This is a genomic window from Marivita sp., from assembly GCF_020055635.1.
In the GTDB taxonomy this organism is placed as follows: domain Bacteria; phylum Pseudomonadota; class Alphaproteobacteria; order Rhodobacterales; family Rhodobacteraceae; genus Marivita.
Genome location: NZ_JAIPUT010000006.1, coordinates 57,672 through 115,342, shown reverse-complemented (window position 1 = coordinate 115,342; position 57,671 = coordinate 57,672). Strand labels below are relative to the sequence as shown.

52 protein-coding genes (2 of these 52 cut by a window edge) are annotated in these 57,671 nt (G+C 62.3%); 33 read left to right on the top strand and 19 right to left on the bottom strand.

Annotation, left to right across the window (positions count from 1 at the left end; translation table 11 throughout):
* On the bottom strand, positions 1-259 hold the beginning of the coding sequence (locus LCF60_RS05215; RefSeq protein WP_292290163.1) for a DUF4214 domain-containing protein. The gene continues 3,983 nt to the left of window position 1, outside the view; the window shows 259 of its 4,242 coding nt (coding positions 1-259); the start codon lies at positions 257-259; its stop codon lies beyond the left edge, outside the window.
* 905 nt (positions 260-1,164) lie between these two features.
* On the opposite strand from LCF60_RS05215, the gene LCF60_RS05210 reads away from it, so the two are divergent.
* Positions 1,165-2,670: a caspase family protein gene (locus tag LCF60_RS05210; RefSeq protein WP_292290161.1), complete on the top strand. Its 1,506-nt coding sequence runs from the start codon at positions 1,165-1,167 to the stop codon at positions 2,668-2,670.
* 3 nt (positions 2,671-2,673) lie between these two features.
* On the opposite strand, the gene LCF60_RS05205 is transcribed toward LCF60_RS05210, so the two are convergent.
* The 6 genes from LCF60_RS05205 to LCF60_RS05180 are packed head-to-tail and all read right to left on the bottom strand — an operon-like array spanning position 2,674 to position 7,205.
* On the bottom strand, positions 2,674-3,381 hold the full coding sequence (locus LCF60_RS05205) for a hypothetical protein (protein WP_292290159.1): 708 nt from the start codon (positions 3,379-3,381) through the stop codon (positions 2,674-2,676).
* Positions 3,378-5,297 carry a DUF4384 domain-containing protein gene (locus LCF60_RS05200; RefSeq protein WP_292290157.1) on the bottom strand — a complete coding sequence of 640 codons (1,920 nt, stop codon included), beginning with the start codon at positions 5,295-5,297 and terminating at the stop codon, positions 3,378-3,380. The genes LCF60_RS05205 and LCF60_RS05200 overlap by 4 nt, the downstream gene beginning before the upstream one ends.
* Entirely contained in the window at positions 5,294-5,710 is a 417-nt protein-coding gene (locus LCF60_RS05195; protein ID WP_292290155.1) for a biopolymer transporter ExbD, read from the bottom strand. The genes LCF60_RS05200 and LCF60_RS05195 overlap by 4 nt, the downstream gene beginning before the upstream one ends.
* Positions 5,707-6,132, bottom strand: a complete 426-nt coding sequence (locus LCF60_RS05190) for a biopolymer transporter ExbD (RefSeq protein WP_292290153.1) — start codon at positions 6,130-6,132, stop codon at positions 5,707-5,709. Before LCF60_RS05190 ends, LCF60_RS05195 begins: the two co-directional genes overlap by 4 nt.
* Positions 6,133-6,157: 25 nt before the next feature.
* Positions 6,158-6,781, bottom strand: a complete 624-nt coding sequence (locus LCF60_RS05185) for a MotA/TolQ/ExbB proton channel family protein (RefSeq protein WP_292290151.1) — start codon at positions 6,779-6,781, stop codon at positions 6,158-6,160.
* A gap of 1 nt (position 6,782) precedes the next feature.
* Positions 6,783-7,205: a hypothetical protein gene (locus LCF60_RS05180; protein WP_292290149.1), complete on the bottom strand. Its 423-nt coding sequence runs from the start codon at positions 7,203-7,205 to the stop codon at positions 6,783-6,785.
* 365 nt (positions 7,206-7,570) lie between these two features.
* On the opposite strand from LCF60_RS05180, the gene LCF60_RS05175 reads away from it, so the two are divergent.
* The 19 genes from LCF60_RS05175 (at position 7,571) to LCF60_RS05085 (ending at position 31,922) form a co-directional block, all read left to right on the top strand.
* Positions 7,571-8,695: a class I SAM-dependent methyltransferase gene (locus LCF60_RS05175; protein WP_292290147.1), complete on the top strand. Its 1,125-nt coding sequence runs from the start codon at positions 7,571-7,573 to the stop codon at positions 8,693-8,695.
* A 227-nt stretch (positions 8,696-8,922) separates the two neighbouring features.
* Positions 8,923-9,939, top strand: coding sequence for a type VI secretion system protein TssA (tssA, locus tag LCF60_RS05170; RefSeq protein ID WP_292290145.1), 1,017 nt, complete (start codon positions 8,923-8,925; stop codon positions 9,937-9,939).
* A gap of 86 nt (positions 9,940-10,025) precedes the next feature.
* Positions 10,026-10,547, top strand: coding sequence for a type VI secretion system contractile sheath small subunit (gene tssB, locus LCF60_RS05165; protein ID WP_292290143.1), 522 nt, complete (start codon positions 10,026-10,028; stop codon positions 10,545-10,547).
* 3 nt (positions 10,548-10,550) lie between these two features.
* A complete protein-coding gene (tssC, locus tag LCF60_RS05160; protein ID WP_292290141.1) occupies positions 10,551-12,044 on the top strand; it encodes a type VI secretion system contractile sheath large subunit in 1,494 nt (497 codons plus the stop codon).
* A gap of 75 nt (positions 12,045-12,119) precedes the next feature.
* Positions 12,120-12,611: a type VI secretion system tube protein Hcp gene (locus LCF60_RS05155; RefSeq protein WP_292290139.1), complete on the top strand. Its 492-nt coding sequence runs from the start codon at positions 12,120-12,122 to the stop codon at positions 12,609-12,611.
* Positions 12,612-12,681: 70 nt separating this feature from the next.
* Entirely contained in the window at positions 12,682-13,515 is an 834-nt protein-coding gene (locus LCF60_RS05150) for a type VI secretion system accessory protein TagJ (RefSeq protein ID WP_292290137.1), read from the top strand.
* Positions 13,508-14,005 carry a type VI secretion system baseplate subunit TssE gene (tssE, locus tag LCF60_RS05145; protein WP_292290135.1) on the top strand — a complete coding sequence of 166 codons (498 nt, stop codon included), beginning with the start codon at positions 13,508-13,510 and terminating at the stop codon, positions 14,003-14,005. The genes LCF60_RS05150 and tssE overlap by 8 nt, the downstream gene beginning before the upstream one ends.
* A 6-nt stretch (positions 14,006-14,011) precedes the next feature.
* Entirely contained in the window at positions 14,012-15,892 is a 1,881-nt protein-coding gene (tssF, locus tag LCF60_RS05140) for a type VI secretion system baseplate subunit TssF (protein WP_292290133.1), read from the top strand.
* Positions 15,856-16,899, top strand: a complete 1,044-nt coding sequence (gene tssG / locus LCF60_RS05135) for a type VI secretion system baseplate subunit TssG (protein WP_292290131.1) — start codon at positions 15,856-15,858, stop codon at positions 16,897-16,899. Before tssF ends, tssG begins: the two co-directional genes overlap by 37 nt.
* Positions 16,900-16,934: 35 nt before the next feature.
* Positions 16,935-19,646 carry a type VI secretion system ATPase TssH gene (gene tssH, locus LCF60_RS05130; protein WP_292290129.1) on the top strand — a complete coding sequence of 904 codons (2,712 nt, stop codon included), beginning with the start codon at positions 16,935-16,937 and terminating at the stop codon, positions 19,644-19,646.
* Positions 19,647-19,744: 98 nt separating this feature from the next.
* Complete coding sequence (gene tssI / locus LCF60_RS05125; protein WP_292290127.1) at positions 19,745-21,748, top strand: type VI secretion system tip protein TssI/VgrG; 2,004 nt, start codon at positions 19,745-19,747, stop codon at positions 21,746-21,748.
* A 10-nt stretch (positions 21,749-21,758) separates the two neighbouring features.
* A complete protein-coding gene (locus tag LCF60_RS05120; protein ID WP_292290125.1) occupies positions 21,759-22,358 on the top strand; it encodes a hypothetical protein in 600 nt (199 codons plus the stop codon).
* 75 nt (positions 22,359-22,433) lie between these two features.
* On the top strand, positions 22,434-22,667 hold the full coding sequence (locus LCF60_RS05115) for a PAAR domain-containing protein (RefSeq protein ID WP_363318388.1): 234 nt from the start codon (positions 22,434-22,436) through the stop codon (positions 22,665-22,667).
* A gap of 9 nt (positions 22,668-22,676) precedes the next feature.
* Positions 22,677-24,122, top strand: a complete 1,446-nt coding sequence (gene tagH / locus LCF60_RS05110; protein ID WP_292290123.1) for a type VI secretion system-associated FHA domain protein TagH — start codon at positions 22,677-22,679, stop codon at positions 24,120-24,122.
* 37 nt (positions 24,123-24,159) lie between these two features.
* Positions 24,160-25,500 (top strand): type VI secretion system baseplate subunit TssK, encoded by a 1,341-nt coding sequence (gene tssK, locus LCF60_RS05105; protein WP_292290121.1) that lies wholly within the window; start codon positions 24,160-24,162, stop codon positions 25,498-25,500.
* A gap of 14 nt (positions 25,501-25,514) precedes the next feature.
* A complete protein-coding gene (gene icmH, locus LCF60_RS05100; RefSeq protein ID WP_292290119.1) occupies positions 25,515-26,963 on the top strand; it encodes a type IVB secretion system protein IcmH/DotU in 1,449 nt (482 codons plus the stop codon).
* Positions 26,960-30,517: a type VI secretion system membrane subunit TssM gene (gene tssM / locus LCF60_RS05095; RefSeq protein WP_292290116.1), complete on the top strand. Its 3,558-nt coding sequence runs from the start codon at positions 26,960-26,962 to the stop codon at positions 30,515-30,517. The genes icmH and tssM overlap by 4 nt, the downstream gene beginning before the upstream one ends.
* Complete coding sequence (gene tagF / locus LCF60_RS05090) at positions 30,517-31,200, top strand: type VI secretion system-associated protein TagF (RefSeq protein ID WP_292290115.1); 684 nt, start codon at positions 30,517-30,519, stop codon at positions 31,198-31,200. Before tssM ends, tagF begins: the two co-directional genes overlap by 1 nt.
* Positions 31,197-31,922: a protein phosphatase 2C domain-containing protein gene (locus tag LCF60_RS05085; protein WP_292290113.1), complete on the top strand. Its 726-nt coding sequence runs from the start codon at positions 31,197-31,199 to the stop codon at positions 31,920-31,922. Before tagF ends, LCF60_RS05085 begins: the two co-directional genes overlap by 4 nt.
* Before the next feature lie 18 nt (positions 31,923-31,940).
* Here LCF60_RS05085 and LCF60_RS05080 read toward each other — a convergent pair whose 3' ends face one another.
* Both LCF60_RS05080 and LCF60_RS05075 read right to left on the bottom strand, forming a co-directional pair.
* Entirely contained in the window at positions 31,941-34,127 is a 2,187-nt protein-coding gene (locus tag LCF60_RS05080; RefSeq protein WP_292290111.1) for a serine/threonine protein kinase, read from the bottom strand.
* A gap of 33 nt (positions 34,128-34,160) precedes the next feature.
* The gene (locus LCF60_RS05075) at positions 34,161-34,715 is read right to left on the bottom strand and encodes an OmpA family protein (RefSeq protein ID WP_292290109.1); all 555 of its coding nucleotides are present in this window, start codon (positions 34,713-34,715) and stop codon (positions 34,161-34,163) included.
* A gap of 289 nt (positions 34,716-35,004) precedes the next feature.
* On the opposite strand from LCF60_RS05075, the gene LCF60_RS05070 reads away from it, so the two are divergent.
* From LCF60_RS05070 to LCF60_RS05055, 4 genes are all read left to right on the top strand, one after another.
* Complete coding sequence (locus LCF60_RS05070) at positions 35,005-35,877, top strand: M15 family metallopeptidase (protein ID WP_292290107.1); 873 nt, start codon at positions 35,005-35,007, stop codon at positions 35,875-35,877.
* Between the two features lie 129 nt (positions 35,878-36,006).
* Positions 36,007-36,738, top strand: a complete 732-nt coding sequence (locus LCF60_RS05065; RefSeq protein ID WP_292290105.1) for a PIG-L deacetylase family protein — start codon at positions 36,007-36,009, stop codon at positions 36,736-36,738.
* Positions 36,738-37,409, top strand: coding sequence for a 4-carboxy-4-hydroxy-2-oxoadipate aldolase/oxaloacetate decarboxylase (locus LCF60_RS05060; RefSeq protein WP_292290103.1), 672 nt, complete (start codon positions 36,738-36,740; stop codon positions 37,407-37,409). The genes LCF60_RS05065 and LCF60_RS05060 overlap by 1 nt, the downstream gene beginning before the upstream one ends.
* Complete coding sequence (locus LCF60_RS05055) at positions 37,402-38,448, top strand: 4-oxalomesaconate tautomerase (RefSeq protein WP_292290101.1); 1,047 nt, start codon at positions 37,402-37,404, stop codon at positions 38,446-38,448. The genes LCF60_RS05060 and LCF60_RS05055 overlap by 8 nt, the downstream gene beginning before the upstream one ends.
* Before the next feature lie 28 nt (positions 38,449-38,476).
* On the opposite strand, the gene LCF60_RS05050 is transcribed toward LCF60_RS05055, so the two are convergent.
* The 3 genes from LCF60_RS05050 to paaZ all read right to left on the bottom strand — a co-directional run bounded on the left by LCF60_RS05050 (position 38,477) and on the right by paaZ (position 42,017).
* Positions 38,477-39,061: a DUF308 domain-containing protein gene (locus LCF60_RS05050; RefSeq protein ID WP_292290099.1), complete on the bottom strand. Its 585-nt coding sequence runs from the start codon at positions 39,059-39,061 to the stop codon at positions 38,477-38,479.
* A gap of 80 nt (positions 39,062-39,141) precedes the next feature.
* On the bottom strand, positions 39,142-39,936 hold the full coding sequence (locus LCF60_RS05045) for a PaaX family transcriptional regulator C-terminal domain-containing protein (protein ID WP_292290097.1): 795 nt from the start codon (positions 39,934-39,936) through the stop codon (positions 39,142-39,144).
* A 38-nt stretch (positions 39,937-39,974) separates the two neighbouring features.
* Complete coding sequence (gene paaZ, locus LCF60_RS05040; protein WP_292290095.1) at positions 39,975-42,017, bottom strand: phenylacetic acid degradation bifunctional protein PaaZ; 2,043 nt, start codon at positions 42,015-42,017, stop codon at positions 39,975-39,977.
* 63 nt (positions 42,018-42,080) lie between these two features.
* Here paaZ and paaI point away from each other — a divergent pair, with 63 nt between their 5' ends.
* The 7 genes from paaI to paaE all read left to right on the top strand — a co-directional run bounded on the left by paaI (position 42,081) and on the right by paaE (position 47,622).
* Positions 42,081-42,509: a hydroxyphenylacetyl-CoA thioesterase PaaI gene (paaI, locus tag LCF60_RS05035; protein WP_292290093.1), complete on the top strand. Its 429-nt coding sequence runs from the start codon at positions 42,081-42,083 to the stop codon at positions 42,507-42,509.
* Between the two features lie 14 nt (positions 42,510-42,523).
* Entirely contained in the window at positions 42,524-43,834 is a 1,311-nt protein-coding gene (paaK, locus tag LCF60_RS05030; protein WP_292290091.1) for a phenylacetate--CoA ligase PaaK, read from the top strand.
* A gap of 155 nt (positions 43,835-43,989) precedes the next feature.
* Entirely contained in the window at positions 43,990-44,967 is a 978-nt protein-coding gene (paaA, locus tag LCF60_RS05025) for a 1,2-phenylacetyl-CoA epoxidase subunit PaaA (RefSeq protein ID WP_292290217.1), read from the top strand.
* A 69-nt stretch (positions 44,968-45,036) separates the two neighbouring features.
* Positions 45,037-45,321, top strand: a complete 285-nt coding sequence (gene paaB, locus LCF60_RS05020; RefSeq protein ID WP_292290089.1) for a 1,2-phenylacetyl-CoA epoxidase subunit PaaB — start codon at positions 45,037-45,039, stop codon at positions 45,319-45,321.
* Positions 45,321-46,082, top strand: a complete 762-nt coding sequence (gene paaC / locus LCF60_RS05015) for a 1,2-phenylacetyl-CoA epoxidase subunit PaaC (RefSeq protein ID WP_292290087.1) — start codon at positions 45,321-45,323, stop codon at positions 46,080-46,082. Before paaB ends, paaC begins: the two co-directional genes overlap by 1 nt.
* 1 nt (position 46,083) lies before the next feature.
* Positions 46,084-46,542, top strand: coding sequence for a 1,2-phenylacetyl-CoA epoxidase subunit PaaD (gene paaD, locus LCF60_RS05010; protein WP_292290085.1), 459 nt, complete (start codon positions 46,084-46,086; stop codon positions 46,540-46,542).
* A gap of 15 nt (positions 46,543-46,557) precedes the next feature.
* A complete protein-coding gene (gene paaE, locus LCF60_RS05005) occupies positions 46,558-47,622 on the top strand; it encodes a 1,2-phenylacetyl-CoA epoxidase subunit PaaE (RefSeq protein ID WP_292290083.1) in 1,065 nt (354 codons plus the stop codon).
* Between the two features lie 31 nt (positions 47,623-47,653).
* Here paaE and LCF60_RS05000 read toward each other — a convergent pair whose 3' ends face one another.
* From LCF60_RS05000 to LCF60_RS04970, 7 genes are all read right to left on the bottom strand, one after another.
* On the bottom strand, positions 47,654-49,036 hold the full coding sequence (locus LCF60_RS05000) for an FGGY-family carbohydrate kinase (protein ID WP_292290080.1): 1,383 nt from the start codon (positions 49,034-49,036) through the stop codon (positions 47,654-47,656).
* Entirely contained in the window at positions 49,033-49,347 is a 315-nt protein-coding gene (rhaM, locus tag LCF60_RS04995) for an L-rhamnose mutarotase (protein ID WP_292290078.1), read from the bottom strand. Before rhaM ends, LCF60_RS05000 begins: the two co-directional genes overlap by 4 nt.
* Positions 49,347-50,333 carry an ABC transporter permease gene (locus LCF60_RS04990; RefSeq protein ID WP_292290076.1) on the bottom strand — a complete coding sequence of 329 codons (987 nt, stop codon included), beginning with the start codon at positions 50,331-50,333 and terminating at the stop codon, positions 49,347-49,349. The genes rhaM and LCF60_RS04990 overlap by 1 nt, the downstream gene beginning before the upstream one ends.
* On the bottom strand, positions 50,330-51,307 hold the full coding sequence (locus LCF60_RS04985) for an ABC transporter permease (protein ID WP_292290215.1): 978 nt from the start codon (positions 51,305-51,307) through the stop codon (positions 50,330-50,332). The genes LCF60_RS04990 and LCF60_RS04985 overlap by 4 nt, the downstream gene beginning before the upstream one ends.
* Positions 51,307-52,845, bottom strand: coding sequence for a sugar ABC transporter ATP-binding protein (locus LCF60_RS04980; protein ID WP_292290074.1), 1,539 nt, complete (start codon positions 52,843-52,845; stop codon positions 51,307-51,309). The genes LCF60_RS04985 and LCF60_RS04980 overlap by 1 nt, the downstream gene beginning before the upstream one ends.
* 71 nt (positions 52,846-52,916) lie before the next feature.
* Positions 52,917-53,918 (bottom strand): rhamnose ABC transporter substrate-binding protein, encoded by a 1,002-nt coding sequence (gene rhaS / locus LCF60_RS04975; protein WP_292290072.1) that lies wholly within the window; start codon positions 53,916-53,918, stop codon positions 52,917-52,919.
* A 52-nt stretch (positions 53,919-53,970) separates the two neighbouring features.
* Positions 53,971-54,765, bottom strand: coding sequence for a DeoR/GlpR family DNA-binding transcription regulator (locus tag LCF60_RS04970; protein WP_292290070.1), 795 nt, complete (start codon positions 54,763-54,765; stop codon positions 53,971-53,973).
* A 186-nt stretch (positions 54,766-54,951) separates the two neighbouring features.
* Here LCF60_RS04970 and LCF60_RS04965 point away from each other — a divergent pair, with 186 nt between their 5' ends.
* A complete protein-coding gene (locus tag LCF60_RS04965) occupies positions 54,952-57,051 on the top strand; it encodes a bifunctional rhamnulose-1-phosphate aldolase/short-chain dehydrogenase (RefSeq protein WP_292290067.1) in 2,100 nt (699 codons plus the stop codon).
* 32 nt (positions 57,052-57,083) lie between these two features.
* Positions 57,084-57,671: the 5' end (the start) of an L-rhamnose catabolism isomerase gene (gene rhaI / locus LCF60_RS04960; protein WP_292290065.1), read on the top strand. It continues 687 nt past the right edge of the window; the window shows 588 of its 1,275 coding nt (coding positions 1-588); its start codon is at positions 57,084-57,086; its stop codon lies off the right edge, out of view.

Here is a 57,671-nt window from a genome sequence, read left to right as displayed (position 1 = left end):
AGGTATAGTCGATGATCGGGTCGGGCACGCCGAAAGGCGCCGAGTTGATCGTGAAGTTTCGGGTGAAATCGATTGAATCTACCAGCGGCCCGTCCAAGCCCGGGCCACTCCAAGTAACGGTGCCTTGGATGTTGACCGAAACAGACTCGTCGTCTTCGACAAGCTCATCCAGTAAAGCGGCGAAATTCAAGGATTGTGTCGCGCCAAAGGAATACGAGACCGTGAAATCCTCACCCTCGATAGCATTCTGGGAAGTCACAACGACGAGAATGTCCGGGGTTCGGGTATAGTCATCCAGAGAACCAAAATCACTCAGTAAACGAGAAATTTCTGGAGGAATTTCGGTGGGGATCGACAGCGTAATGTCGTCGCCCTCGTTTAACACTTCGGGCAGGCTCAGATCAAAATACTCTAGCGTGTAGGTGCCACCGCCGCTGACATCCAGCTTGAAAGCATCTCCGACCGTAAAGTAATGGACGCCAGTGTAATCGGCAGTAAATAACGCTCGGCTATTTAGACCTTGTCCTCCATCGTCGTTTTCACTGCCTAATAATTCGCCATTCGCATTGTAGACGCCAAAGAAAAACGGATCAACGAGAGTCCCATCACCAGTTTCTGAACCTCGCACTTGAATCTCGTACTCGTGGCCAGCGATCAGATTGACTTGGAACCAATCTGTGTCGTCGCCAAAGTCTTGTAGGCCCGCTAACGATGGAACTCCGGGAATTGCGCTGCCATAGTCACCACTAGGGTCGTTGAAAAAATCAGCATAGTCGGGATCTTCTTCCATAATCGATACGTCCGTCTGCTAAAATTCAGGCTCTTGGAAAGCCGATTGAAAACGAAGGGCGAAACGCGAAAAAATCCGGCAGCATGACGATATATCAGGCTGCCTTCGTGCACGGCCCACGGCGTGTGACGACCGTTTCTTGATCCCGACCTATTGGCCCCAGTGTGAGGCGCAACCTTACCTCAAGTCAAGCATGGCCTGTGCGAAACGAACGGAGCCAACGGCGCGACGGAAGGCGCGGCGTTTCCGAGCGGTGCCGCGGCGGCAGGTACTCAGGGTGATATCCGGGGAGTTCGCAAAGAATTGAGTGAAATCCGGGCGTGCTGGTACTATGCTGGGTCAAGCCTCGCGAAATCAGCGAAAGGATTCGAACCATGCGCTGCGTCGTCCGCCTGTTCATTCTTCCCGTCTTCGTGATCTGCGCCCAGTTGGGGATGGCCTCGGCCAGTCCTGACCGCGTGGCGCTGGTGATCGGGATGGCGGAGTACGATACGATCACGCCGCTGACGAACACCCGCAACGATGCCGAAGACCTTGCCGACACATTGACGGAAATCGGGTTCGATGTGACCCGGGGCATCGACCTCAGCCTTGCGGAACTCCGCGCGGTCATGAAGGAATTTTCGTTCCGTTCGGAAACGGCCGACCTGGCGCTGATCTATTTCGCCGGACACGGGATCGAGGTGCAGGGCGAGAACTTCCTGATCCCCGTCGATGCACGTCCGACCTCGAATATCGACGTGCAACGGCAATCCGTGTCTCTCAAGGACATGCTCGAGGTGGTCGAGAAGGCGCGGGTGATGCGGATCGTCATCCTTGACAGCTGCCGCGACAATCCGCTGGGCGGGGCCATCGACACCAACGCGGTTGTGCAATCCGCACTGGAAGCCACCGATCAGGCGACGCGGGGCGCAGGCGGTCTGGCGCCGGCCAACCCGGATCGCGGCACGCTTGTGGCCTTCGCGGCCAAGGATGGTCAGGTGGCGCTGGACGGCACCCGCGGAAACAGCCCTTATGCCCGGGCCCTGATGGAGAAAATGGCGAAGCCGGGGCTGGAGATCAGCCTGATGTTCCGCCAGGTGCGGGATGCCGTGTTGCAGGAGACCCAGAACCTCCAGGAGCCTTACACCTATGGCTCGCTGACCGGGAAACCCTTCTACCTGTCCGGCGCGCCGGATGCCGGAACGGACCTTGCCACCGCCGAACCTTCGAAGACCTGGTCGCAGCTTCGGCCCGACCAGGAATCCCAACTGCTGGCGCTGGCCAATCTTGGCGATACGCGCTCGATGCTGGGGCTGGCCTATATCCGGCTAAACCCCGAGGATTCGCGCTTTGATCCGTCGCAGGCGGTCAGCTTTCTGGAGCGCGCGGTCGAGCGTGGGTCGCCGGAGGCCCAGATGGAACTGGCAAAGCTTTACGAGCAGGGGATCGGCGTGGATGTCGATGAAGCCCGCGCGCTGGAGCTTTACCAGGCGGCCGCCGACCAGGATTTCGCCGATGCGATCAACGATCTGGGGTTTTTGCACTACCAGGGGGGATTGGGGCTGCGTCCGAACCCGGACAAGGCGCTGGAGCTGTTCGAGCGGGCGGCTGACCTGCGCCATCCCGAGGCGCAGTTCAACTTTGCCGCCCTGATCGATGACGGGCTGATCCCGAACAAGGGGCCGAAGGATGCCGCGACCTATCTCTATGCCGCCTTGCGCAGCGGCAGCCAGGACGTGCTGAACCTTCTGCTTGAACGTCCGACGATGTTTGCCGAGGAAACCCGGCGCGAGTTGCAGGCGCAATTGCAGGCCTACGAATTCTATAACGGCGCTCTGGACGGTGATATCGGCCCGGGCACCAAGCGTGGCATCCGGGCTGCATACGGCCTGGAATAGAGGTCAGCCTGACCGCAGCAGAACCTTGTTCGAGCCGACCGCCGCCGCGATCCGCTGGTAATGGATGGCGCGCGTGGCGTCCGAGCTGGCCGACCTGAGCAGAACGGTTTCGGCTTCCTCGATGATGTTGCTGGCCTGCCGGTTCAGCTGTGGCGCTTGCGATGCCTGGACCGCGCGCATGGGCGGTGTCTGGACCGATTGTCCGCTGCTATTCGTGGTCCGGGCCTGCAGGGCCGGCTTGCTCCGGTCGATGTTGCTGCGCACGAGGTCGTCGAGTTCGCGCGCGGCCTCGAGCAGCACTTCGCGCGTTTCGGCATAATCGCCATTGGCCGGGATGTCGTCGGCCAGATCGCGATAGGTGGTCGCGAAACAGGCGATGCGGTATTCGTCCCCCATGAATTCGCAGATACGCTGGATCTGGTCCAGCTGAGTGACGATCTGCGTGGTTTGCGCGGTCGACGCGGGCACGACGGGGCCTGCGGGCGCGACGCGACGGTTGTCGTTGTCCCCTTCGGCCGCATTAGAGCCGCCGATCTCGTCGCCGCCGACCTGGGCATAGCGGGGGTAGACCAGTTCGATCTGCATCGCTTCGGAAACTGTCGCAGGACCGGCCCGCATCGGGTCCGGTGTCATCGCGAAGACGGGGGTGGTGACCATCCCGATCAGGACAGGAAGGCCGACAAGACGGATTGAGGTTTTCTTTGAAATCATGGTCTTGGTGCTTTCCATATATCTGCGATCAAATGCGAAGGCGCGCGCGGCGAACCGCGGCTTAACAGGAAACGCAGGTTTGGCATCCTGCCTGTTACCCGTGAAACGGTAGGGCGGGATTCGATTCCACGCAAGGTTGGCCTGAAAAACGATCCTCCGCTGCAATGCCGTCCGCCGGGACGGTTGGGCTGGTCAGTCTTCCGAGGTCGAGATGAAGAAGTAGACCCATTCGCCTTTGAAATCGGGATCGGCGGCGCGTGCTTCGGCGACCCGGTCCCGGAGCCAGTCCAGGTAGGGTTCGGCGGGTTCACCAATGGGCGCACCCCATCGTAAAGCGGCCGGGATGCCGCGAAGGCGACCGCAATTTCCTGGCCGAAGGGGGGACCGATCTCGATGTAAAGGCCGGGTTCGCCCGGCTCGAGAACGTGATCCGACCCGATCTGCAATTCCGACTTGGCCTCGGTCCGTTCAAGCGGCGTATGTTCGTTCGGGGCAAGGTGAAGCACGTTGCCGTCGGCATCGAAGTAATCGACATAGACATAGGCATCGTAATCCGCACCTTGCAGGGTCATCACCAGCGGTTTGCCCGCGGTGTAGCGGAATTCGCGCGCGTGGGTGTCCTCGCCCACGAGCAGCGGGTTGGTGATCTGGTCGGTGGATTGCGGCAAGCCGACATTGGCGATGCCCGAAAGGGCCGCGCATTGCGGGCTTGGAAGGATCAGCAGGTCGCTGCGCACCGGGATGTCGCGCCCCATCTGTGCCTGCATCGCCGATACGACCGTATCCCGCAGGTCCGGGTCGGGCACATGGCCCGAGACGAGCAGGCTGTTTTCATCCGGAACGAACTGGACCTGCAGACGCGAGCAGGGGATGGCGCTCAGGGCGCCCTTGATCCCGTCGCGGATCTCGGCCGCGGCCCCGCTCAGGTCGCCGGGTTCCATGAAGCTTTGGAACGCCGTCAGGGAGACCGGGTCGATCGCGCCACCGGCTGAATTCTGGAAGGTCAGCGCCGCCTTGGCCCGATCGGCAGGCGGTGCGACTGATGCTGCAGTTTCCGCTCGGACGGCCTGCTGGGGTGCAGGACTGGATTGCGGGTCCTGCCGCGATGCAGAACTGGTCTGCGGGTCCTGCTCGGCTGCGAGCCCGGCCTGCGGTTCCTGTCGGGCTGCGGGGCTGGCTTGCGGTTCTTGCTGCGCTGCGGGACGCGGCTGCGGTGCCTGTTCAGGCGCGGTCAGGCTTGGGACCGGTTGCCGGAAGGCGGCTTGGCTTGCGAGGGCGGGGGCGTCGGGTCGTGTTGCCTGTGGCTGGACCGGGGGGGCGGGCATGGCCGCTGCGGCAGCATCCGTCGTCGACAGCGTGATCTGGACCATCGTCTCCGACGCAAGCGACACCGCCTTCGGGGCGGCTTCGGACATGCGCTCGGGTGCGATCGTGGCGACCGGAACCGGTGCTCGCAACGGTCTTTCGGGCGGCAGGGCCACATCGACCGGCCGTATCGCGGTCACGGGCGCGCCCTGCAACACGGCCTGCGGGGCCAGCGGCGCGGCGGTTTCGGGCAGGGCCGGGGCGACGGTACCTGTCGGGGGCATCGCAGCGACGCTGGTGGCGGATGGCAAAACCGTTTCGCCTTCCTCTGCACCCGGCCTCAGCGCCGAGGCCCGAGAGGTTGCGATGCTGCCTTGGGTGAGGGCCGCGCCGCCGGTATCGCCCGACGCCGCCTGGTCCGAGTCGGGTGCGGTTTCGCGCGCTTCGCTGCGTTGCACCTGGTATGCGGCAAGCTGCATTTCCGTTTCGGGCATCGGCTGTTCGGGAACATCCCCCGGCTGGGTCGCCAGGTAGAGCCCGAAAGCGCTGGCGACATGAACTCCGGCGGACACGCCAAGCGCGCCGGTCCATATCAGGGCAGAGCGCATCATTGGCCGGGCGGCGCGGGTTCGGGGGTCACGACAAGCACGACGTCGCGCGCACCCAGCGCCTCGATACGGCTGACAAGGGGCAGGACATGGCGCAATTCGGTGTCGCGATGCGCGTTGAGCCGGACGAGGGTGTCCGGTGCCTGGTCCAGCCGGTCTGCCAGCACCTGGTCCAGCGCACCGCGCTCGATCGGCGTCCCGTCGAGCGCAAGCTCGCCCGTCGGCGCGACGGCCAGGGTGATCCCGCCCGAGGGCATGTCGGCGCCGGTGGCCGCGACCGGCGGGCTCACCTCGAAGGGGGCGGTGGCGTCCATGCGTCCGATCAGCATGAAGAAGACCAGCAGGAAGAACACCACGTCGATCAGCGCGATGATCGTCTCTGGCGGTTGTCGCGCGGGTGGGCGGGACAGTTTCATTCCGCCGCCTCCAGGCGCACGATGCGCAGGTTCGTGACCCCGGACCGCGTGGCTGTGTCCATGACCGAGACCAGCGCCTGCATGTCGGCAGCCCCCGATGGAAGCACCAGAACGCGAAGCTGCGGCGATGTCCGCAGCCGGTCGGAAAACAGGGTTTCGAGCGATTGGAGATCGTGCCCCCGGCCTTGCGACGTCGGCACGCCATCCGCCCCGATCCTGATCAGCAGCGTGCCGCCGGGCGTGTCGGAGGCGCTTTCGGACGGGTCGGCCAGATCATCCGCCTGCGCGACGGCCGGGATCATGTCGAGGTTCAGATAGGTCGAGGTGACCATGAAGAACACCAGCAGGATGAGCATCACGTCGATCATCGGCACCAGGGAAATCAGCGCCTTCGGCGGGCCTGGCCGCTTGAGAAGTGTCATCGAGGGGTCATGCATCGGGGCGCCCCTATCTTGACGGCTGATCCGCAATCAGCATGAGTTGCGCGATGGCGCCTTCGATCAGCTGCGCACCGCGTTCGGCCCGCGCCGCCAGCAGCGTCGCCCCGACCGCGGCCGGAATGGCCACCAGCAGCCCCGCGGCAGTCGTCAGCAAGGCCTGCCAGATCCCGCCCGCCAACAGCGACGCATTGGCTGCACCTTCGGCCAGTTCGAGTTCCTGGAACGACTGGATCATCCCCAGCACCGTTCCCAGCAGACCAAGCAGCGGAGAGATCATCGCGATCAACTCCAGCAGCCGGATGTGACGCGACATCTGGGCGAATTCCTCGTTTCCGCGGCGCGTCAGTTCGGTCATCAACGCGGCCCCGGAGCGTCCGTCGCCCAACGCCTTTATCGCAAAGGCCAGGACCCGGTTGGCAGGGGTCTGCCCGCTTTCCGCCCTGGCTTTGGCTTCGGTCAGGTTCCCGGTTTCGAAACTGCTCAGTGCTGCGTCCCGGGTTTCGACCTTCGACGTCACCGACCAGAGCTGCACGATCTTGTAGACGATCAGGGCAAGCGAAAGAACCGACAGCACAAGCAGCAGAAGGATGATCGGTGCGCCCGTCCCGATATCGTCGAAGGCGGCGAACATCCTACTTCACCAACTGCGCGTCAGTCTTGCTGCCAAGCTCGAGAAATTCGAAACAGTCGACCTCGTCCTCGTTCTGGGGCTTGCAGGCGGGCATGTCATGCAGAACGATTTCCGAGATGTCGGAACAGTCGATATCCGGGATCGCAAAAAGCTTGAGCGTCGTGCGTTGCACCGGCAAGGGTGCCGCGTCGATGGACAGCAGCCGGTCGATGACACCCTGGGCATCCAGGATGGCCAGGCTCATCTCGAAGCCCTCGAAGCTTTTGCCGGTGTCGTTCCGGAACAGGAAATAGGCCTGGCACCCGCTTGGATCTCCGGGCTCGAACTTGTTGAGTTCCACCGAGAGCGGCCCCGACTGGGCGCTGGCGGACGTTGCAAGAAACAGACAGGCGATACCCGACAGCCATGTTGAGGTTTTGTTCATGTCGACCTCCCGAAATGCGGCCCGATATGGTCCGGGCTGGTATTATTTCGTCAGCAAAGGCGCTGACCAAAAAGTAGAAATTTTCCGTCTTGGCCGGGAAGAAAAGCAACCGTATCCGCGGCGTGTCTCATGTCATGTGCTGTCCGTCCCCGGATTTCCTTCACCAAACGCCAAGACGCATGACAGGTCAAGCCTGCCACTTGGCGGATGCAGGAAAGGCTTTGTCGGGCGCGTTTTGTGTGACAGGGTGGACAATCAGGCCGCACCGGTATTTGCGTGCGAAATATTGTAGATGAAAGTTCATTCAGGTGAGCCAGGGATTTCAACCCCTTGATATGGTTTCACAACATTTGAAAGGTTTGGGTATGCTGAAGACCGTTCCGGATTTGGAGACGCTGTTTTCCGAGCTTCAGGCGTTGCGTGAAACGATTGCTTCGCAGGTGAAGGCCCTGTCCGAGGAAGTGCTCAAACGGGAAAGGATGAACGACCTCAAGGTCGACGTCGCTTGCAGCCAGATCGACCTGCAAATCCGCGAGTACACCGCCCTGATGACCCGGATCAACGACGCGCGGGTGGCGGCCGAGGCTGGCGCGGAATCGCCTGAGGCACTGGTGTCCATCCGGCGCGACTGGGCCATTCTTGGCGCGCGCTCCAGCCTGACACGGGTCGAACTGAACCAGTGGGCTATGATGCGCGACCTCGTGCGGACGCAGGTGGTGTCCATGCGCAAACGCATGCCGTTATACGATCCGAAAATTTCAGACATCATCGCGTCGCAGAACGCGGTGAGCGACACCGTCTTCGCCATGTTGCACGCGGTCCTGAACCCTGAAAAACAGTCCGACGACGCCGAAGCGAAGGGGTGTTTTCCGGATATTTCGCTTGCCAACAGCCAGTTCCATCAGCATTTGCACGCGGCCTACCGGGTTCTGCTTGCGCAGGAAAAGACCGAGCCGAGCCGCTTTCTGGACGTGGGCTGCGGCGGTGGGCTGAAGGTCCTGTCGGCCCTGCGGTACTTCACCGACGCACATGGTCTCGATTTCCAGCAATCCTATGTCGACGTCGCCCGGAAGCTTCTGGATCACGCGGTGGGGAACCGGCCCGAGGTTTTTCAGGCGGACGCGCTGAGTTTCGAAGGCTATGCGGATTACGACGTCATCTATTTCTACAGACCGATCCGGCACGAGTCGCAACTGATCGACATGGAGCGGCGCATCGTGGAGATGGCGCGCCCGGGAACGATTCTCGTCGCACCGTATCTGGGGTTTTCAGCGCGGTGCGATACGCTGGACTGCGGCCATGTCGCCGGCAACGTGTACCTGGCCAAGACCAGCCAGAAGGAAACCGACTGGCTGCGACGGAAGGCCGAAAGGACCGGTCCCGCCGTCGTCAAGCCGGAGCATTCGAGGCCGAGCAACCTCTGGACGCCCCTGCTTGTGGCGTCGCACAGGTGCGGATTCGATATCAGTCGCGAGCCGGTGCGGATTTAGGGCGAGCGGATCACGACGCGCAGCAGGCGGGCGGTCGCGCGGCTGTTCTGAGAACGATTTTCCGCAGTGTGGCGACGTTAGCCAAGCTTGAAGAAACTGACGTAAGGTAAGATTCTTGGGCTGGATTTTTTGCAAAGAGTTGGTACGCTTTGCACAGTTTTGTTTCGCGTTCCGTGTATCGTGCATTTTTTTATTACGGTTTCTGAAGGCTGCCACTTTTGTCAGATATGCTCAAATCACACGGGGACGATGCGCCGAGTGGCGAAAACCTCGAATATGATCCCGACTTCACCGCGATGGAGCTGGCGGGCCAACCCGAGGAAGAACGTCAAGCCGGAGCCGAAATCGTCGAGGGCCGGGATCCGGACTACAAGGATCTTGCCAAGAAGGCGCGCGCGGTGCTCGAGCGGACCCACGACATCCGCGCAGCCGTCTACCTGGCCGATTGCGAGGCCCGGCTGAATGGTCTCCCGGGGTTTGCCGAGATCACACGCTACATCCGCGGTTGTCTCGAGGAGTACTGGGACACATGCCATCCGCAGCTTGATGAGGACGACGACAACGATCCGATGATGCGGATCAACGCCATTACGGGGCTTGGGGCGCGCGGCACGATCATCCGGGGATTGAGGACCGCCGCGCCCCTGACCGACAGCCGCGCTTTGGGGCGCGTGACGCTCAAGGCCATCGAGATCGCGAATGGCGAGGCCGACCCTGTGGCCGACGAAACGCCGATGTCGAAAAGCGAGATCGACGCGGCCTTCAAAGACACCGATGACGACACGCTCAAGGCATATTTCGAGGCCGCGACCTCGGCTCTCGAGGATGTGGCCGCGATCGATGCGGTGTTCATGGAAAAGACCCCGGGGTTCGGACCGGCGCTTGACGATCTGCAAACGACGCTTGGCAAGATTCTGAAAGAGTTGGCGAAGCACGTCGATGTCGAGGTTGTGCAGGACGCGGTCGAAGCCGAAGGGGTCGGCGCTGCACCCGCAGCGAAACCGGTGGCCGGCGGTGGCGTTCCCGGCGAAATCTCTACTCGATCAGACGTGACGGCCGCGCTTGACCGGGTCATCGACTACTACGCGCGCCACGAGCCTTCGAGCCCGCTTCCAATATTGCTGAAGCGGGCCCGGCGACTGGTCGGGGCGGAGTTCATGGAAATCATCAACGATCTGGCTCCGCTTGGCGCAGACAACGTCAAGCTGATCGGCGGAGTGGGCGGAACGGATGAAGCGGAGTAACCGGTTTGACTGGCCACCGGTGCTGGCTCTGACCGAGGCGGCAGCGGCTTAGAACAAGAATTCGTATCAACAGATGAGGGAATAATATGTCCAGTTCACAAAAATTCATTGCACGGAACAGAGCACCGAGGGTGCAGATCGAATACGATGTCGAACTGTACGGCGCGGAAAAGAAGGTGCAGCTTCCGTTCGTCATGGGCGTCATGGCCGACCTGGCGGGCAAATCCGAAGTCGCGCAGCCCAATGTCGCTGACCGCAAGTTTCTTGAAATCGACGTCGACAATTTCGACGACCGGATGAAGGCGATGAAGCCCCGCGTTGCGTTTTCGGTGCCCAACACGCTGACGGGCGAAGGCAACCTGTCCGTCGATGTCGCCTTCGAAAGCATGGACGATTTTTCGCCCGGTGCGATTGCGGCCAAGGTCGAACCGCTGCGCAAGCTGATGGAGGCCCGCAACGAGTTGTCCAACCTGATGACCTACATGGACGGCAAGCCGGGCGCAGAGGAACTGATTTCGAAAACGATGAACGATCCTGCCCTGCTGAAGTCGCTTGCCGCCCAGGCTGCGCCGACGGACGGGGACGACGCCGCAAAGGACGAGGGATAAGACATGGCCGAACAAGCAACAGAAGCACAACCCGAAGGTGGCGCAGCAGAGGCCACGGAATCCGACTTTGCCAGTCTGCTTCAGAAGGAATTCAAACCCCGGTCGGACACCGCCAAGACGGCGGTCGAATCCGCGGTCAACACCTTGGCGCAACAGGCGCTCGCGAATTCGAACCTGATTTCGGAAGACGTCCTGAAATCGCTCGAAGCGATGGTCGCCGAGATCGACCGCAAGCTGACCGAGCAGATCAACCTGATCATTCACCACGACGAGTATCAGAAGCTCGAAAGCGCGTGGCGCGGGTTGCATTTCCTGGTGAACAACACCGAAACCGACGAGATGCTGAAGATCCGCGTGCTCAACATTTCCAAGAAGGACCTGCACAAGACGCTGCGCAAGTTCAAGGGTACGGCCTGGGATCAGTCGCCGATCTTCAAGAAGCTGTATGAAGAGGAATATGGCCAGTTCGGTGGCGAACCCTATGGCTGCCTTGTCGGAGACTATCACTTCGACCACAGCCCGCCGGACGTCGAACTGCTGGGCGAAATGGCCAAGATCGCCGCTGCGGCCCATGCGCCCTTCATCACCGGGGCCGATCCCGCGCTGATGAATTTCGAAAGCTGGCAGGAACTGTCCAACCCCCGCGACCTGACCAAGATCAGCCAGACGCCGGAATATGCAGCCTGGCGCAGCCTGCGCGACAGCGAGGACAGCAAGTACCTGGGTCTTGCCATGCCGCGCTTCCTCGGGCGTCAGCCTTACGGCGCCAAGTCGAACCCGATCGAGGAATTCGCTTTCGAAGAAGACACGGGCAACGCCGAGTCCGAACATTTCACCTGGCTCAATGCGGCCTACGGCATGGCGACGAACATCAACCGGTCCTTCAAGGAATATGGCTGGTGTTCGCGGATCCGCGGCGTGGAATCGGGAGGCACCGTTGCCAACTTGCCGACCCACACCTTCCCCACTGACGATGGTGGCGTCGACATGAAGTGTCCGACCGAAATCGGCATTTCCGACCGGCGCGAGGCGGAACTGGCAAAAGCCGGTCTGATGCCGCTCATTCACCGCAAGAACACCGACATGGCCGCCTTCATCGGCGCGCAGTCGCTGCACAAACCGGCTGAATATGACGATCCGGATGCCACGGCGAACGCGAACCTGGCCGCACGTCTGCCTTATCTTTTTGCGACGACCCGGTTTGCGCATTACCTGAAATGCATGGTCCGCGACAAGGTCGGAAGCTACAAGACCAGGGACGACATGCAGCGCTGGCTGAAAAAGTGGATCGACCAATATGTCGATTACTCAGCCGCACATTCCTCGGAAGCGGAAAAGGCCCGCAAGCCATTGGCCGCGGCTGATGTCCAGATCGAGGAAGACCCCGAAAACCCGGGCTACTACAAATCCCGGTTCTTTCTGAAACCGCATTACCAGCTTGAAGGGCTGTCGGTTTCCCTGAGGCTCGTCTCGAAGCTTCCGTCAGAGAAAACCTGACCTGGTACCGGGCGGATCTTTTTTGCGCCGCCCGGCATCGCACCTTAATTTTATTTTCAAAGAGGAGTACCTGACATGGCACTTGACATGTTTCTCATTATCGAAGGCGAGATCTCTGGTGAAACCCAGGACGACAAGTTCAGCGCGGAAGGCGGTATCGACCTTCTGGCCTGGTCCTGGGGGATGAGCCAGGCTGGATCGTTCCACGCGGGCGGCGGCGGCGGTGCCGGCAAGGCGAACTTTCAGGACATTTCCTGCACCAAGTGGATCGACAAATCATCGCCGGTCCTGCAACTTTATTGCGCCAATGGCGACCACTTCCCGTCGGCCAAGATCGTCGTGCGCAAGGCCGGCAAGACCCCGCTGGAATACCTAACCATCACGATGACCAAGGTGATGATCACCTCGGTCTCGACCGGCGGGTCAGGCGGTGAGGACAAGCTGACCGAGAACGTCTCGCTCAACTTCGCCGAGGTGGCCGTCGATTACATCGAGCAGACCGCTGAGGGCACAGAGGGCGAGAAGCCGAGCTTCAAGTGGGACATCGCCAAGAACGTCGCTGGCTGATTTCCGACATCGAGTTGGCCGCCGCAGGTATGCGGCGGCCTCCTGACACTGACAATACCGGAGCACGCCTGTGCCGAACACCGCATCAGATTTTCTCAAGGCCGGGGACCTTTCCGGCGCATTGGCGAGCTTGCAAGACAGCGTCCGGGCAAACCCCGACGATGCGAAACTGCGCACTTTCCTGTTCCAGTTGCTGTGCGTCATGGGCGACTGGAAACGGGCAGTGACGCAACTAAAACTCTGCGCCCAGCTTGATGCGACGGCGTTGCCGATGGCCCAGACCTACCGCGAGGCGATCATCTGCGAGGTGTTCCGCGAAAAGGTCTTTGCCGGCGAAAAGGACGCGCTGATCTTCGGCGAACCGCAGGACTGGGTGGCGTTGCTGGCACAAGGACTGCGCGCGCTGGCGCAGGGCAACCCGGACCGCGCCGCGCAGCTGCGCGAACAAGCCTTCGACAAGGCACCGGCGACACCCGGCACGCTTGACGACCAGGAATTCGCGTGGATCGCCGATGGTGACATGCGGCTGGGTCCGGTTCTGGAAATCATCGTGAACGGCAAATACTACTGGATGCCGTTCAACGTGCTGTCCAGCCTTCGGATCGACCCGCCGCAGGATCTGCGCGATACGGTGTGGACCGCGGCCCACCTGACATTGCAGAACGGCGGCGAAATGGTTGCGCTGATCCCGACGCGCTATGCCGGAACCGCCGACCGGGGCACCGACGCGATGAAGCTGTCGCGCGTGACGGAATGGGAAGACCTGGGCAATGACACCTTTGCTGGTCTCGGCCAGCGCCTGTTGACGACGGATCAGGCCGAACTGTCCCTGATGGACACCCGCAATTTCCAATTTGCCCCGGTGACAGCGGACGCCGCAGGCGAGGTCGGAGTTGATGGCTGACCGAACACTGACAGAGCGGCTTCAGCCGTCCATCCTCGATCGACTGACCGACGATGATCCAAAGTCCAAGACGGAAAGTCCGAGCAGTCGCGTGATCGACATCCGCCGTCTGCGCGAGATCATCCAGCGCGACCTGTCCTGGCTGCTGAACACCGGCAATCTCGAAACGCAGATCGATGCCGAGAAATATCCGAATGTGCTGCGGTCGGTGATCAATTACGGCGTCCCGGAATCAACGGGCGATTTTTCCACCAAGACGCGTTCTGCGGATGTGCGCGATGCGATCAAGTCGGCGATCGAGCTTTTCGAGCCCCGTATCATGGAAGGGTCCCTGAACGTGATCAGCCGGGCCGAAACCGAAGGCCGCGCGTCCGTGATCGTCTTCGATATCGTCGCCGACATGTGGGCCGAACCGGTTCCGACCGAACTTTACCTGCGCAGCCAGTTCGATGCCACGACGGGTCATGTCTCGCTCGAGTACGGGGGCTGATCGACAGTGGATACCCGACTGCTCAGACATTACGAGACCGAACTCGCCTTCCTGCGCGAGATGGGCGCGGAATTCGCCAAGAGCTATCCCAAGATCGCCGCGCGTCTTGGTATGGACGGGCTCGAGATCCTTGATCCGTATGTCGAACGGCTTCTGGAAGGGACCGCCTTCCTGACCGCCCGCGTCCAGCTTGAACTGGAATTGCAATACCCGGCCTTCACCAGCCATCTGCTTGATGTCGTGTTTCCGCATTTTCTTGCGCCGACGCCGTCGATGATGATCGCCGAACTGACGCCTGACATGGAGAACGCCGACCTGGCCGCCGGGTTCACCTTGCCCCGCCAGACTGTCCTGCGGTCCAAGCCGGTTCCGGGCGCCCAGAAAGCCTGCCAGTTCCGCACGGCGCATGATCTTGCGCTCTGGCCCGTCACGATCGCCGAGGCCGAGTATATCGACGGGCGCGGGGCGCTTGTCGCTGCCGGTGTGGCCAGGGACCCTGCGGCGCGGGCGGCGGTGCGGTTGCGCCTGAAACGCCATGCGGGGCTTCCGATCAAGGATCTGCCGCTTGACCGGTTGACGCTGTTCCTGGGTGGGCAGGTCAGCCTGAGCTGGACCATGTTCGAGATGCTGTGCGCCAGGCCTGCAACCGTCGTGGCGCGGTCGGTCGATCGACGCGATGAGTGGTCGATGACGCTCGGGTCGCCGGTGACAGCCCGTGGTCTTGCCACCGAGGATGCGCTCTTGCCGACGCCGCGCCCGTCCTTCGACGGCTACCGGTTGCTCCAGGAATATTTCGCGATGCCGGAGCGGAACCTTTTTGTCGAACTGTCGGGTCTTCAGGCGCCGCTGTCGCGCGCGACCGGCGACAGCGTCGATCTGTATATCCTGCTGCGTGACAACAAGGCCGACATCGCACCGAACGTCACGCCGGACGCGTTCAAGCTGCACTGCGTCCCGGCCATCAACCTGTTCCCGAAACGCTGTGACCGCGTTCCGGTGTCCCATCGCGTCACCGAGCATCATGTCGTGGCCGATCGCACCGCACCCAAGGATTTCGAGATTTTCGCGATCACCAAGGTCACGGGGATCCGCCAGGAAGGGCGCGATGAACTGCCCCTCAAGGCGTTTTATTCGTCCGACGAATTTACCGCGGCCGGGGGGCGGGGGGCGGCCTATTTCACGCATCAGCGGCATCTGAGGCAAAGGAGCGAGAGCGAGGCCTTGCGCGGCGTCCGGACCAACTATCTTGGCTCGGAAAGTTACCTGTCGATCGTCGATGCAAACGAAGCGCCCTATCCCGGTGACCTGAGCCAGCTTGCGGTCGAGGCGATGGTGAGCAACCGGGATTTGCCGATGCTGCTTCCGACCGGGGTGGACGACGTATTTCACCTGCCCGATGGCGGCCCGGTCCTGGCCATCCGCACCCTGATCGGGCCGACGAAACCGCGCACCTGCATCGCGCAAGGCGATGCGGCGTGGCGGGCCGTCAGCCACCTGAGCCTCAATTACCTGTCGATTGCCGATGAAAGCGATGCGCCGGGCGGCGGGGCGGCCGCGCTGCGGGAACTGGTCGGGCTTTACACGCCGATCGGAGACAGCGCGATGGAGCGGCAGCTTGAAGGGATCGTTTCGGTCAAGACACGGCCCATTGTCAGGCGCATCCATGATGGCGTTCTGTCCACCGCCGTGCGCGGGCTCGAGATCACCATGGAGTTCGACGAAAGCCTGTTCGAAGGCAGTTCGATCTACACTCTTGGCTCGGTTCTCGAACGGTTTTTCCGCAAGTATTCGACAATAAACAGTTTCACGGAAACGGTCCTGAAAACCCAACAAAGAGGAGAGATTGCGCGATGGTCACCGACAATGGGGGTGAACCGCGTGATCTGACCCATTTCGACCGTCTGATCCGCGATCCCAAATCCCATCACATCTTCTTTGCCATGCGTGTCATCGAGGCGCATTTCGCTGAAAATCCGCGTCTTGGAACGGCCCGTCGGCCGGGACAGGAAAAAGTGCGTTTCGGCCAGGAGCCGGACCTCGCGTTTCCGAAATCGACAGTGGCCGGTTTCAAGCAACAGACCGCGAACGCGCCGGCGCAGCTTTCAAACCTGTTCTTCGGTCTCTTCGGACCAAATGGCCCCTTGCCGCTGCACCTGACCGAATATGCGCGCAGCCGGATGGTCAATCACACCGACCCGACCTTCGTGGCCTTCGCCGACATGTTGACGCACCGGATGATGACCCTGCTTTATCGGGCCTGGGTAAGAGGCCAGCCGACGGCGGCTTTCGATCGGGGCGAACACAGCGAGACCGAAGCCAAGATCGGAGCGCTTTCGGGGTTTTACGGCACCCATCTGCGCAACCGGGACGCGATGCCCGATCTTGCCAGGCGGCATTTTGCAGGCGTGCTCTCGGCGGGTCCGAAAAACGCCGAAGGGCTCATCGCGATCCTGACCGGGTTTTTCGACGCGCCGGTTCGGTTGGAGGAATTCGTCGGAGACTGGCTCGAACTGGAACCGGATGATCGCTGGCAACTCGGTGGGGCGGGCGGGCTTGGACACACCACCTGCATCGGCGCGCGGGTCTGGTCCAACTCCTCGAAATTCCGATTGCGCATCGGGCCGTTGTCGCTTGAAGAGTATTCGCAGTTCCTGCCCGGCACGCCGGCAATGAGACGGCTTCGCGCCATCGTCCGAAACTATGTCGGCGATCAGCTCAACTGGGATGTGAACCTGGTCTTGCGCGGCACAGACATTCCCCAGGCGCAGCTTGGGCAAAGCACACAACTCGGCCTGACAAGCTGGATCGGGTCGGACGATCACCCCGACGAAGTGGCGGATTTGTTCATGACACCTTTGACAGATGTCCCTTTTGAAGAAGGCCTCGCGGCCTGAAGAAACCTGTTCGCAATTTCGCGAAGGAGAATAAAATGACTGAGATTAGCCGTGTCGCCCTGTTCGGGAAGCTTAACAAGGTGGGGTATCAGGCAGTCGAAGGGGCCACGGTGTTCTGCAAGATGCGGGGCAATCCCTATGTCGAGGTGGTGCACTGGTTCGCGCAGCTGGTGCAGCTGGACAATTCCGACGTGCAGAAAATCCTGCAGCATTACGACATCGACCCTGCAAAGCTGTCAGCGGACATGACACGCGCCCTGGATGCATTGCCCAGAGGCGCAAGCTCGATCTCGGACCTCAGTTCTCATTTGCAGGACGCGATGGAGCGGGCCTGGGTCTATGGCTCGCTCTTGTTCAACTCCAACCAGGTGCGCACGGGTCACCTGATCCTCGGCATGCTCAAGACGCCGGAACTCCGGTCGATCCTGATGAACATCTCGAAAGAGTTTTCCAAGATCGGTGCCGACGACCTTTCCGACAATTTTGCCAAGGTGGTCAATGGGTCGGTCGAGGACAGCATGCGACCGCAGGACGGATCGCAAACCGGCGGTGGCGCTGTGCCCGGCGAGGCATCAGGCGCGATGGCTCCGGGCGCGATGGGCAAGCAAGAAGCGCTGACCCAGTTCTGCACCGACCTGACCGAACAGGCCCGCAACGGCGAGATCGACCCGATCGTCGGACGTGACGAGGAAATCCGCCAGATTGTCGATGTGCTGATGCGGCGGCGTCAGAACAACCCGATCCTGACCGGGGAGGCCGGGGTCGGGAAGACCGCCGTGGTGGAAGGGTTCGCCCTGCGGATCGCACGGGGCGACGTTCCGCCGGCACTGCGCGAGGCGCGGTTGCTGGCGCTGGACGTGGGCCTGTTGCAGGCCGGCGCGTCGATGAAGGGCGAATTCGAGAACCGCCTGCGACAGGTCATCGACGAGGTTCAGGCGTCCACCGTGCCGATCATCATGTTTGTCGATGAGACACATACATTGGTCGGGGCAGGGGGAGCAGCCGGAACCGGCGATGCCGCGAACCTGCTCAAACCGGCCTTGGCGCGCGGCACGCTGCGGACCATCGGCGCCACGACATGGGCGGAGTACAAGAAACACATCGAAAAGGATCCGGCGCTCACCCGGCGCTTCCAGGTGGTGCAAGTCGAGGAGCCCAGCATTCCAAAGGCCGTCATGATGATGCGCGGGATCGCGTCGATGCTGGAAAACCACCACAAGGTACAGGTCCTGGATGAAGGCATCGAGGCAGCGGTTTCGCTGTCGGCCCGCTATATCCCGGCGCGGCAATTGCCGGACAAATCGGTGAGCGTTCTTGACACCGCGTGTGCGCGTGTCGCTGTCAGCCAGCACGCTGTGCCCGCCGAGGTGGATGACAGCCGCAAGCGGATCGACGCCTTGACGACGGAATTGGAAATAATCGGGCGCGATGAAACCGCCGGGATGGACGTGGATGCGCGTCGCGAAGCGATCACGGCGCTCAAGCAGGAGGAAGAGGCTCGGCTTGAGGTGCTGGACAAGCGCTGGGAGGCGGAACGGACGGTCGTGACCGATATCCTCGATCTTCGGGCAAGGCTGCGGGAAGGTGGCGCGCCGGTCGACACGCCGGATGCCGGGGGCGAAGAGGCCGCAGAGAAAAGCCCGATGACGGCCGAGGAACGGTCTGACCTTCTGAGCCAGCTCAAGGCGAAGAACGCCGAACTGGCCGACCTTCAGGGCGAGACACCCTTGATCCTGCCGATCGTCGACGAACAGGCGGTGGCCAGCGTGGTTGGCGACTGGACGGGAATCCCTGTCGGCCGGATGATGAGCGACGAGTTGCAGACGGTGTTGAACCTCAAGGATCACCTCGCCAAGCGCGTCATCGGCCAGGATCACGCGATGGAGATGATCGCCAAGCGCATCCAGACCAGCCGTGCCGCATTGGACAACCCCAACAAACCCATCGGGGTGTTCCTGCTTGCCGGGACAAGCGGCGTCGGCAAGACGGAAACGGCCTTGGCCCTGGCCGAGGTTCTGTATGGTGGTGAACAGAACGTCATCACGATCAACATGTCCGAATACCAGGAAGCGCACACGGTCAGCAGCCTCAAGGGCGCGCCTCCGGGCTATGTCGGCTATGGCGAAGGCGGCGTTCTGACCGAGGCGGTGCGGCGCAAACCCTATTCCGTGGTGCTTCTGGACGAGGTGGAAAAGGCGCACCCGGATGTGCACGAAGTGTTTTTCCAGGTCTTCGACAAGGGTGTGATGGAAGACGGCGAAGGCCGGGTGATCGATTTCAAGAACACGCTGATCCTGCTCACGTCGAACGCGGGATCGGAAATGATCATGGACATGTGTTCCGATCCCGACCTGATGCCCGAACCCGAAGGCATCGCCAAAGCGCTGCGCGATCCGCTGCTGAAGATCTTCCCGGCGGCGCTCTTGGGGCGCCTGGTGACGATCCCGTATTACCCGCTCAGCCCGGACATGATCGGCAAGATCACCCGTCTGCAACTGGACCGGATCAAGAAGCGCGTCGCCGAAGCGCATGGCGTGCCGTTCGAATATTCCGACGACGTCGTCGAGACCATCGTGTCGCGCTGCCAGGAGCTTGAATCCGGGGGCCGGATGATCGACGCCATCGTCACCAACACCATGCTGCCGGATATCTCGTCCGAATTCCTCAAGCGGATGATCGACGGCAAGTCCGTCGACAAGGTGGCCATCGACGTGTCGGATGGGGAGTTCACCTATGCGTTCGACTGAGACGGGGCCTGGCGTGAAATATGCAATGACCGACACAGAAGATTGGTCAGGGCATGTTTTTTGCTTTAGTCTCAAGGTAATCTGAAGGAGCGGCGGCTATGCTGGAGAAACTTGATCCTTCGAATTTCCCTTTGCGGCTTGAATGCGAGGGCAAGGACAAGGAACTTCTGCCCATTGCATCGCGCATCCACGAGCGGATCAGCGAGATTCCGACGATCGAGGTCCATTTTTTCTGCGTCAATGAAAAGCTCGATCTCGAAACCATCGTCGGAAAGACCATGCATCTTGTGGCGGAGAGCGAAGACAAGACGTCGAAACGATGGTTTCGCGGCACCTGTATTTCGGCCGAATTCATTTCGATCCTGGATGTCGGCGGGCAATTCAAGGCGGTTGTCCGGCCCTGGCTCTGGTTCCTGTCACGGCGGACGGATTTGCGCATCTTTCAGGAAATGAGCGTCGTCGACATCATCCAATCGGTCCTGGGGGAATACGGGTTTTCCGGCAACCTCGAACTCAAGCTGTCGCATACCTATACGCCGCGCGGATACTGCGTGCAGTACCGGGAAACCGACCTCGATTTCCTGAACCGGCTGATGCAGGAAGAAGGCATCTATTATTATTTCGACCATTCCGAAGCGACCGAAAAATTGGTGCTGATCGACGATTGCGGCAAACATCCCGCCGTTGCGGCGCCATCGGCTTTCGAATTTCGCGAATATTCGATGAGGTCCACTCAGGAAGAGTCCTTGCCCTATATCTTCGAATGGAGCGCGTCCGAAAAGGTGCGCAGCGCCAAGGTCGTCCTGGACGATTACAATTTCGAGAATTCGACCGCCGTGCTGACCTCCGAAAGCAGCAAGACGCAGGCGACCTATCTGAAGGACGAGAACGAGCGCTACGATTATCCGGGTCATTTCAGGTCCGGCGACCTTGGCGAACATTACGCCAAGGTGCGCATGGAATCCGAATCCGTGCCGCATCACCTGGTTTCGGGTGTCTCTGACGCGATCAACCTGGCAGTCGGCCACACGTTTTCGGTTTCCAAGCTTCCGCGCGACAATGATCCCAAAGACGTCATGCTCGTCGAATGTCAGCATGACATCGTGCAGGTCGAAATGTTCAATGGCGGCGTGTTCAAGGATGCCGACGATCTGAAGGACAGCATTGATTTCGAACTGAACCCCGAAGAACCCCACATGGTGAAGTTCCGCGTGGTCGAGACGAAAACCCAGTATCGCGCGCCACAAGTCACGCCCTGGCCAAAGGTCGGCGGAATTCACACGGCGATAGTCACCGGGCCAAGCGGGGAAGAAATCTACACCGACGAATATGGCCGGATCAAGGTGCAGTTCCACTGGGATCGTGACGGCAAGAAGGATGAAAAGACCACGTGCTGGGTGCGCACGATGATGCCCTGGACCGGCAAGAACTGGGGCGCCATCGCGATCCCGCGGATCGGGCAGGAGGTCGTGATCAGTTTCGAGGAAGGCGACCCCGACCGTCCGATGTGCATCGGGATGCTGTACAACGACAAGACCATGCCACCCTACACCTTGCCCGACAACAAGACCCAGTCCGGCGTCAAGACCAACAGCTCGAAGGGCGGTGGCGGCTTCAACGAATTGATGTTCGAGGACAAGAAGGACAGCGAACTGGTCCGCTTCCAGGCCGAGAAGGACTATGAACAGATCGTCAAGAACAATGCGACGATCACGGTTGGCCTCGAGAAAAACGACCCCGGAGACCTGACGCAAACCGTGCACAACGACGTCACCGAGACGATCAACGAAGGCACCTATACCGAGACGGTCAAGAAGGGCGATCACATCACGAATATCGACACGGGGAACCACAACACGACCCTCAAGATGGGGAACATGGACGTTTCCGTAAAATCCGGCAAGATCACCGTGAGCGCAGCACAATCCATCGAATTCAAGTGCGGCGGCTCGACGATCAAGATGGACCCGATGTCGATCACGATGAAAAGCTCGATGATCACTGTGAAGGCCGATATCAAAGCCGACGTGAAGAGCCCGATGACCACCGTACAAGGTGACGGGATGCTGACGCTCAAGGGCGGCATCGTGTTTATCAACTAGAGGACGCACCATGGCAGGTCGTTTCGGCAAACTTACCAAGATCCCGCCAGAGCCCGCAGCCAAGCTGCTGGCGCAGGGGAATGTCACGTTGGAAACCAGGCTGGAGGCACCCGCCAGTGCCTCGGTCGAAGCCGTGCTGGACGAGCTTGACGCGAAAGACGCGCATGTCGACCTGTTGCGTCTGCTGTCCGTCGCCTTGCCGCCGCGCGAACGGGTCTGGTGGGCCTGCCTGGCCGCGCGAGACATTGTCGGGACCGGTGTGGAAAACGAAACGCCCTGCCTTCTGGCGGCCGAGGCCTGGGTGTTCAGGCCGAGCGACGAAAACCGCAACACCGCCATCGACAGCATGGATCATGCCGACAAGAACGACGTGACCACCCATTGCGCAATGGCCGTGATGTATTGCGATGGCACCTTGGGGACCGGAGACATGGCCCAGATGCCGGCTCCGCCGGGCGCGTCCTCGATTGCTGCCTTTGCCATGAATGTCGAAGCCATCTCGACCCGGCGCGACGATTTCGACAGCTACATCCAGGAAGTCATTGACCGCGCAGCCGATATCGGGCGCGGTGGCAACGGAAAGCGCAAGACCATGAAAGAGGGCGCATAGATGCCGGGATTTCCGCAGGCAAGGCTTCTGGATCTGCATGCGTGCTTCACGCCCGGCCCGCCACCGGCGCCCCCGGTGCCTATTCCGGTGCCGATCCCGATCATCCCGCCGTGCTGCGTGACTGTCATCGTGGGAAAATTTCCGGCAGCGCGGATGATGGACCTGTGCAACCCGGCCTTTCCGCATCCGATCATCAAGGGATCAAGCACAGTGCTGATCGGCAAGATGCCCGCCGCACGGGTTCTCGATAACGTCGCCTGTGGGGGCGTTATCATGAAAGGTGAATTTACTGTGCTTGTAGGAGGCTGACCGCCTGTGATGACGGTGACTCTGAAGTTTCAATCATCCGGCATGGTGCCGGGGGATGGACGCCCTGTCCGCATGCAGGGCGGCAGCCTGACTGTGGGCCGGGGGCAGGGAAATGACCTGGTCCTGCCGGACCCGGACCGCATGCTGTCGAAAAGCCATTTTGTCATCGAAGATCACAACGGCAAGATCGTCATCGTCGATTTCTCGACCAACGGAACCTTCCTGAACTATTCCAAGGCGCCGCTGGGCCGCACGCCGACAACCCTCAACAATGGTGACGTGCTGTCGGCGGGGGGCTATGAGCTGGTTGTCGAGATCGGTCAGGACCTTCGCGACATCGACGATCTTGCACCCGCCGCGCCGACACGGTCCGGCATTTCACACGGCCAGGCCGATGATGCGCCCGACCCATTTGCGATGCTGGACGATCCCGGCCCCGAAGGCGATTTCCTTGACGATCTGCTGGGCTCGCAAGACGGACCGACCGGGCCGAAAAACATCGACGCCTCCGATCCGATCGACGATCTTCTGCCGCCGCTCGGCGAAGACGAGGACGAATTCTTCCAGAAGCCGAAGGATGGCCGGGAAGGCGACGGCGCGTCCGTTGCGACGCACAACCCTTCGGTGTCGGACAGCTTTGCGCCCTCGGACAAGCTCATTCCAGACGATTGGGACGCCTTTCTCGAGCCCGATGATGCCGCGGCACCCGAAGCGCCCGAAGCCCCGCCCGACCCGGTGCCCGAGCCGGACCGGACCGAGATCCCGGACCCGGCGCAAAAAACGGTCCAAGAACCGGCGCAAGAACCGGTCCGGTCGCAACCGGCCGCCGCGCCACCGGCGACCGAAGCTGCATCGCCTGTCTCTCAGGGCGGCGACCAATCGGCAGCGAAAGCCTTCATCGCGGCGCTCGAGGCAGAGGATCTCGTCATCGACGACGCCGATCTGGACCGCACGATGACCCGGATGGGCCGCGTCATGCGGATGATGATCGTCGGCCTGCGCGAGGTCCTGATGACCCGGACGTCGATCAAGTCGGAATTCCGCATCGACCAGACGATGATCAGTTCCGGCGGAAACAACCCGCTCAAGTTCTCGCTGAGCGAGGACGATGCCGTGACGGCCTTGGTGAAACCCAAGGCAAAAGGGTACCTGAGTTCCGAAACAGCCGTCGAACAGGCGCTTGACGACATCAAGGCGCATGAGATCGCGATGGTCACCGGGATGGAGGCCGCGATCAAAGGGGTGCTGAGCAAGCTTGATCCGGAGGTCTTGTCAGGTCAGATTGAGACATCCACTGCGATCGGCAGTATGTTTAAAGGTAAAAAAGCCCGGTACTGGGAAGTGTACGAAAAGATGTATGCCCAGATCTCGGATCAGGCCGAAAATGATTTTCACGAGCTGTTCAGCCGCGAGTTCGCTCGGGCGTACAAGGAGCAGCTCGAAAAACTAAAATAAGCGTGGTCTTGCACGCAAATTGACGGGGGAACGTTACGTGTCCTGGGACAACAAAGTGCTGTGGACGGAGGGGCTTTTTCTACAGCCTCACCACTTTCAGCAGGCCGACCGCTATACCGAAGCGCTGGTTGCAGGGCTGGCGCGTCGCGTGACCCCCTATGCCTGGGGATTCAGCGAACTGGAAATCGATGACGAAGCTCTCAAGATCGGGAAATTCGCGGTCAAGTCCTGCGCCGGACTGACCCAGGACGGCACGGTGTTTCGTGTGCCGCAGACCGAAGATCATCCGCCGTCGCTGGAAGTGCCCGAAAACATCAAGGATTGCGTGGTTGTCCTGACGGTCCCGCAGCGGCGCCAGGGTGCGACCGAGGTCGATCTCGCCGACAGCGGAAACTCGGCAAGCCGCCTGCGCCCGTCCGAGATCGAGATCACCGACGTGATGGGCGCGGTCAAGAAGGGCGTCACGATCGGTGTCGGCAAGCTGCGGCTGCAATTCGCGCTCGAGGTCGATGACCTCGCGGATATGCTGGTGATCCCGATCGCGCGCATCATCGAAGTGCGTCCCGACAAGGAAATCGTGCTGGACCGGGCCTTCATCCCGAGCTGTGTCGACATCCGTGCCGCGCCAAGCCTTGCCGGCTTCGTCAGCGAACTCGAAGGTCTCTTGTCGCATCGCATGCAGGCCCTGGCGGGTCGGCTGTCGGAAAGCGGGCCGGCCAAGGGGACGGCGGACATCTCGGATTTCCTGCTGTTGATGACGGTCAACAAGGCGCTTCCGCTTTTCCGCCATTTCACCAATATCGAGAATGTACATCCCGAGACGGTCTATCGCGCCTGCATCGCGCTGGCGGGGGAACTGGCGTCGTTCATGAGCGAGTCCAAGGAAGCCCCGATGCTTCCGCCCTACAGGCATGACGACCAGCCGCAAACCTTCCTGCCGGTCATCCGTGTCCTGCGCCAATACCTGAGCGCGGTTCTCGAACAATCGGCGGTGCATATCGCCTTGGAAGAGCGCAAGTACGGGATCAGTGTCGGCCTCATCGCGGATCGCAAGCTTCTGTCGACCGCGGGCTTCGTCCTGGCGGTCAAGGCCGAGATCCCGGCCGAGGATATTCGACGCCATTTTGCGGGCCAGTCCAAGATCGGACCGGTGGAAGAAATCCGGCAGCTGGTCAATTCGGCCTTGCCGGGCATCACGCTGAGGCCGCTGCCGGTTGCACCACGACAGGTGCCCTATCAGGCGGGAAAAGTGTATTTTGAACTTGATGCTGACAGTCCGTACTGGGGCAGAATGACAACATCCGGTGGCATCGCCGTGCATGTGTCAGGACAATATCCCGGACTCGACATGGAGCTGTGGGCCATACGGAATAGCTAGAAAAGGCTGCTGCGATGTCTGATGAAGACCCGTTTGCCGAACCGGATGACACCGACAAGACCGTGATCAAACCGAATCCGGGCGGTCGTCGTTCGGTGCCTCAGGCTCCGCCGCCCTACGCGCAGCCGGCGGCGCCCGCGCAGCCTCCGGTGCACCCATCTGCGCCGACAGCGCCGGAACCGGCGCTTGACACTTTCGGCATTCCGGTCGCGCCCGCCGCACAGGGCCAGGCAGGACAGGCTCCGCGCAGCCAGCAGGACGCCCCCGAGCAGGTGCTCACCGGGATGAACCGGCTCAACGCCTGTGCCGCGCCGCTTTTTTCGTTGATCAGCCGCATCCGCAACAGGGCGCAGCACATGGACGCGGACAAGCTGCGCCAGTCGGTGGTATCCGAGGTGCGGGCGTTCGAGAACCGGGCGCTGCAAGCGGGCATCCCGGCCCAGACCGTCAAGGCCGCGCGCTATTCGCTCTGTGCGACGCTCGACGACGTGGTGCTGAACACGCCCTGGGGCGGTCAGTCAAGCTGGGGTCTGCAATCCATGGTGGGTACCTTCCACCGCGAGACCGTGGGGGGCGACCGCTTTTATGACCTTCTTGCACGGCTGGAAAAGGAACCTGCCAACAATATCGACCTGCTGGAATTCATGTACATGTGTCTCTCGCTTGGGTTCGAGGGGCGCCTTCGCGTCGACCAGGGCGGACCGGACAAACACGCGCGCATCAGGGCGGGGCTGGCCTCGTTGATCCGCAACCAGCGCGGCGCGCTCGAACGCGATCTGTCACCAAACTGGAAGGGTGTTGAGAAACCCTACCGCGCCTTGTCGGCGTGGAAGCCGGTCTGGATCGCGCTGGGCGCGATGGCGGTCCTGCTGGTGAGCGAATTTGCCAGCCTCAGCTATGTCTTGTCCAATCGCACTGAAAACCTGATCGGCCAGCTTTCGATCATCGATGCCGGACCGGTTGCAGAGCTTGAGCGCCGCGCGCCACCCCCACCACCTCCGCCGATCGACACCAAGGAAGTGCAGCTTGAAAAGGTCGCCTCTTTCCTGAAGCCGGAAATCGACGAGGGCCTTGTGAATGTTTTCGGCAAGGGCAACACGCTGGTCATTCGCATCGCCGGGTCCGGCATGTTCGGGTCGGGGTCGGATTCTCTGATCGAAAGCTTCCGGGTCCCGATCGCACGGGTTGCAGAAGCCCTGAATGGCGAGCCGGGAAAGGTCATCGTGGTGGGACATTCCGACAATGTCCCGATCCGGACCTCGCGTTTTCCGTCGAACATGCACCTGTCGTTGGCGCGCGCCAAGTCGGTGATGAGTTCCATGGCCGACGCCATCGACGACGACGCGAGGCTCAGCGCCGAGGGCCGGGCCGATGCAGAGCCGATTGCCGACAACGCCACAAGCGAAGGGCGGGCCATGAACCGACGCATCGAGGTCGTTCTGATCCAGGAGCGGGAGTCATGAAGTTTCTACGATTTTTCACATCCGTCTATTTTGGCCTGTTCTTTGCGGCGCTCGCGCTGTCGCTGCTTGTCTGGTACCTGGGTCCGCTGATCGGCAACGATCAATCCCGTCCGCTTGGCACCGTCCTCTCGCGACTCTTGCTGGTGGGGGTCTTTGCGCTTGTCTTCGGCGGCATCGGCCTGACGATCTTCCTGCTGCGGCGACGGCGCGAAAAGGCGATGACCGAAGAGATCGCCGCGAGTGTCGAGACTGGGGATGATGTCGCGGCTGGCGAAATCACCGAATTGCGCGACAAGCTCAAGACGGCGATGGCGGCGTTGCGCAAGTCCAAGAACGGGCGCAAACATCTGAACGAATTGCCGTGGTACATCATGATCGGCCCGCCGGGGGCCGGCAAGACCACCGCCATCGTCAATTCCGGCCTGCAGTTTCCCTTGGCCGACGAGATGGGCAAGACGGCCATCGGCGGCGTCGGCGGGACGCGCAATTGCGACTGGTGGTTCACCAACAACGCGGTGCTGATCGACACGGCGGGGCGCTACACGACGCAGGAAAGCGACGCGCAGGCCGACAACGCGGCCTGGATCGGCTTCCTTGGCCTTTTGAAGAAATTCCGCAAACGGCAACCGATCAACGGGGCGATCATCGCGATCAGCCTCAGCGACCTCGCCTTGCAGGACGAGATCACCCAGCGCGGCCACGCCGCCGCGGTGCGTGCCCGCTTGACCGAGCTGCGCGAAAAGCTGGGCGTGCGCTTCCCGGTTTACGTCCTGTTCACCAAGGCCGACCTGATCGCAGGTTTCACCGAGTTCCACGACAATCTCGGCAAGGAAGACCGCGAACAGGTCTGGGGCTTCACCTTCCCTCTTGAGCAGGGCAAATCCGAAGCGTCTCCGGTCGGCGGGTTCGACGAGGAATTCGCCGGACTGCTTGAGCGGCTCAACGCGCAGTCGCTCGAACGCATGCAGGCGGAATCCGATCCGCAACGGCGCACGCTGGTGGCGGGTTTCCCGTCGCAGGTGGCGTCGATGCGCAGCGTCGCCAAGGCGTTTCTGACCGAGGTGTTCCAGGAAAACCGCTATCAGCATCGGCAGATGCTGCGCGGCGTCTACTTCACCTCCGGCACGCAGGAAGGCACGCCAATCGACCGTCTCATGCTGAGCATGGCGCGGACCTTCGGCATCGGGCGGCAGGCCATCGGAACCGGGCAGGGGGCCGGGCGCTCGTATTTCCTGACGCGCCTCTTTGAGGGTGTGATCTTTCCCGAAGCTGGACTGGTGTCGGCCGATGACAAGGTCGAACGGCGTTACAAGATCACCAAATGGGCTGCCATCATCGCCACGATCATGGTGGCGACCGGCACCGGCGCGCTTCTGGTGCGGTCTTTCCAGGGCAACAGCGACCTCGTCGCGCAGGCCAATGCGCATGTGACAGAGTATACCGGCGCCGCGTCCGCCCTTCCGGGCAGTCCGATCGGCGATACGGACCTGGTGCCCGTCGTGGCCGCGCTCAACGTGCTGCGCGACATGCCCGCCAACCCGACCATTTCCGACCCGGCTCCCGACCGGCGCCTCACCTATGGTCTCTACCAGGGTGACGTGATCGGATCGCAGGCGGCCCAGACCTACCGGCGGGCGTTGAACCAGCGGTTGCTGCCGCGCCTGTTGCTGCGTCTGGAAGAACAGATCAGCGGCAACATGAACAACCCCGAGATCCTGTACGAGGCGCTGAAGATCTATCTCATGCTCGGCTTGCAGGGGCCGATGAACCAGGATCTCGTGGACGAATGGATGCTCATCGACTGGGAGCTTTCCTTCCCGGGTCCAGGACGCGAGGAATTCCGCCAGGACCTGGCGATGCATCTGAATGCGCTTCTCGACCAGCCGATGCAGCAGATCGAACTGAACGGCCCGTTGGTGGAACAGGTTCAGACGCTCCTGTCCGAGATGCCCTTGGCACAGCGTGTCTATAACGGCATCATCAACAGCCCGGCTGCGGTTGCGCTGCCGAAATGGCGGATCACCGATGCCGGTGGCCCTGCCGTGTCGCGGGTGCTGGTCAGATCGTCGGGCAAGCCGCTGACCGACGGGGTGGACGGCATCTTCACCTATAACGGCTTCAACGAGGTGTTCCTGGGGGAGGCGCTTGGCGTCGCCGCCCGCATCCAGCGCGAAAGCTGGGTGCTTGGTCCGCGTGGCGAGGCCGAGCAGACGGAACAGGCGCTGGCTGCCCTGAGCCGTGATGTGCTGGACCTGTATTACAACGACTTCATCGCGCAGTACGATGCGGTGCTTGGCGATGTCGACATCATCCCGATGGAATCCCTGAGCCACGCGGTCGAGGTGACGAATGTCCTGTCGGGGCCGACATCGCCGATCGTGAACCTGCTCGAGGCGATCTCGGAAGAAACCCGCCTGACCGAAGACCGGTCCGGTGGCACCGGGGAATTGGCGGCGGATGTCGGCAATATCGCGGAACGGGACGTATTGCGACAGACCAGTGTCCGGACCCGGTTGCTGCTCGAAGCGCTGTCGAAGAACGCCAACGCGGCCGGCGAACCGGCGCCGCAACCGCCTGGCTTTTATGTCGCGGAACGCTTCGGTTGGTTGCACCAGTTGACCGAGGCGCCCGAACCCGGATTGCCGTCGCAGCTTGACGAACTGATCGGCCTGCTGACCGAACTCTACCAGGAACTCAACAAGATGAGCTTTTCGGGATCCTCGGTCAGCAATGAAGGCGGTGCCGCGATCCAGAGGTTCCAGGAGGCCGCTGCCCGCGCGGATGGGCCTCTCGAGCGCTGGGCGACGCAGATCGCCACGGGGTCGTCCGGGATCACGTCGGACAACACCCGCTCGGGCCTCAACGCGCGGTGGCAATCGACCGTCCTGCCGTTCTGCCAGCAAGCGCTGAGCGACAGGTACCCCTTCAACCGTCGGGCCGCTGCGGATGTGGCCATCGCCGACTTCCAGAAACTGTTCGGCCCGGCCGGGTTGATCGACAGTTTCGTCAACGAGAACCTGCTTCAATATATCGACACCCGGACGCGGCCCTGGTCGTGGAAACAGGTGAACGAGGTCGATCTCGGCATCAGCCCCGCAGTGCTGGAACAGCTTCAATACGCCGCCGAAATCCGCGATGCGTTTTTCGCTGGCGGTGCCGCGCCGAACATCCAGTTCCAGATGCTGCCGCAGGCTTTGGACCCCAAGGCAGAGTCGGTCATGCTCGAGATCCATGGCAAGCAGGTGCCGTTTGCGCATCGGGGCGGCGCACCGACCCCTGTCGCTCTGGACTGGCCCGGCGGCGTCGGGCTGGCGCGGGTGACGTTTGCGCCGCTTGCGCAGAATGTTGAAAGCACCTTGCAGAAAGACGGTCCTTGGGCATGGTTCCGACTGCTCGACGCGGCAGAGGTGCGCCGGACCAACGTGGCCGACCGCAAGCGCGTCATTTTCAATGTCGGAGGACGCATTTCGATTTTCCAACTTCAGGCCGGATCCGTCTTGAATCCGTTTGCGCTGCCGGCGCTGTCGAAGTTCAGCTGCCCGAAGACGTTCTGATGCCCTCCGGGACGTTCGGAGCGTTCGGCAAGATTCCCTCGGTCGGGGATTTCTTCAGGATCAACGCGCCGCCGGGTTTCGCGTCGGTCTGGGATGAATGGTTGCAGCGCTGCCTGGTGTCGGGGGCGCATGGCTACGGGCCGCGCTGGGACGGGCTTTACATGTCCGTGCCGATCTGGCGGTTCTGCCTGTCACCCGGCGTCGCAGGCCCGGCGGCCATCCTGGGTGTGCTGATGCCGTCGGTGGATCGCGTGGGCCGGCGCTTTCCCCTGACACTGATGGCGCCTCTGCCGGACATGGCGTCGGCCCTGCGCACGCATTTCCATCAGTCCGATCTTTTTCAGGAGCTGGAAACCGTGTCGCTGTCCGTGCTCGACGAGGACATCAGCAAGGACATGCTGGCAGACAAGCTGTCCACGCTCGCCCTGTCCGGCGCGCCAGAATCCGCGCAGTGCCGGGTCGCACCGGGGGCCTCGATATCGTGCAAGGGTCGCGATATGGCGCAGGTCACGACGATCCTGGCGGCGGAAATGCTGGGAAAATCCTTCGACGCTCCGACGATCTGGAGCACGACGATGGAAGAGGACACGCGCCTCATGGTCTGTAACGGTTTACCGGACGGATCGAACATGCAAGGTTTGTTCGATCTGGACGCCGATCTTTGGAGAGAATGCATTTCATGAATGTCGTTGCCCCACAGATCCGTTTCAGCGCCCGCAGTCATGTCGGTCTCAAGAGAAAGGTGAACGAGGACTCGGTTCTTGCTCTGCCCGAACAGAATATCTGGGTCGTGTCCGATGGCATGGGCGGGCACGCGGCGGGCGACTATGCCAGTCGGTTGATCACCGACATGATCGCCACGATCGAACCGAACCTGCCCGCGACCGAACGGATGCATGCCCTGCGTCACGCCATCCACAAGGCGCATGACCTGATCCGGGATGAGGCGGCGGCCCGTGGCGTGACAACGATCGGCGCAACCGTGGCGAGCCTCATGCTGGCCAATTCGCATTTCGTCGGTATCTGGGCCGGTGACAGCCGCATCTACCGCCTTCGTGACCGTGAAATCCAGATGCTGACGGCCGATCATTCACTGGTCGCAACGCTTGTCGAATCCGGTCAGATGACATGGGACGAAGCCGAGCATCATCCCCAGTCGAACGCGATCACGCGGGCCGTCGGCGTGGGTGAAACGCTCGAACTCGACAAGGTGCGGGGCGCGGTCGAACCGGGCGACCGTTTCCTTCTGTGCTCGGACGGGCTCACCAAATACGCGACGTTCCGGATGATTGAAGACGTGATGAATCACGAACCGCTTGAAACCGTGGTGGACCGCCTGATCCAGATTGCCCTGAACGGCGGCGGCGCGGACAACATCACGGTGATCGTGGTCGACGTGACCTGACCGGCCGCTGGCCCCGGATCACTGGGACAGCGTTTCCAGGATACGACTGTCGAGGGAATAGATGCGCGAGGCGGCGTTGCGCTCCTGCGTGAGGATCGCCTCGGCATAGCTCGATGCGGATTCACTGGTCGGGCGCATTTCGTTGAACAGCGGTTCGCTCGAATGAATGACGAGGATCTTGGATTTGCCCAAGGTCGAGTCGTCAACGCGGAACGCCAATCCGCCGGTCTGCTGCGCCTCTTCGATCGAATAGGCGACCCGGACCGACATCGACCCCTCTGTGCCGTCCCGCAACGCCGCGACGGAATGATCGGCCCGGTTCAGGTTGGGCAGAAGGTGAAACACGTTCCCTGACACGTCCAGCACGGAAACGGACAGGTACCCGTCGGTGATGTCTGCGGGCAGTTCAATGTCGATGACGGGGTTTTCGCCGACCAAGAAGGCTCCTGTCGGGTTCGGGTTGTTGGCCTGATCGCCTTGATAGAAGGCAACGTCGATGGCGCTTGTCGGCGCCTTGGGCATCACGCTTTCGATCAGGCACAGCGTCGTGTTCAGGATGTCGACATCAAGGTTGAGTGGTCGATCGCCGATCACCGGTGACATGGCATTCGCCAGGGCATCGCGACTTTGCCCGCTGGACAACACTCCGCGGATCGTGATCGGGCTTTCGGGCCCGTATCCCGCAACCGGCCGGTTGGCCAGGGCAAGCGGGCCGCAATCGGCGAAGGTGTTGAGGATCGGGTCAAGCTGGTCGGGCGCGAGGATGATGCCATCCAGGATCAGCGACGGCTCGCCGCTCAGCGCGCCCATGATCCCGGCGTCGAAGGCCGCCTGAACCTGGTCGTAGATCGGTCTGCTTGTGGTCGATCCCTCGACCTCGGCGATGTTCCCCGAGAGCGACACGCGCCAGGTTTCCATGTCGTCGATCGCATCGACCACGGCCAGTACATCCAGCCCCCAGCTTTCCGAAATCGCGCCACTGGCAAGCGTCAGGTCGAAACTTCCGTCCAGGGCCTGCATCTGTTCCCGAAGATCGGAGGCGATCTCTTCGCTTGGCACGAAGCCCACGGCGCGCGGAGCGGAGTCCCTGGCCTTGGCGACCGACAATCGGTAGGGCTCGGCAACAGGCAGGGCAGGGGCCGACGAAAACAGCCCCAGCGCAAAGGCCCCCGCCACCCCGGCGGCAACCATGCCACCAAGGACGAGCGGGATCAACATGCCGCTTTTCCCGGAATCTTTCGTCGCCTTGGCTTTCGGGGGAGGGGCGGATGCGCCACCTGCGATGATCTCGGCCTTCGGCTGGGACGCGGCCTTGGCCGCCGCAGCGATCGGTGCGATCACGGTCTCGTCCGAAAGGGTATCGGTCTCGGGCGGATCGAATTTCTCACCGTCCAGCGCCGCAAGCACCGCGGCGGCGCTTTCGAAACGCTCGTCCGGGTTCGGGTTCGTCATCTTGTCCAGAAGCGCCTTGAGAGGCTCTGGGACGCCCTCGGTATCGAGTGTTTCGGACTTCTTGCGCACGACCTCCATCGGGTTGCGACCGACATCCGGCGCCTTGCCCCGGAAATTCGCCAGCAGCGACGCCCCGAGCGAATAGATGTCCGTTCGGGCATCGGTCATGCCCGACAGCTGCTCTGGCGCGGCATAGGCGTATTTCCCGGCAAACTCGTTGCCGACGATGGTCTCGGCGCCTGGATTGGTGTCCTTGGCGATGCCGAAATCGATGATCACCGCCTGTGCAGGATCGCCGTCGCGCAGGATGATGTTGTCGGGCGACAGGTCGCGGTGGAAGATCTTGCGCTCATGCGCGGCTTGCAGCCCCTCGGCGACCCGCCGGCAGATGACCAGCAGATCATCAGCGGACATCGGCCCTTCCTTGAGCTTCTTGTCCATCCCCGGACCATCGACATAATCGATCAAGAGATAGACATGCCCATCCGCGGTGCGGTGGTTTTCCGAATACCGGACAATCGCATCATGCCGGATCTCGCGCATGGCTTCTTCCCGCGTGAGCAGGAGAAGATAATCCTCGTTCGTCGAAAATTCCGATTTCAGAACCTTCAGGGCGACGAGACGACCGGTGATTTCCGAGCGGGCCCGGTACACGTCTGATGTGCCGCCGCGCCCCAGGAGTGCTTCGACGCGGTAGGTGTTGTTCACCAGGTCGCCAGGCTTGAAGAGGTCTCCTGGACGGCTTTCTGTCATGTTGGCTCCGGTTTCGGCAGAGGACCGAAGTCGTTATCCAAGCGCTTGGAACTCGACGCGCCGGTTGTCATCGCTGCGCGGGTCGTTGGCGTCATAGGGCACGCTTTCACCCATGCCGATGGCTTCGAGACGGGTCTCCTCGATCCCGCATTCGCTGACCAGGTGGCGCTTGACCTCCTTGGCGCGCAGCAATGACAGGTTCTCGTTGTAAGAGGCTGAACCGGAACTGTCGGTGTGCCCGACGATCTGGAACAATTGCACATCCACCGACTTCATCACCTGGCATAGCGTGGCCAGCTGCGGTTTCTGGTCTTCGCGAAGCGATGCGCTGTCGAAGTCGAACCTGATCTTGATATTGACCTGGTCGGACCGGTCGACTTCGTTATAGGCGGTTTCGGTCGCGGTGACCGTGGTTCTGGATGAGTTTGCGGCGGGTGTCTCGGCACTTCCCGAAGGCACCAGAACCAGACCGCGCGTCTTTTGTTTTTCGAATGCTCTGGTGATCTCTTCCGCAGTCATCTCCGCTCCGGCGTCCTGAGCGATGGCCCGGTCGAGGAAAGACGTCGACAGCGTCAGTGCAAGTGCCAAGATGGAAACAGTTCGAAGGTACGACATAGTAATACATGTCCTCGAATGAAAAGGAGTTTGTTTTGCAAGTTTAGCCGAGCCGAGCCGCACCGGCAATGGGTTTGACGAGGCAAGGCAGACAAAGCGGATCAGCCGATGCGCGTCACCCGCCCGCACGGTCACGACGTCGGACCGGTCAGGGGACTCACCGGTTTTTTATGTCCTTCCACGCCGGACAGACAAAGGTTGCCCTTGGCTTGAAAGCCGGAATCCGATTACATCGAATAGATATTTTTCAAGGGAATTGTTCATGCGCCTGCTTCCGGCGATCATCCTTGCCATCGCGATCCTTCTGGCGCCGATCATCTGGATCTTCGTGCCCAAGCTGTTCCAGAACGAGGCGTATTCCGGACCCGCCGTCGACTCCGGCGCCAGGATCGAGATCGAGATGCTGAGCCAGCAGGTCGAGGAGCTGCAAATCCGGCTGGAAGAGATGTCCGAGGAACTTGGCAGGGTGTCGAACGCTGCCTCGGCTGCGGCCGTCAGCAATCAGGCCTTTGCAGCCGCGCCAAGCCCGCGTTCAGCCCCTTCCACCGGTGCGGACACCTTCCGGCGCAATGGCGAGAACGACATTATCGACGCCTATGCGCAGGTCGTGCTGATCGCGAACCGCCGAAACGTCAATGACGGGCTGACCATCGCCGGTCCGACCTACCTGACACGGGTGTTCGGGCCGCCGCGCGAAGTCATGTCCGATGATTGCGAGGAAATGACCAATCCGAGGTTGCGGGACAAGCTTGTTCTCGAAGAGGTGGGCCCGATCCGGGTGCGCATGCTCAAGCCGGCGGCGGATTCGCTGCGCCGCGTGTTCGAAGAGATCCGCGTGACCGATCCCGACCTGTACGACCGGATCGATACCGCAGGGTCGCTCTGTGTCCGGCAAATCCGCGGAACCCGCGGTCGGGCCTCCACCCACGCGTTCGGATTGGCGGTCGATCTGAACATCGATGGCGTGCTGGACACGCTGGGGGATGGAAAAACCCAGCTCGGGCTGACCATCCTGGCCGATTTCTTCCGCACCGAAGGCTGGGTCTGGGGAGCGTCCTGGGGACGCGAAGACAGCATGCATTTCGAGGTGAGCCGACAGAAGCTCGACGAGTGGATCCAGGACGGCGCGCTCTGACCGGGCATCCAGGTCCCGGCACGTCCTGTCGTCCGGCACGTCGCCATCAAGGATACCCCTCTTTCGAGTGGTCATTCCTTTCCAAGCCGTGCAATCTGCCGACAAAACGAACCTTGGGAGGTCATGTTCATGGGTGATCGAAAGTCTGCGCTGGTGATCTCGGCGCATGCGGCGGATTTTGTCTGGCGCTGCGGCGGTGCCATCGCACTGCATCAGAAGCTGGGATACGAGGTGACGGTCGTCTGCCTGTCCTACGGCGAACGCGGTGAAAGTGCGCGGCTCTGGAAGGATGGCAAGACGCTCACCGAGGTGAAGTCGATCCGCCGCAAGGAAGCCGAAAGCGCCGCGAAGGCCCTGGATGTCCATGATATCCAGTTCTTCGACCTGGGCGACTATCCCCTTGTCGTGGACGAACAGAACAAGATGCGGCTGGTCGATGTGCTGCGCGCGGTGCAGCCTGATTTCATGCTCAGCCATTCGAAATACGACCCCTACAACACCGACCATATGTACACGAGCGAACTGGCGCTCGAAGTGCGGATGATCGCGCAGGCCTGGGGGCACAATCCGGGCGAAAAGGTCTTGGGCGCTCCGCAGCTTTACCTGTTCGAGCCGCACCAGACCGAACAGATGGGCTGGAAGCCGGATGTGTTCCTCGACATCACCGAGGTCTGGGACCAGAAGCGCGCCGCCATCGAATGCATGGAGGGCCAGCACCATCTCTGGGAGTACTACACCAACGTGGCCGAAAACCGGGGCAACCACTTCCGCCGCAATTCCGGCGGCCAGTCGGGCGGGCGCCCGGCGAAATATGCCGAAGGGTTCCAGTCGGTGTTCCCGCGCACTGTGGACGAGCTTTGATGGGGGTCGTGGTTCAGCATATAGATCGAGCTGAGGCCGAGGTGATCGACGCTCTGGCGGCCTGCGGCGTGGCGACGGTGCACGAGGCGCAGGGGCGCGCGGGTCTTTTGGCGTCCTACATGCGGCCGATCTATCGCGGCGCGGCGATCGGCGGATCGGCGGTCACGATCCTTGCGCCGCCCGCGGACAACTGGATGCTGCATGTCGCCATCGAACAGATCAAACCGGGCGACGTGCTGGTGCTTGCCACGACCTCGCCATCGGATGCGGGCTATTTCGGCGATCTGCTGGCAACCTCGGCGCAGGCGCGGGGCTGTCGCGGGCTGATCATCGACGCAGGGGTGCGCGATGTGGTGGACTTGGAAAAGATGGGCTTTCCCGTCTGGTCCAAGGCGATCTGCGCCCAAGGCACGATCAAGGAAAGCCTGGGGTCCGTCAACGTGCCGGTGGTGTGCGCCGGGGCTTCGGTCGATCCGGGCGACGTGATCGTTGCGGATGATGACGGCGTGTGTGTCGTCAAACGGGCCGACGCGGCGGACGTTCTTGCGAAAGCGCAGGCGCGCTTCGCCAATGAAGAGGCAAAACGCAAGCGGCTCGCGTCGGGCGAGTTGGGCCTCGACATGTACCAGATGCGCGACCGGCTGGCCGAGAAAGGGCTGCGCTATGTCTGACGGCATCCGCTGCATGTGGATGCGGGGCGGGACGTCGAAGGGCGGCTATTTCCTTGCCGAAGACCTGCCCGCCGACCGCGACGCCTTTCTGCTGCGCGTCATGGGCAGCCCGGATCCGCGCCAGATCGACGGAATGGGCGGGGCCGACCCGCTGACCTCCAAGGTGGCGGTTGTGAAGCGGTCGGATCGCGACGGCGTGGATGTAGATTACCTGTTCCTTCAGGTCGCTGTGGATGCGGCCAGTGTCACGGACGGGCAGAACTGCGGCAACATCCTTGCCGGGGTCGCGCCCTTCGCCATCGAACGTGGCTTGGTCGCGGGGCAGGACGGCCAGACCCGCGTCAGCATCTATATGGAGAACACCGGCCAGACCGCGATTGCGACAATCCAGACGCCCGGAGGAATGCCAGCCTACGACGGTGATGCCGCCATTGACGGGGTGCCGGGAACGGCGGCTGCGATCCCGCTGGAATTCGTCGGAACGGCAGGCTCCACCTGTGGTGCGCTTCTGCCCACGGGCAATACCCGTGATACGGTGGAGGGCGTCAATGTCACGATGATCGACAACGGCATGCCGGTTGTCCTGCTCCGTGCACACGATCTGGGTATCACCGGCACCGAAAGTCGCGAGGAACTCGAGGCCAATGATGCACTCAAGACACAGCTTGAGGTGATCCGCCTGGCCTGCGGACCGCTGATGAACCTTGGTGATGTGGCACAAAAGACCGTGCCCAAAATGACACTGATCAGCGCGCCACGGCAGGGTGGCGTGATTGCCACACGCACCTTCATTCCGCATCGCTGCCACGCCTCGATCGGGGTGCTGGGCGCGGTGAGCGTGGCCACGGCGTGCCTGCTGCCGGGATCGGTGGCCGAAAATTTGGCGCAGGTGCCCGAGGGCGCCGAAAAGCGGATGCCCATCGAACACCCGATCGGAGAGACCAGCATCATCGCGCAGGTGGCCGACACCGGAGAGGTCACCTCGGCGGCGGTCCTGCGTACTGCGCGCAAGCTGATGGATGGCGTGGTGTTTGCCTGACGCGGTCACGGTCGGAGAAAAAACGACCTCAGCGCGCCTCGTCCGATCGCGCGGTCAGGGCGGTCGCGATATGCGCGGCTCCGGCAAAGGCAAGCTCGACCCCCAGCAACAGGCCCAGGATGCTGAGCGATGCCGCAGGCAGGGCCACGAAGATCAGCACCGCAAGCGCCAGCGTGACCGCGCCAGAGGCCACGATCCAGCCCCAACCCTTGCGTTCCCGCATGCGAAACCCGAGCCAGATGCGCATGACGCCAAGCGCGAAGAACAACGCCGCGACCGTGATTGTCAGCGAAACCAGCCCGGCCAGCGGGTTGGTCCAGAGGGCGATGGCAAAGATCACGGCCAGCAACCCGGTCACTGCCCCGATGATCCGGCCGCCTGTCGTGCCGTCCTCGTTTCTGAACGCCATCCAAATCGCCGCGATGCCGCCGATCAGGAAGGCGGCGGCAATCAGGCTCTGCGCCAGCAAGGACGCGATGAACGGGTTGAGAAACGCCACAAACGCCCCGATCAGGTAGACGATGCCGGCAAAAAGCATCCATTTCCAGTTCAGCACCGGGCGTCCGGCAAAGGGCGTTTCGCTGCGGGGGATATGGTCTTCTGATTGGGTCACGGCCTTGCTCCGGTTGGATGTGGGTGCAACGCTGTGGCCGATCCCGAGGTTCCCCGAACCCATCGGGTGACCGCCCTGGATCAAGTCGACTCGATATGCGCCTCCAACACGTCGAGGTCGGGGGCCGCAAGGGTTTCAAGCATCCGGTGAACCGCCGCGCGGCAGGCCTGGCCCTTCCATCCCGCCGAAAACAGGCGCTCGGGGAAACGCGGCACGCGCAGGACAAGCCGACGCCATTCGTGCACGATCACCACGCGCAGGGCCGTCCGCTGCAACACGGTCAGGGTCGCAAGATCGTCGTGGGCCTCGACCGTCGTCAACCGGGCGTGAAACACCTGTGACGCGGTCTGAACGTCGGGGGGGCAAAGCTTTGACGACACCCAGTGCGGTACCTCCGCGCTTGCGGAAAGGGGCGCTGACCAGAGGCCCAAAGTCTCTGTGGCATGGCTGGAAAGCCAGGTCCTTGGCGCAAGCTGAACCCTGTCCGACCCGTCCTGCGGCTGCTCCTGTCCAGCCACACCTGCTGGCCCTTCCAGCACAAGGCACACCTTTGCCTCGGCCGGTTCCGGCCCGTAGACCCGCGGCCAGGCGCGTTCGGTCTCGTGGCGGCCTTGCGGCGTCAGCCCGTAGCGCGATTGCCGGCCGGTGCGGTGGCTCTCGATCCAGCCTTCCTTGCGCAGCCGATGCAACGCGACGCGGGTCGCCTCGGGCTTGATCCCGATGGCAGCCGTCAGCGCATTGACACAGGCACCGCTCAGACGGGCGTCGGGGCTCAGGGCAAGATCGCCGAACATCGTCACCAGGAGCGACCACACGCGTGGCGTGTCGCCGCCCAGAAGAGCGTTCACGATCTGATCGAATTCGGACTCATTCATGTGGCATGGTTATGCCGCGTCTGCCCCAAGGCCAAGGGTCAGCGCGCCTGCTCATAGGCATTCATCGTCAACAACTCGTAATCGGCCACAGGGTCATCGTCCTGATTGCGCAGGATCACCTGCCAGCGCACCTCGCCATAGGTATCGGTGCGGGGGGTCTTTGCCTTGACGGTCAGTTGCACCTTGATCCGGTCGCCCGCGCTCACCGGTTTCTGAAAGCGCAGATTGTCGAGGCCGGTATTCGCCAGAACCGGGCCTTCATCGGGATCGACGAACAGACCTGCGGCAAAGCTCAGAAGCAGGTAACCATGCGCGACGCGACCGGGGAAGAACGGGTTTCGCCTGGCAGCATCGTCATCCATGTGGGCGTAGAAGGTATCGCCGGTGAAGTCGGCGAAATGCTCGATATCCGCAAGTTTCACCTCGCGCTCGGCGGTATGCAGGGTGTCCCCGATCCGCAGCGCGTCGAAACTGCGCCGGAACGGATGCGCCGGGCCTTCGGTCGTCGTGGCCCCGGGAAGCCACTGGCCGGTTACTGCGGCGATCACATCCGGGCTGCCTTGAACCGCGGTACGCTGCATGTAGTGCAAGACACCCCGCACCCCGCCCAGTTCCTCGCCACCGCCTGCGCGCCCCGGTCCGCCATGCACCATGTGGGGCAGGGGTGATCCGTGGCCTGTCGCCTCGGCCATGCTGTCGCGGTTGTTGAAATAAAGTCGCCCGTGATAGGCGCCTGCGCCCAGTACCACGTCGCGGGCCACCTGCGGGTCATGGGTGACGATCGAGGCCACGAGGCTGCCTTGCCCCCGGTTGGCCAGCGCCATTGCGTGGTTCAGGTCGCGGTAGCCCATGATGGTTGCAACCGGACCGAAGGCTTCGGTGTCGTGCACATGGCTCGCCGCGTCGGGATCGGCGCAATGATAGAGCATCGGCGGCAGGAACGCGCCCTTGGTTGCATTGGCACCGTGCACGGCGAATTCATCGGGGTCGCCGAACACGCGTTCGGCCTCGGCCCCAAGTGTTGCACATTTGTCCAGCACATCCCGGCGCTGGGCGTCCGACACCAACGCGCCCATGCCTGTCGCCGGATCGCGAGGATCACCGATCACCGTTTCGCGCAGACGCTCCGAAACGGCGGCAATCACCGCATCGACTTGCGCCCGAGGCGCGATGATCCGGCGGATGGCGGTGCATTTCTGCCCCGCCTTGGTGGTCATCTCGCGGTGAACTTCGGTGACGAACAGATCGAATTCCGGTGTGCCCGCCACCGCATCGGGACCAAGGATCGACGCGTTCAGGCTGTCCTGCTCCGCCACGAAGCGCACCGAGTTGCGCAGCAGGTTCGGCGCGCTGCGCAAGCTGAACGCGGTGTCGGCGGACCCGGTAAAGCTCACCACGTCCTGCGGGCCAAGGTGATCCAGAAAGTCGCCCAGACCGCCGGTCACAAGCTGGAGTGACCCATCTGGCAGAATCCCGCTTTCCAGCATCATCCGCACGCAAGCCTCGGTGACATAACAGGTCGTCGTCGCCGGCTTCACGATGGCGGGCATCCCGGCGAGAAGGGTCGGAGCCAGCTTTTCCAGCATCCCCCAGACCGGAAAATTGAACGCGTTGATATGGACGGCCACGCCCTGCAACGGGGTGCACACATGCTGTCCGACAAAGCTGCCGCCGCGCGACAATTGCTCGACCCCGCCATCGATATAGACATGCCCGTCCGGCATTTCGCGTCGGCCCTTGGAGGCGATCACCAGCATCGTGCCGATCCCGCCATCGACGTCGATCAGGTGATCCTTCTGCGTGGCGCCAGTGGAAAAGCTGAGGTCATAGAGCACCTGTTTGCGGTCTTGCAGATAAAGCGCCAGCGCCTTGAGCATGCGGGCGCGGTCATGAAACGTCAGGGCACGCAGGGCAGGGGCGCCGACCTGCACGGCATGGTCGATCAAGGCACCGGAATCGACATGGTCCCGACCGGCCCGCGCGATGACCTCGCCGGTCACGGCATCGCGGATATCCCGTGCGCTGCTGTCGGGCGGAGTCCATGAACCGGCAATGAAACTCTGGATATTCTGAACGATCATTGCGCCCCCTTTCGGCTGTCTAAGTATTTGACCGGACCCGAACTTCATGCAAGCGTCGCGACCATGACACCGCAAGATCGCGCCGAGAAAGCCGCACAGACGATGTGGCAACAGGACCATGCCTCGCAATGGCTGGGGATGGTATTGGCCCATGCGTCCGAGGGCCGGGCTGTCATGGAACTGACCGTCGCGCAACACCATTGCAACGGGCACGGCATGTGCCATGGCGGGGTGATCTTTGCGCTGGCCGACAGCGCCTTCGCCTTCGCCTGCAACAGTCGCAACCAGGTCACCGTCGCGCAGCACAATTCGATCACCTATATCGCCTCGGGCCGCCTTGGCGACCGTCTGCGCGCCGAGGCGACAGAGATATCACTGACCGGGCGCAGCGGAATCACCGACGTGCAGGTGACCAATCAGGCCGGCACCCTGATTGCCGAATTCCGAGGATTGTCGCGCGCCATCAAGGGCACCGTGTTCGACGAGGCGTAGGGGAGGCGCCGCGTATGAAGGATCTGTCACCAAAAACCTCGGATCTCGATCCGATCGAGCTGGCCTCGATCGACGAGATCCGCAGCCTGCAACTGGACCGCCTGCGCTGGTCGCTGCGGCATGCCTATGACAACGTGGCGATGTATCGCGCGAAGTTCGATGCGGCGGGGGTGCATCCGGACGATCTGAAGGACTTGTCGGACCTGGCGAAGTTTCCCTTCACCCAGAAATCCGACCTGCGCGACAATTACCCCTTTGGCCTCTTTGCCGTGCCGCGCGAACAGATTGCCCGTGTCCATGCGTCCTCGGGGACGACCGGCAAACCCACCGTCGTTGGATACACGAAGAACGACATCGACATGTGGGCCTCCGTTGTGGCGCGGTCGCTGCGGGCGTCGGGTCTGCGGGCTGGGGACATGGTGCATGTGGCCTATGGCTACGGGTTGTTCACGGGCGGTCTGGGCGCGCATTACGGGGTGGAAAAGCTGGGCGGCACGGTGGTGCCCATGGGCGGCGGGCAGACCGAAAAACAGGTCGGGCTGATCACCGATTTTCAGCCCAAGGGCATCATGGTGACCCCGTCCTACATCCTCAACATCCTCGAGGCGTTCCACAAGGCGGGGCTTGATCCGCGCGCGTCCTCTTTGGAGGTGGGCGTGTTCGGGGCCGAACCCTGGACCAACGCGATGCGGCTGGAAATCGAAGAGGCGTTCGACATGCACGCGGTCGATATCTACGGCCTGTCCGAGGTGATCGGGCCGGGGGTCGCCAATGAATGTGTGGAGACCAAGGACGGGCTGCATATCTGGGAAGACCACTTTTATCCCGAGATCATCGACCCGGAAACCGGCGACGTGCTTCCCGATGGCGAGAAGGGTGAGTTGGTGTTCACCACGCTGACCAAGGAAGGCATGCCCGTCATCCGCTACCGCACGCGCGACCTGACGCGCCTGATGCCCGGCACGGCGCGCACAATGCGGCGGATGGAAAAGGTGACGGGGCGTAGCGACGACATGATGATCCTGCGCGGCGTGAATGTCTTTCCGACCCAGATCGAGGACGAGGTGATGGCGACCGGCGGTCTTGCCCCGTATTTTCAGATCGAGCTTTACAGCGCCGGTCGCATGGACGCGATGCGCGTTCTGGTCGAAGCGATGCCGAATGCCACCAGCGATTTGTCCCGGCAGGCGGCGGCGACGATGCTGACGGAACGGATCAAGGATCATGTCGGCGTTTCGGTCACGGTTGATGTCGGGGATCCCGGATCGGTGGCGCGGTCACAGGGCAAGGCGGTGCGGGTGGTGGACAAGCGCACAGCCGGTTGAGCCATCATCCTGCGCGTGATCCCTGATGTTACGATATCGTTAATTTGATCCGGCTTCTGTAACGCAATTCTTGCTAGATGCGCCGGGTTAAGCTATTTCTGTCGTGTCGGTTTGAACAAAGGCCGGCTTCAAACCTCAGATTGGCGGGCGAAATCATGTACGCACAGATGATCAAATCCGAAGCGACTGCGGACGATCCGGAAAAGCTGGCCGCGTTTCAGGCCCGCATCGACGCGGGCGAAAAGATCGAACCCAAGGACTGGATGCCGGAAGGGTACCGCAAGACGCTGATCCGCCAGATCGGCCAGCACGCCCATTCCGAGATCGTCGGCCAGCTTCCCGAAGGCAACTGGATCACGCGCGCGCCGACGCTGGAACGCAAGGCAATCCTGCTGGCCAAGGTGCAGGACGAGGCGGGGCATGGCCTTTACCTTTACGGCGCTGCCGAAACGCTGGGCGTGAGCCGCGACGAGCTGACCGAGATGCTGCTGGATGGCCGCATGAAATACAGCTCGATCTTCAACTACCCGACCCTGACATGGGCCGATATGGGTGCGGTCGGCTGGCTGGTGGATGGTGCCGCGATCATGAACCAGGTGCCGCTTCAGCGCACCTCCTACGGGCCATACAGCCGGGCCATGATCCGCATCTGCAAGGAAGAGTCGTTCCACCAGCGGCAGGGCTATCACATCATGATGAAGATGGCGCAGGGCACGCCGGCGCAGAAGAAGATGGCGCAGGATGCGCTCAACCGCTTCTGGTACCCGTCGCTGATGATGTTCGGCCCGTCCGACAAGGACAGCGTGCATTCGGCGCAGTCGATGGCCTGGAAGATCAAGATGAACACCAATGACGAGCTGCGCCAGAAATTCGTCGACCAAACCGTGCCGCAGGCGGAATATCTTGGCCTCACCGTGCCGGACGCGGACCTGCGCTGGAACGAGAACAAGGCGGGTTACGATTTTTCGCAGCCCGACTGGTCGGAATTCTTCGACGTGCTCAAGGGCAACGGGCCCTGCAACACCGAACGGCTCGCGGCGCGAAACAAGGCATGGGACGATGGCGCATGGGTGCGCGACGGTCTCATGGCCCATGCCGCCAAGAAACGCGCCGCCCGGGTGGCGGCGGAATAGTGCATCAGCCCGGACGGGCATTTTCGCGAAAAGAGCCGTGAGGTTCGATAAGCGGGTGGAGGACGTGACATGAAAAACGAATGGCCCCTCTGGGAGGTCTTCATCCGCGGACAGCACGGGTTGAACCACCGTCATGTCGGCAGCCTGCATGCGCCGGATGCGGAACTGGCGCTCAAGAACGCCCGCGATGTCTATACGCGCCGCAACGAAGGGGTGTCGATCTGGGTGGTCGAGGCACAGCACATCACCGCCTCGGCGCCATCGGCCAAGGGCCCGATGTACGAGCCCTCGGAAAGCAAGGTGTACCGTCACCCCACCTTTTTCGACATACCCGACGAAGCCGGACACATGTGATGGGCGGGCAGGGCGCGCTTTTCGAATACCTCCTGCGGTTGGGGGACAACACGCTGATCCTTGGCCACCGCGTCAGCGAATGGTGCGGTCACGCGCCGGTGCTGGAGGAAGACATCGCGCTGGCGAACACGGCGCTCGATCTCATCGGTCAGACGCAGATGTGGCTTGGCCTCGCGGGTGAGGTCGAGGCGGACGGCCGCACGGCCGATGATCTTGCCATGTTGCGCGATGTCTGGGATTTCCGGAACGTCTTGCTGGTCGAGCAACCGAATGGAAATTTCGGCCAGACGATGATGCGCCAGATGCTGTTCGATGCCTTCCATTTCGAGCTTCTGAGCGATCTTGCCGGGGCCGGTGACGACCGGATCGCCGCCGTTGCGGCGAAAGCGCTGAAAGAGGTGACCTATCATTTCGACCGGTCTTCCGAGACCGTGATCGGTCTTGGGGACGGGACCGAGGAAAGCCACGCCCGGATGCAGGCGGCGCTCGACCTGCTCTGGCCATACGTGGGCGAGATGTTCACGCCGGACGACATTGACGCGGCGATGTTCGAAGCCGGCGTCGCGCCCGATCTTCGCCTCTTGCGTGCGCGGTTCGACAGCCGGGTCGACAGGGTGCTGAAGGACGCGACCCTGGCCAGGCCGGACAGCAGCTATGCCCAGACGGGCGGAAAGACCGGCTTTCGCCATTCCGAGCATCTGGGCCACCTGTTGACGCAGATGCAATGGCTGCAACGGGCCTATCCCGGCGCGGTGTGGTGACATGACGCCCGATCTGCCCACCGTCTGGCGCTGGCTCGAAGACGTGCCTGACCCCGAGATCCCGGTGATCTCGGTTGTCGACCTGGGGATCGTGCGCGACGTGGCATGGGATGGCGACACGCTCGACGTGGCGGTGACGCCCACCTATTCCGGCTGCCCGGCGACATCGGTCATCGCGATGGACATCGAAACCGCGTTGTACGGTCGGGGCGTCCGAAACGTACGGATCCGGACCCGGATCGCGCCACCCTGGACAACCGATTGGCTGTCCGCCAAGGGCCGGGCCAAGCTGCGCGAATACGGCATCGCGCCGCCTTCCCCGGCAGGCGGCCCCGAGGCCTGCCCGCAATGCGGCAGCGCGAATGTCACCCGCGTGAGCCAGTTCGGATCGACCCCCTGCAAGGCGCACTGGCGCTGCGACGACTGTCTCGAACCCTTCGACTATTTCAAATGCATCTGATCCCAGGGCCCTGACATGGCGCGTTTCTATCCCCTGACCGTCACCGACGTTCAAAAAACCACCCGCGACGCCGTGGCGGTCACGCTGGAAGCCCGTGATGGTGGTGATTTCAGCTTTACCCAGGGCCAGTACCTGACGTTCAAGCGCGATTTCGACGGGGTTGAACTGCGCCGTTCCTATTCGATCTGTTCAGGCGTGCAGGATGGCATGCTGCGCGTCGGCATCAAGAAAGTCGCGGATGGCGCCTTCTCCATCTGGGCGAACGAAGACCTGAAACCCGGCATGGTGATCGATGCGATGGAACCGATGGGGGCGTTCCACACCCCGGTCGAACCGGACAAGGCCAAGACCTACCTTGCCTTCGCAGGCGGGTCAGGGATCACGCCGGTACTGTCGATCCTCAAGACCGTGCTTGCCGCCGAACCGTTGTCGCAGGTGACGCTTGTCTATGCCAACCGCGGCGTCAACACGATCATGTTCCGCGAGGACCTGGAGGATCTCAAGAACCTCCACATGGGGCGGTTGTCGATCCTGCACATCCTCGAAACCGACGCGCAGGAGATCGACCTGTTTCAGGGCCGCGTCGATGGCGACAAATGCGCGGCGCTTTTCGCCCACTGGATCGACATCGAAACCGTCGACACCGCTTTCATCTGCGGACCGGAGCCGATGATGCTGGCCATCTCACAGGCGTTGCAGGATCACGGGCTGACACGGGAACAGATCAAGTTCGAGCTTTTCGCCAGCGCCCAGACCGGGCGGGTGCAGCGGCGCAGGAAAGCCGCCGAACCGGGGACGGGAACGGCGATCAAGGCCACGGTCACGCTGGACGGCATGGCGCGGAGCTTTGACATGGCGCGCGACATGACGGTGCTGGAAGCCGCGCTCGACAACGCGCTGGATGCGCCTCACGCCTGCCGCGCCGGGGTCTGCTCGACCTGCAAGTGCAAGCTACTGGAGGGCGAGGTCGACATGGTGGCCAACCATGCGCTTGAGGATTACGAGGTTGCCGCGGGTTATATCCTGTCCTGCCAGTCCTACCCGGTCACGGATCGGATCGTGGTGGATTACGACCAGTAGGACATGGCAGAAAGACGCAGGCGGGCTGCGATCACCCGTCTATCGGCTGGGCGCTCTGATCGACTGCTTGTCGCCAGGCGCTGGCATATCCGCGCATTTTCCCCGCCATGTCCGTCGCGACGACATGCGGCCGCGCCAGGGGTGTCGCGCCCTTGGGGGTCGCCAGGAGGGCAGCGCCAATGCTGGTTCCGGTGGCGGTTCCCGTGACCAGGACAGGCCGGGTCGTCGCCGCCGCAAGCATGTCGAGATATAGCGGATTTCTGGCGAAAGGGCCTTCGACGATGATTTCTCCGTCGGCACCGACAAGCGCCAGGCATTCGGCGGTCATCAACGCGAGATAGAAGGCGAGGGCGGCGGAGCGTTCCGGAACGGACATTCCTGGCACGGTCCAGCCACCCATGCGTCCGGCAAAGGGTCCGGTTCCGGGCTCGACCGCCGGCAGCAGGAACCAGCGCCGGTCAAGCACATTGCGGACATCGGCGTCATTCGGGGCCACATCGCCGGGCGTCATCCGCTCGAATTCGCGCCCGCCCATGAAACGCGCCGACGGCGTCGGATGGCCGTTTGCATTCACGTTGACCAACGTGTCCCGCGCCGGATCGAGCCCTTCGAGCCGTCCGCCGATGGCCATCGAGATCACCCAGGTGCCGGTCGAAACGACCGAAAACGGTGCGTCGTGGGACAGGAGATGCGGCAGGAGCGAGGCGTTCGAATCGTGGATGCCGCTGAACACCGGTGTCTCGGCGGGCAGGCCGGTGCGCCTGGCGATCTCGGGAAGGAGGGTGCCGAGACATTCATCCGCGCGCCCCAGCGGGGCCATCTTGTCGCGCAGGCCAAGCGTGTCGACCAGCGCGCTGAAGTCCTTGTCGCGCGGCGACCAGATGTCGGTGTGGCAGCCAAGCGAGGTAAACTCGGCCCGGTGGATGCCGGTCAGACGGCCTGACCAGAACTGGGGATAGGTGACAATGGTCTCGACCCGGTCGGCAAGCCCCTCTTGCGTCTTCAAGAGCCAGAACAGCTGCGCCCCGACATTCAGGCCCATGGCAAGCCGCGGCGAGCCGGTTTCGTCGAAGGGAGGACGGATGCGATCATATGCCTCCTTCAGGTCGTCCGGCCCGTCATGTTCATAGTCGAGCAGAGGACAGGCCAGCAGGCCGGTGTTGTCGAGCAGGGCGATGGAGGCCCCGTGGGCGGTCACGCTGATGGCGTCGATCCGGTGGGCGGCGTGCAAGACCGCCAACGCGTCCAGCACGAAGTCCCAGATCCCGTCGATGTCGAACCGGGGATAGGGCGGGCCTGCAAGAACGCTGTTCGGGCGCGTGCGCACGTCGATTTCGCTGAGCGATGCGGTATCGACCAGCGCGAGTTTCGCATTGGTCTTGCCGATGTCGATGACCGCCACATGGTTGATCATGGCATGTGAAAGACCGTGTCCAACGGTACCGCAACCGGTTCGTTATCTGGTTGGGTCTCCATGATGTCGGCCATATGTGCCCACCAACGCTGCATGATTTCGGTTGCGGGCAGGTCGTCCATCCCGTGGTCACTGGTGCGCCAGAGCACGGCAAAAAGGATGTTTGTCTCGCGATCGAGATGGATCGAATAGTCGGAGATTCCGGCGTTGCAAAGGAGGGTCACGAGATCCGGCCAGATCGCGTCATGGCGGCGCTTGTATTCCTCCTCGCAGCCCGGCTTGAGCCGCATCTTGAAGGCGTATTTCTCCATTACCGCCTCGCCATGTCGACAAGCCGCGGCAGGGCAATCACACCGATCAGCAGCGCGCCGATAAAGATCGACATCACGATACCCGGCACGTTCAGAAGGCCAAGCCCGAAGGTCACCAGTCCCATCACGAACGCGGCGATGACCACGCCCGGAATGGTGCCCGATCCGCCCAGGATGCTGACGCCGCCCAGGACCACCATCGTCACCACCTCGAGTTCCCATGCGAAGGCGATCGAGGGGCGCGTGGAGCCAAGCCGCGAGGTCAGGCAGATCGCCGCGACGCCGGACATCAGACCGGTCAGGACGAACAGGATGAACTTGACCCGGGCGACCTTGATCCCGGAGAACAGCGCCCCCGTGGGATTGTTGCCGATGGCATAGACCGCACGCCCGAAATCCGTCTTGTGCAGAAGGATGCCGTAGATCACGGCGAGAGCCGCGAAGAGCACAAGCTCGAACGAGATCACCCAGAATACGTAGCCTTGGCCGAAGAAGGCGAACTCGGCCGGATAGCCGCGATAGGCTTGATCGCCGAGCACGATATAGGAAATCCCGCGAAACAGGCTCATGGTGCCGATTGTCACGACGATGGAGGGCAGGCCAAGCCCGGTGACCAGAAATCCGTTGAATGCTCCGCAGATGACCCCGGTGCCGAGGCCGATCAGGACCAGCGTGGCGGCAGACACGTCGAACTGCGCCGCGGCTCCCATCGCGGTCGAGGCAAGCGCGATGATGGAAGCGACCGAAAGGTCGATTTCCCCGGAGATGATGAGAAGCGCCATCGCGAAGGCGATCATCGCCTTTTCGGTGAAGTTGAAGGTCGCGTCGCTCAGGTTCCAGGCGTTGAGGAAATAGGGCGAGGCGAAACTGTTGGCGATGAAGATCGACACCGCGACCGCCAGAAGCAGGACCTCCCAACTTTTCAGGAGCCGCCTTGCCGGGCTTTCCAGCCGGTCGGGGATGTGTCGGGTGGACAGATCGCTCATGACGTGGCCTCCGCACGGCGCAGGATGATGCGCCCGGGTTTGCGACGGGTCTGGGCGTTGAACGCGACCGCGATGATGATGGCGCTGCCCGAGATGGCGAGTTGCCAGAAGGGCGAGATGTTCACGACCGGCAGCGCGTTCTTGACGATGCCGAGAAACAGGGCCCCCAGGATGGCGCCGACAATGGTTCCGGCCCCTCCGGCAATCGAGATGCCGCCGATCACGCAGGCCGCCACCACCTCGAGCTCGAAACCTCCGGCGATGTCGACATAGGCCACCGAATAGCGCGCCACCCAGAGATAGCCCGTCAGCCCGGCGAGTGTCCCGGACAGCACGAAGGCCGCAAACTGTGTCCGGCCAACATCAATGCCGGCATAGACCGCGGCGTTCGGGTTGCCGCCCACGGCATAGAATGCGCGTCCCAACGGCGTTCTCGACACCATCACGAGACACAGCAGCGCGCAGCATATGGCGATCCAGCTTAGCATCGGAAGGCCAAGGAATTGCAGCCTTGGAAAGCCGGTGAAGGCGTCGGACATTTCATGTGCGTTTACCCATGAGCCGTCCGAGATCACGAAGATCAGCCCGCGAAAGATCGTCATCGTGCCAAGGGTCACGACAATCGGCGGGATCGCCAGCTTCCAGACCAGCAGGCCGTTGATTGCGCCCATGAAGGCTCCGAGCGCCAGCGAGATGACGAGGATCACCGCGATCGGCAGGCCGGGCATCGCGGTGTTGAGCATGGCAACCACCATGCCGGTCAGCGCCAGGTTGGCGGCGACCGAGAGGTCGATGCAACGGGTCAAGATGACCAGCGTCTGACCCAGCGCCAGGATGATGAGCGGCGCGGTGTCGTTGAACACGTTCGACAGGTTGCCCGGCGACACGAAGGACGGAAAGCGCCAGGCGATCATCGCCAGCAGGACGAGGATGGCGCCAAGCAGGATGGCTTCGCGGGATTTCAGGGCATGCATCATGCGGCACCTTTGATGTCAGCGGCATATCGGACCAGCGTTTCGGGCGTCAGGTCCGCGCCGCTCAGTTCGGCGGCAAGCAGGCCTTCGCGCATCACCATGACGCGGTCGGACATGCCCAGAACCTCTGGAATTTCCGAGCTGACCATGATCACCGCCAGCCCTTGCGCCGCGAGTTCCGCCATGAAGGCATGCACGGCGGCCTTGGAGCCGATGTCGATCCCCTTGGTCGGCTCGTCCAGAATGATCACCCGTGGTTTCGTGGCAAGCCACTTGGCGATCACCACCTTCTGCTGGTTGCCCCCCGACAGGTTGCCGACGTCCTGATCCAGCGATGCCGCGCGAAGGTCGAGGCGTTCGGTGTATTCGCGGGCAAGATCGAATTCCTGCGCAAGCCGGGTGAACCCGTTGCGCGATGTCTGGTTCAGCGAGGCGAGCGTCACGTTCTGAAAAATCGGCAACCCGATGACCGCGCCCTGCTTGCCCCGATCCTCGGGCACGTAGACGATGCCATTGGCCACCGCGTCGGCCGGAGACCTGAGCGTCACGCGCCGTCCGTCGATCTGCACCGTTCCGCGCGACGGCGACGTGATCCCGAAGATGGCCTGCATCACCTCGGACCGACCCGAGCCGACGAGGCCGTAGAAGCCCAGGATTTCACCTTTGCGCAGCGTGAAGGAAATGTCGTCGAATTCGGTGGGATGTGACAGGCTGTCGACCTCCAGCACTTTCTTGCCCGGAGTCTTGTCGCGGGCCGGAAAGATCTGATCGACGGAACGGCCGACCATCATCCGCACGAGCGCGTCCTCGGTGACGTCGGAAATCAGGCCGGACCCGACATGCTCTCCGTCGCGGAACACGGTGTAGCGGTCGGCGATGCGGAAGATCTCGTCGAACTTGTGGCTGATGAAAAGGATCGCGCGGCCCTCGGATTTGAGCCGTTCGACCAACTCGTACAATTCCTCGATTTCCTTGTGCGAGAGCGCAGCGGTCGGTTCGTCCATGATCACGACGCGCGCATCGACGGACAATGCGCGGGCGATGGCCACGAGATGCTTGGAGGCAATGCCGAGATTGCGCAACGGCGCGCGCGGATCAAGATCGGCCCCGATCCGGGCCAGGATATCGCGCGCGCGCATCTCGATCTCGGGCCAGTCGATCAGCCCCCAGCGGGTGCGGGGGGTGTGGCCGATGAAGATGTTCTCGGCCACCGTCAGTTCGTCGAACAGCACCGTTTCCTGATGAATCGCGGTGATGCCCGCCCGGGTGGCCTCTTGTGCCGTCGCAAAGGACGTGGGCTTTCCGTCAAGCTCGAGGACGCCGCCATCGGGTTGATAGATGCCGGTCAGCACTTTCACGATGGTGGATTTGCCGGCGCCGTTTTCACCGACAAGCGCGGTGACCTGTCCCGGATACAAGGCAAGGGACACCTCTGACAGCGCCCGCACCCCCGGAAAGGTCTTGGTGATCCCGTTCAGGTTCAGGACGGGGACCTGTGTCGCGGTGTCGATGTCTTCGGGGCGCACGGGAGCCTGCATTGTGACCTCGGTGGTCTGGAAATGCCGGCCCCAGCGCGGAGATCGCGTCGGGACCGGAAGCAGATGGAAGATCAGAAGATGTCCTTGAAGTCGTCGATGTTGGACGCGTCATAGACAAAGGGGTCCGCCATCGCGCCTTCGCTGTTTTCGTCCAGCGTCAGCGATCCCATGCGGCCCATCGGGATGGTTGCGCCCGGACCGGCCTCGGCCTGGTCGGTCGCCAGCTGATGCGCGAGATATGCTGCCGAATAGCCAAGGTCGATCGGATTCCAGATCGCGAAGGACTTGGAGGCACCGGATTCGATGGCGCCTGCCATCTCGGACGGCAGACCAAGCCCGGTCACGTTGACCTCACCGATCTTGCCCGCATCCTCGACCGCCCGCGCCGCCGCGACGATGCCCACGGACGTGGGCGCGATGATCGCGTCGAGATCCGGATAGGATTGCATCAGGCCCTGTGCCTCGCGGTAGGACTTGTCGGCAAGGTCGTCGCCATAGACCGTCGCCACCACCTCGATACCGGGATAGTTGCCCATCACCTTGTTCATCTCGTCGATCCAGGTGTTCTGGTTCGTCGACGTGGTGGTTGCCGACAGCAGCGCGACCTGTCCGCCATCGGGCAGTTCGTCGGCTGCCAGCTTGATGATCATGTTGCCGATCAGCGAATTGGAGGACGGGTTCAGGTGCAGTTCGCGGCCTTCGGCAGCGACGCCGGAATCCCAGCTGATGACGGTGATCCCGCGGTCCATCGCGCGCTTGAGTGTCGGAACGAGGGCATCGGTGTCGTTGGCCGAAACGGCGATGGCGTCGACCTGCTGGGCGATCAGCGAATTGATCACCTCGATCTGGCCTTCAGCTGTCGTGTCGGTCGGCCCGGTATAGATGATCTCGACATTTCCCAGGTCTTCCGCCGCTTGCTCGGCGCCTTCTGCCGCCGCTTCGAAAAAGCCGATGCCAAGCGCTTTGACCACGAGCGCGATGCGCACCGGATCGTCCTGCGCTGCTGCCATGCTGCCGCTGAGTGCAAGCGCGGCCAGTGCGGTTCCTCCGAACAGTCTTCTTGTCAAGCTCATGGTTGTTCCTCCCTGAATGAGCGATGGTTGCCGTGCGGTCAGTGCTGTGGCGCTAACCGGTTCGTTTTGCCGCGCTGGTCTGCGCGACGATGAGAGTGATGTCCGCGGTCTCGAGCATCCTGGCCGTCTTGTCGTCGATGCCGTCATCCGTGATCAGAGTGTGGATGCGGTCAAGCGCACACAGGACGAGGCTGGAGCGATTGGCGAATTTCGAGCTGTCGACCAGTACGACAAGTTCGTCCGCGCGCCCGATGAGTTTTTCCTCGGCCTGGATCAGAAGCGGGTCGGATTCCATCAGGCCCACCGACCCGATGCCATGCGCCCCCATGAACATGCGTTTGGCATAGAAATGCCGGGTCATGTCATTGTCGAACGGACTCAGGATGATGTTCTGCTCGCGGTAAAGCGCGCCCCCCGGCAGCAGAACGGTGTTCTTGCTGTGCTTGAGCAGATGTTCGGCGATGGGAAAGCTGTTGGTCATGATCGTCAGCTGCTGGCTGACCAGCGGATGCACCATCTGGAAGGTCGTGGTCCCGCCGTTGATGATGATCGGCTCGCCGCTCTTGCACAATGCAGCGGCTTCGCGCGCGATGGCCTGCTTCTGCTCTATGTTGATCGCTTCGTTGACCGAAAACGGCCGACCGGCCAGACCGGGCAGCGGCGGTGGGGCAAGCGCCTCGGCCCCGCCACGGACCCGGCGCAAACGGTTCTGGACATGCAGCGTGGCGATATCGCGCCGGATCGTCGCTTCGGACGCCCCGGTCAGCGCGACCAGTTCGGTCACGGTCGCAACCGGGCGCTCTTGAACCGCCGATAGAATGACCCTGTGGCGCTCCGACTCGTGCATGCCGTCCTCCTTGATGGCCGAGGATGAATTAATCTCGCAGCCTGTCAATCAAAAAAAGTCATAACCCGTCATGCTGCGGTGCAACATGACGGGTTATGATCGAAACTGATTGACAAGCCCCGCCGCCCCGAACAGTTTGGCGGCTGAGATCATGCCCCACCGGGCCAAGCTGTCGGGAGGACGACAATGCTGACGCGTGTCGAAAATCACCTAGAAAATCTTTGGGATAACGGCAAAGCCGCGACGATGGGCGAAGCGGAAAAACTGCTGTATCGCTCCAATCTCCTCGGCTCTGACAAGAGAATCACCAATTACGGCGGCGGCAACACCTCGGCCAAAGTGATGGAGACCGATCCCCTGACCGGCGAGACAGTCGAGGTTCTCTGGGTGAAGGGCTCGGGGGGCGATGTCGGGTCGATCAGGATGGACGGTTTCGCGACGCTCTACATGGACAAGCTGCGCGCGCTCAGGGATGTCTATCGCGGTCCGGACCATGAAGACGAAATGGTCGGATACCTGCCGCATTGCACCTTCAATCTGAATCCGCGCGCGGCGTCGATCGACACGCCCTTGCACGCCTATGTCCCGAAGAAACACGTCGATCACATGCATCCCGACGCAATCATCGCCATCGCGGCGTCGGCCGAGTCAAAGGCGCTCACCCACGAGATTTTCGGTGACGAGATCGGCTGGCTGCCGTGGAAGCGGCCGGGCTACGAGCTTGGTCTCTGGCTGGAACGCTTCTGCAAGGACAATCCGTCGGCTAAGGGGGTGGTTCTGGAAAGCCACGGCCTGTTCACCTGGGCCGACGATGCCGAGGACTGTTACGCGTTGACCCTTGACGTCATCAATCGCGCGATGGCGTGGTTCGAGGACAGGACCGGCGACACACCCGCGTTTGGAGGGGCGATCCACCAGAGCCTCGATCCGGCGGCCCGCGCCGAGGTGGCATCAAGCCTGATGCCCGCGATCCGGGGCTTCGTGGCCGGAAAGCAGCACATGGTCGGCCATTTCACCGACGCGCCCGAGGTGCTGGAATTCGTGAATGCCCGCGACATGGAGCGGCTCGCCGCGCTGGGCACCTCCTGTCCCGACCATTTCCTGCGCACCAAGATCCGGCCGCTCGTGGTGAATTTCGATCCCGCCAAGCCGGATGTGGAGGCTCTTCTTGACGGTCTGAGGGCAAGTATCGAAGCGTACCGCGATGAATACGCCGCCTATTACGACCGCTGCAAACACGCCGACAGCCCGGCCATCCGCGACCCGAACGCGGTCGTCTACCTTGTGCCCGGCGTGGGGATGATCACCTTTGCCAAGGACAAGGCCACGGCGCGCATTTCGGCGGAATTCTACGTCAACGCCATCAACGTGATGCGCGGAGCCGATGCGGTGAGCGCCTATCGGGGGTTGCCCGAGCAGGAGGCGTTCGACATCGAATACTGGCTTCTGGAAGAGGCCAAGCTGCAACGCATGCCGAAACCGAAATCGCTGGCAGGGCGCATTGCCGTGGTCACGGGCGGCGCCGGTGGCATCGGAGCGGCGACAGCCGAACGGTTTCTCGAAGAGGGTGCCTGCGTGGTTCTGGCCGATATCGACGCGGCTGCGGCAGACGCGACATGCAAGAAACTGGCCGCGCGGTTTTCCGGCGATGTCGTGCGCGCCACCGCAATGGATGTGACCGATGAAGACGCCGTGATCCGGGCCTATTCCGAGGCCGCGCGCGAGTTCGGCGGTCTGGACATTCTCGTGTCCAATGCCGGCATCGCGTCATCGGCCCCGATCGAGCAGACGTCCCTCGAGATGTGGAACAGGAACATGGCGATCCTGTCCACGGGCTATTTCCTGGCCTCTCGCGAGGCTTTCCGGCTGTTGCAGCGGCAGGGCATCGGTGGATCGGTGGTCTTCATCGGCTCGAAGAACGCGCTTGCGGCGTCGCCCAATGCGGCGGCCTATTGCACCGCCAAGGCCAGCGAATTGCACCTTGCGCGGTGTCTGGCCCTTGAGGGCGCGGCGCATGGCATCCGGGTGAACGTGGTCAATCCGGACGCCGTGCTGCGCGGGTCGCGCATCTGGTCGGGCGAATGGCTGGACCAGCGCGCCGCGACCTACGGCACTGACAAGGAAGGGCTGGAAGAAATGTATCGCGAGCGGTCCCTGCTCAAGCGGTCGGTCTATCCCGAAGACATCGCCGAGGCGGCGTATTTCCTGGCATCGGACAAATCCGCCAAATCCACCGGCAACATCATCAACGTGGATGCAGGAAACAAGGATGCGTTCACACGCTGACAGGGCGGGCCACGGGCTTGCAGGGAGGAACCATGATCGACACGGACCTGATCGCGTCCGAAAACGCAGGCCGGGGAAAAACGCTGGCCTCGGAGTACGAGGCGCTGGGAGACCAGCTTGACCGGCGCGGCATCGCCATCGACGACATAAAGCGCAAGGTTGCGGCCTATGGCGTCGCCATTCCGTCCTGGGGTGTCGGGACGGGGGGCACGCGTTTTGCGAGGTTCCCGGGCAAGGGCGAGCCCCGCGACATCTTCGACAAGCTGTCGGATTGCGGCGTCATCCACCAGGTGACCGCCGCCACGCCGAACGTGTCGCTGCACATCCCGTGGGACAAGACCGACCCGCGAGCGCTGCGCGACAAGGCAGGCGAGGTCGGCCTTGGCTTTGACGCGATGAATTCGAACACGTTCCAGGATCAGCCCGACCAAAAGCTCAGCTACAAGTTCGGATCGTTGTCCCATACCGACGCCGCGGTGCGCCAGCAGGCGGTTGCCCATAACCTCGAATGTATCGAGATCGGTCAGGCGATCGGGTCGAAGGCGCTGACCGTCTGGGTCGGGGACGGATCGAACTTTCCCGGCCAGACCGACCTGACACGGCAGTTCGACCGCTACCTG

Bases quoted from the DNA above. Each gene is read 5' to 3' on its own strand.
- LCF60_RS05195 (WP_292290155.1), bottom strand. From the start codon at position 5,710: ATGAAACTGTCCCGCCCACCCGCGCGACAACCGCCAGAGACGATCATC.
- LCF60_RS04980 (WP_292290074.1), bottom strand. From the start codon at position 52,845: ATGCAGGCTCCCGTGCGCCCCGAAGACATCGACACCGCGACACAGGTC.
- LCF60_RS05190 (WP_292290153.1), bottom strand. From the start codon at position 6,132: ATGACACTTCTCAAGCGGCCAGGCCCGCCGAAGGCGCTGATTTCCCTG.
- tssM (WP_292290116.1), top strand. From the start codon at position 26,960: ATGAAGTTTCTACGATTTTTCACATCCGTCTATTTTGGCCTGTTCTTT.
- LCF60_RS05055 (WP_292290101.1), top strand. From the start codon at position 37,402: ATGTCTGACGGCATCCGCTGCATGTGGATGCGGGGCGGGACGTCGAAG.
- LCF60_RS04990 (WP_292290076.1), bottom strand. From the start codon at position 50,333: ATGAGCGATCTGTCCACCCGACACATCCCCGACCGGCTGGAAAGCCCG.
- paaA (WP_292290217.1), top strand. From the start codon at position 43,990: ATGTACGCACAGATGATCAAATCCGAAGCGACTGCGGACGATCCGGAA.
- LCF60_RS05000 (WP_292290080.1), bottom strand. From the start codon at position 49,036: ATGATCAACCATGTGGCGGTCATCGACATCGGCAAGACCAATGCGAAA.
- LCF60_RS04970 (WP_292290070.1), bottom strand. From the start codon at position 54,765: ATGCACGAGTCGGAGCGCCACAGGGTCATTCTATCGGCGGTTCAAGAG.
- LCF60_RS05120 (WP_292290125.1), top strand. From the start codon at position 21,759: ATGGCAGGTCGTTTCGGCAAACTTACCAAGATCCCGCCAGAGCCCGCA.
- LCF60_RS04985 (WP_292290215.1), bottom strand. From the start codon at position 51,307: ATGCATGCCCTGAAATCCCGCGAAGCCATCCTGCTTGGCGCCATCCTC.
- paaZ (WP_292290095.1), bottom strand. From the start codon at position 42,017: ATGATCGTTCAGAATATCCAGAGTTTCATTGCCGGTTCATGGACTCCG.
- LCF60_RS05210 (WP_292290161.1), top strand. From the start codon at position 1,165: ATGCGCTGCGTCGTCCGCCTGTTCATTCTTCCCGTCTTCGTGATCTGC.
- LCF60_RS05175 (WP_292290147.1), top strand. From the start codon at position 7,571: ATGCTGAAGACCGTTCCGGATTTGGAGACGCTGTTTTCCGAGCTTCAG.
- LCF60_RS05200 (WP_292290157.1), bottom strand. From the start codon at position 5,297: ATGATGCGCTCTGCCCTGATATGGACCGGCGCGCTTGGCGTGTCCGCC.
- paaD (WP_292290085.1), top strand. From the start codon at position 46,084: ATGACGCCCGATCTGCCCACCGTCTGGCGCTGGCTCGAAGACGTGCCT.
- paaK (WP_292290091.1), top strand. From the start codon at position 42,524: ATGAAGGATCTGTCACCAAAAACCTCGGATCTCGATCCGATCGAGCTG.
- tssC (WP_292290141.1), top strand. From the start codon at position 10,551: ATGGCCGAACAAGCAACAGAAGCACAACCCGAAGGTGGCGCAGCAGAG.
- rhaM (WP_292290078.1), bottom strand. From the start codon at position 49,347: ATGGAGAAATACGCCTTCAAGATGCGGCTCAAGCCGGGCTGCGAGGAG.
- tssI (WP_292290127.1), top strand. From the start codon at position 19,745: ATGCTGGAGAAACTTGATCCTTCGAATTTCCCTTTGCGGCTTGAATGC.
- tagF (WP_292290115.1), top strand. From the start codon at position 30,517: ATGCCCTCCGGGACGTTCGGAGCGTTCGGCAAGATTCCCTCGGTCGGG.
- paaC (WP_292290087.1), top strand. From the start codon at position 45,321: ATGGGCGGGCAGGGCGCGCTTTTCGAATACCTCCTGCGGTTGGGGGAC.
- LCF60_RS05065 (WP_292290105.1), top strand. From the start codon at position 36,007: ATGGGTGATCGAAAGTCTGCGCTGGTGATCTCGGCGCATGCGGCGGAT.
- LCF60_RS04965 (WP_292290067.1), top strand. From the start codon at position 54,952: ATGCTGACGCGTGTCGAAAATCACCTAGAAAATCTTTGGGATAACGGC.
- tagH (WP_292290123.1), top strand. From the start codon at position 22,677: ATGACGGTGACTCTGAAGTTTCAATCATCCGGCATGGTGCCGGGGGAT.
- tssB (WP_292290143.1), top strand. From the start codon at position 10,026: ATGTCCAGTTCACAAAAATTCATTGCACGGAACAGAGCACCGAGGGTG.
- LCF60_RS05155 (WP_292290139.1), top strand. From the start codon at position 12,120: ATGGCACTTGACATGTTTCTCATTATCGAAGGCGAGATCTCTGGTGAA.
- paaE (WP_292290083.1), top strand. From the start codon at position 46,558: ATGGCGCGTTTCTATCCCCTGACCGTCACCGACGTTCAAAAAACCACC.
- LCF60_RS05070 (WP_292290107.1), top strand. From the start codon at position 35,005: ATGCGCCTGCTTCCGGCGATCATCCTTGCCATCGCGATCCTTCTGGCG.
- LCF60_RS05180 (WP_292290149.1), bottom strand. From the start codon at position 7,205: ATGAACAAAACCTCAACATGGCTGTCGGGTATCGCCTGTCTGTTTCTT.
- rhaS (WP_292290072.1), bottom strand. From the start codon at position 53,918: ATGAGCTTGACAAGAAGACTGTTCGGAGGAACCGCACTGGCCGCGCTT.
- LCF60_RS05185 (WP_292290151.1), bottom strand. From the start codon at position 6,781: ATGTTCGCCGCCTTCGACGATATCGGGACGGGCGCACCGATCATCCTT.
- icmH (WP_292290119.1), top strand. From the start codon at position 25,515: ATGTCTGATGAAGACCCGTTTGCCGAACCGGATGACACCGACAAGACC.
- LCF60_RS05060 (WP_292290103.1), top strand. From the start codon at position 36,738: ATGGGGGTCGTGGTTCAGCATATAGATCGAGCTGAGGCCGAGGTGATC.
- LCF60_RS05085 (WP_292290113.1), top strand. From the start codon at position 31,197: ATGAATGTCGTTGCCCCACAGATCCGTTTCAGCGCCCGCAGTCATGTC.
- LCF60_RS05045 (WP_292290097.1), bottom strand. From the start codon at position 39,936: ATGAATGAGTCCGAATTCGATCAGATCGTGAACGCTCTTCTGGGCGGC.
- tssH (WP_292290129.1), top strand. From the start codon at position 16,935: ATGACTGAGATTAGCCGTGTCGCCCTGTTCGGGAAGCTTAACAAGGTG.
- LCF60_RS05080 (WP_292290111.1), bottom strand. From the start codon at position 34,127: ATGACAGAAAGCCGTCCAGGAGACCTCTTCAAGCCTGGCGACCTGGTG.
- paaI (WP_292290093.1), top strand. From the start codon at position 42,081: ATGACACCGCAAGATCGCGCCGAGAAAGCCGCACAGACGATGTGGCAA.
- LCF60_RS05205 (WP_292290159.1), bottom strand. From the start codon at position 3,381: ATGATTTCAAAGAAAACCTCAATCCGTCTTGTCGGCCTTCCTGTCCTG.
- tssA (WP_292290145.1), top strand. From the start codon at position 8,923: ATGCTCAAATCACACGGGGACGATGCGCCGAGTGGCGAAAACCTCGAA.
- tssE (WP_292290135.1), top strand. From the start codon at position 13,508: ATGGCTGACCGAACACTGACAGAGCGGCTTCAGCCGTCCATCCTCGAT.
- paaB (WP_292290089.1), top strand. From the start codon at position 45,037: ATGAAAAACGAATGGCCCCTCTGGGAGGTCTTCATCCGCGGACAGCAC.
- tssG (WP_292290131.1), top strand. From the start codon at position 15,856: ATGGTCACCGACAATGGGGGTGAACCGCGTGATCTGACCCATTTCGAC.